General features: G+C 73.3%; 50 protein-coding genes and 3 tRNA genes (1 of these 53 cut by a window edge). 24 read left to right on the forward strand and 29 right to left on the reverse strand.

The window, feature by feature from the left end:
• Positions 1-42: the beginning of an acyl-CoA dehydrogenase family protein gene (locus tag QRN56_RS10410; protein ID WP_285102927.1), read on the reverse strand. Its footprint begins 1170 nt before the window's first position; 42 of the gene's 1212 nt are visible here — the first part of the coding sequence; it begins with the start codon at positions 40-42; the stop codon falls past the left edge of the window.
• Positions 43-45: 3 nt separating this feature from the next.
• On the reverse strand, positions 46-525 hold the full coding sequence (bcp, locus tag QRN56_RS10415; RefSeq protein WP_285102929.1) for a thioredoxin-dependent thiol peroxidase: 480 nt from the start codon (positions 523-525) through the stop codon (positions 46-48).
• Between the two features lie 149 nt (positions 526-674).
• Here bcp and QRN56_RS10420 point away from each other — a divergent pair, with 149 nt between their 5' ends.
• On the forward strand, positions 675-971 hold the full coding sequence (locus tag QRN56_RS10420; RefSeq protein ID WP_020013266.1) for a GroES family chaperonin: 297 nt from the start codon (positions 675-677) through the stop codon (positions 969-971).
• A gap of 1 nt (position 972) precedes the next feature.
• Here QRN56_RS10420 and QRN56_RS10425 read toward each other — a convergent pair whose 3' ends face one another.
• Positions 973-1533: a hypothetical protein gene (locus tag QRN56_RS10425; RefSeq protein ID WP_285102931.1), complete on the reverse strand. Its 561-nt coding sequence runs from the start codon at positions 1531-1533 to the stop codon at positions 973-975.
• A gap of 116 nt (positions 1534-1649) precedes the next feature.
• On the opposite strand from QRN56_RS10425, the gene QRN56_RS10430 reads away from it, so the two are divergent.
• Both QRN56_RS10430 and QRN56_RS10435 read left to right on the forward strand, forming a co-directional pair.
• A tRNA-Lys gene (locus tag QRN56_RS10430) sits at positions 1650-1725 on the forward strand.
• Between the two features lie 119 nt (positions 1726-1844).
• Positions 1845-1917: transfer RNA gene (locus QRN56_RS10435), tRNA-Lys, on the forward strand.
• Positions 1918-1976: 59 nt separating this feature from the next.
• Here QRN56_RS10435 and QRN56_RS10440 read toward each other — a convergent pair.
• Positions 1977-2279 carry a hypothetical protein gene (locus tag QRN56_RS10440; RefSeq protein ID WP_285102933.1) on the reverse strand — a complete coding sequence of 101 codons (303 nt, stop codon included), beginning with the start codon at positions 2277-2279 and terminating at the stop codon, positions 1977-1979.
• A 156-nt stretch (positions 2280-2435) separates the two neighbouring features.
• Here QRN56_RS10440 and QRN56_RS10445 point away from each other — a divergent pair, with 156 nt between their 5' ends.
• Together QRN56_RS10445 and QRN56_RS10450 are read left to right on the forward strand one after the other, a co-directional pair.
• Positions 2436-5945: a metallophosphoesterase gene (locus QRN56_RS10445; protein WP_285102934.1), complete on the forward strand. Its 3510-nt coding sequence runs from the start codon at positions 2436-2438 to the stop codon at positions 5943-5945.
• A 26-nt stretch (positions 5946-5971) separates the two neighbouring features.
• On the forward strand, positions 5972-7198 hold the full coding sequence (locus tag QRN56_RS10450) for a HupE/UreJ family protein (RefSeq protein ID WP_285102936.1): 1227 nt from the start codon (positions 5972-5974) through the stop codon (positions 7196-7198).
• On the opposite strand, the gene QRN56_RS10455 is transcribed toward QRN56_RS10450, so the two are convergent.
• Positions 7195-8196 carry an alpha/beta fold hydrolase gene (locus QRN56_RS10455; protein WP_285102938.1) on the reverse strand — a complete coding sequence of 334 codons (1002 nt, stop codon included), beginning with the start codon at positions 8194-8196 and terminating at the stop codon, positions 7195-7197. The genes QRN56_RS10450 and QRN56_RS10455 overlap by 4 nt on opposite strands.
• A gap of 85 nt (positions 8197-8281) precedes the next feature.
• Between QRN56_RS10455 and QRN56_RS10460 the strand changes: the two genes are divergently transcribed.
• Complete coding sequence (locus QRN56_RS10460; RefSeq protein ID WP_285102940.1) at positions 8282-8845, forward strand: TetR/AcrR family transcriptional regulator; 564 nt, start codon at positions 8282-8284, stop codon at positions 8843-8845.
• A gap of 52 nt (positions 8846-8897) precedes the next feature.
• On the opposite strand, the gene QRN56_RS10465 is transcribed toward QRN56_RS10460, so the two are convergent.
• Complete coding sequence (locus tag QRN56_RS10465) at positions 8898-9194, reverse strand: hypothetical protein (RefSeq protein WP_285102942.1); 297 nt, start codon at positions 9192-9194, stop codon at positions 8898-8900.
• A gap of 97 nt (positions 9195-9291) precedes the next feature.
• Between QRN56_RS10465 and trmB the strand changes: the two genes are divergently transcribed.
• From trmB to QRN56_RS10480, 3 genes are all read left to right on the forward strand, one after another.
• Positions 9292-10086, forward strand: coding sequence for a tRNA (guanosine(46)-N7)-methyltransferase TrmB (gene trmB, locus QRN56_RS10470; protein WP_285102944.1), 795 nt, complete (start codon positions 9292-9294; stop codon positions 10084-10086).
• Between the two features lie 193 nt (positions 10087-10279).
• A complete protein-coding gene (locus QRN56_RS10475; protein ID WP_285102946.1) occupies positions 10280-10618 on the forward strand; it encodes a DUF485 domain-containing protein in 339 nt (112 codons plus the stop codon).
• An 11-nt stretch (positions 10619-10629) separates the two neighbouring features.
• Positions 10630-12264 carry a monocarboxylic acid transporter gene (locus QRN56_RS10480; protein WP_285102947.1) on the forward strand — a complete coding sequence of 545 codons (1635 nt, stop codon included), beginning with the start codon at positions 10630-10632 and terminating at the stop codon, positions 12262-12264.
• A 111-nt stretch (positions 12265-12375) separates the two neighbouring features.
• Here the strand turns inward: QRN56_RS10480 and QRN56_RS10485 are convergent, their stop codons facing one another.
• The 3 genes from QRN56_RS10485 to QRN56_RS10495 are packed head-to-tail and all read right to left on the reverse strand — an operon-like array spanning position 12376 to position 14601.
• On the reverse strand, positions 12376-13359 hold the full coding sequence (locus QRN56_RS10485; RefSeq protein WP_285102948.1) for an epimerase: 984 nt from the start codon (positions 13357-13359) through the stop codon (positions 12376-12378).
• A gap of 48 nt (positions 13360-13407) precedes the next feature.
• Entirely contained in the window at positions 13408-13758 is a 351-nt protein-coding gene (locus QRN56_RS10490) for a nuclear transport factor 2 family protein (RefSeq protein WP_285102949.1), read from the reverse strand.
• Positions 13759-13794: 36 nt separating this feature from the next.
• On the reverse strand, positions 13795-14601 hold the full coding sequence (locus QRN56_RS10495) for an SDR family oxidoreductase (protein WP_285102951.1): 807 nt from the start codon (positions 14599-14601) through the stop codon (positions 13795-13797).
• Positions 14602-14679: 78 nt separating this feature from the next.
• Between QRN56_RS10495 and QRN56_RS10500 the strand changes: the two genes are divergently transcribed.
• The gene (locus tag QRN56_RS10500) at positions 14680-15486 is read left to right on the forward strand and encodes a MerR family transcriptional regulator (protein WP_285102952.1); all 807 of its coding nucleotides are present in this window, start codon (positions 14680-14682) and stop codon (positions 15484-15486) included.
• Between the two features lie 58 nt (positions 15487-15544).
• On the opposite strand, the gene QRN56_RS10505 is transcribed toward QRN56_RS10500, so the two are convergent.
• Positions 15545-17869, reverse strand: coding sequence for an FdhF/YdeP family oxidoreductase (locus QRN56_RS10505; protein WP_502928780.1), 2325 nt, complete (start codon positions 17867-17869; stop codon positions 15545-15547).
• A gap of 92 nt (positions 17870-17961) precedes the next feature.
• Between QRN56_RS10505 and fdhD the strand changes: the two genes are divergently transcribed.
• Both fdhD and QRN56_RS10515 read left to right on the forward strand, forming a co-directional pair.
• Positions 17962-18870, forward strand: a complete 909-nt coding sequence (gene fdhD, locus QRN56_RS10510) for a formate dehydrogenase accessory sulfurtransferase FdhD (protein WP_285102956.1) — start codon at positions 17962-17964, stop codon at positions 18868-18870.
• A 112-nt stretch (positions 18871-18982) separates the two neighbouring features.
• Entirely contained in the window at positions 18983-19276 is a 294-nt protein-coding gene (locus tag QRN56_RS10515; protein ID WP_285102957.1) for a MarR family winged helix-turn-helix transcriptional regulator, read from the forward strand.
• A gap of 25 nt (positions 19277-19301) precedes the next feature.
• Here the strand turns inward: QRN56_RS10515 and QRN56_RS10520 are convergent, their stop codons facing one another.
• From QRN56_RS10520 to QRN56_RS10530, 3 genes are all read right to left on the reverse strand, one after another.
• Positions 19302-19448 (reverse strand): MFS transporter small subunit, encoded by a 147-nt coding sequence (locus QRN56_RS10520; protein WP_285102959.1) that lies wholly within the window; start codon positions 19446-19448, stop codon positions 19302-19304.
• A gap of 1 nt (position 19449) precedes the next feature.
• The gene (locus tag QRN56_RS10525; RefSeq protein ID WP_502928781.1) at positions 19450-20847 is read right to left on the reverse strand and encodes an OFA family MFS transporter; all 1398 of its coding nucleotides are present in this window, start codon (positions 20845-20847) and stop codon (positions 19450-19452) included.
• A 103-nt stretch (positions 20848-20950) separates the two neighbouring features.
• Complete coding sequence (locus QRN56_RS10530; protein ID WP_285102960.1) at positions 20951-22279, reverse strand: serpin family protein; 1329 nt, start codon at positions 22277-22279, stop codon at positions 20951-20953.
• Positions 22280-22502: 223 nt separating this feature from the next.
• On the opposite strand from QRN56_RS10530, the gene QRN56_RS10535 reads away from it, so the two are divergent.
• The 3 genes from QRN56_RS10535 to QRN56_RS10545 all read left to right on the forward strand — a co-directional run bounded on the left by QRN56_RS10535 (position 22503) and on the right by QRN56_RS10545 (position 28383).
• Positions 22503-24887 carry a Tex family protein gene (locus QRN56_RS10535; protein WP_285102961.1) on the forward strand — a complete coding sequence of 795 codons (2385 nt, stop codon included), beginning with the start codon at positions 22503-22505 and terminating at the stop codon, positions 24885-24887.
• A 167-nt stretch (positions 24888-25054) separates the two neighbouring features.
• Positions 25055-26719 (forward strand): TetR/AcrR family transcriptional regulator, encoded by a 1665-nt coding sequence (locus tag QRN56_RS10540; protein ID WP_285102962.1) that lies wholly within the window; start codon positions 25055-25057, stop codon positions 26717-26719.
• A 32-nt stretch (positions 26720-26751) separates the two neighbouring features.
• Entirely contained in the window at positions 26752-28383 is a 1632-nt protein-coding gene (locus tag QRN56_RS10545) for a dihydrolipoyl dehydrogenase family protein (RefSeq protein ID WP_285102963.1), read from the forward strand.
• A 127-nt stretch (positions 28384-28510) separates the two neighbouring features.
• Here QRN56_RS10545 and QRN56_RS10550 read toward each other — a convergent pair whose 3' ends face one another.
• From QRN56_RS10550 to QRN56_RS10560, 3 genes are all read right to left on the reverse strand, one after another.
• Entirely contained in the window at positions 28511-29545 is a 1035-nt protein-coding gene (locus QRN56_RS10550; RefSeq protein WP_285102964.1) for a glycine betaine ABC transporter substrate-binding protein, read from the reverse strand.
• Positions 29546-29706: 161 nt separating this feature from the next.
• Positions 29707-30390, reverse strand: a complete 684-nt coding sequence (locus QRN56_RS10555; protein WP_285102965.1) for an ABC transporter permease — start codon at positions 30388-30390, stop codon at positions 29707-29709.
• The gene (locus tag QRN56_RS10560) at positions 30387-31046 is read right to left on the reverse strand and encodes an ABC transporter permease (RefSeq protein WP_285102967.1); all 660 of its coding nucleotides are present in this window, start codon (positions 31044-31046) and stop codon (positions 30387-30389) included. The genes QRN56_RS10555 and QRN56_RS10560 overlap by 4 nt, the downstream gene beginning before the upstream one ends.
• 43 nt (positions 31047-31089) lie before the next feature.
• Between QRN56_RS10560 and QRN56_RS10565 the strand changes: the two genes are divergently transcribed.
• Both QRN56_RS10565 and QRN56_RS10570 read left to right on the forward strand, forming a co-directional pair.
• Complete coding sequence (locus tag QRN56_RS10565; RefSeq protein WP_285102969.1) at positions 31090-32178, forward strand: ABC transporter ATP-binding protein; 1089 nt, start codon at positions 31090-31092, stop codon at positions 32176-32178.
• 50 nt (positions 32179-32228) lie between these two features.
• Entirely contained in the window at positions 32229-33125 is an 897-nt protein-coding gene (locus QRN56_RS10570; protein ID WP_285102971.1) for an ATP-grasp domain-containing protein, read from the forward strand.
• Positions 33126-33189: 64 nt separating this feature from the next.
• Here the strand turns inward: QRN56_RS10570 and QRN56_RS10575 are convergent.
• The 3 genes from QRN56_RS10575 to QRN56_RS10585 form a co-directional block, all read right to left on the reverse strand.
• A tRNA-His gene (locus tag QRN56_RS10575) sits at positions 33190-33265 on the reverse strand.
• Positions 33266-33337: 72 nt separating this feature from the next.
• Positions 33338-33973, reverse strand: a complete 636-nt coding sequence (gene orn, locus QRN56_RS10580) for an oligoribonuclease (protein ID WP_285102972.1) — start codon at positions 33971-33973, stop codon at positions 33338-33340.
• Between the two features lie 354 nt (positions 33974-34327).
• The gene (locus QRN56_RS10585; RefSeq protein ID WP_285102973.1) at positions 34328-34477 is read right to left on the reverse strand and encodes a hypothetical protein; all 150 of its coding nucleotides are present in this window, start codon (positions 34475-34477) and stop codon (positions 34328-34330) included.
• 729 nt (positions 34478-35206) lie between these two features.
• Between QRN56_RS10585 and QRN56_RS10590 the strand changes: the two genes are divergently transcribed.
• Both QRN56_RS10590 and QRN56_RS10595 read left to right on the forward strand, forming a co-directional pair.
• On the forward strand, positions 35207-35836 hold the full coding sequence (locus QRN56_RS10590; RefSeq protein ID WP_285102986.1) for an ArsR/SmtB family transcription factor: 630 nt from the start codon (positions 35207-35209) through the stop codon (positions 35834-35836).
• On the forward strand, positions 35833-37131 hold the full coding sequence (locus QRN56_RS10595; RefSeq protein ID WP_285102988.1) for an MFS transporter: 1299 nt from the start codon (positions 35833-35835) through the stop codon (positions 37129-37131). The genes QRN56_RS10590 and QRN56_RS10595 overlap by 4 nt, the downstream gene beginning before the upstream one ends.
• Positions 37132-37148: 17 nt before the next feature.
• On the opposite strand, the gene QRN56_RS10600 is transcribed toward QRN56_RS10595, so the two are convergent.
• From QRN56_RS10600 to QRN56_RS10645, 10 genes are all read right to left on the reverse strand, one after another.
• Positions 37149-38045 (reverse strand): FHA domain-containing protein, encoded by an 897-nt coding sequence (locus QRN56_RS10600; RefSeq protein ID WP_285102989.1) that lies wholly within the window; start codon positions 38043-38045, stop codon positions 37149-37151.
• Positions 38042-39361: a VWA domain-containing protein gene (locus QRN56_RS10605; protein ID WP_285102990.1), complete on the reverse strand. Its 1320-nt coding sequence runs from the start codon at positions 39359-39361 to the stop codon at positions 38042-38044. The genes QRN56_RS10600 and QRN56_RS10605 overlap by 4 nt, the downstream gene beginning before the upstream one ends.
• Before the next feature lie 25 nt (positions 39362-39386).
• Positions 39387-40502 carry a protein phosphatase 2C domain-containing protein gene (locus tag QRN56_RS10610; protein ID WP_285102991.1) on the reverse strand — a complete coding sequence of 372 codons (1116 nt, stop codon included), beginning with the start codon at positions 40500-40502 and terminating at the stop codon, positions 39387-39389.
• Positions 40503-40613: 111 nt separating this feature from the next.
• Positions 40614-42905, reverse strand: a complete 2292-nt coding sequence (locus QRN56_RS10615) for a serine/threonine-protein kinase (RefSeq protein ID WP_285102992.1) — start codon at positions 42903-42905, stop codon at positions 40614-40616.
• Positions 42902-44005, reverse strand: coding sequence for a hypothetical protein (locus QRN56_RS10620; RefSeq protein WP_285102993.1), 1104 nt, complete (start codon positions 44003-44005; stop codon positions 42902-42904). Before QRN56_RS10620 ends, QRN56_RS10615 begins: the two co-directional genes overlap by 4 nt.
• The gene (locus tag QRN56_RS10625) at positions 44002-45039 is read right to left on the reverse strand and encodes a glutamate ABC transporter substrate-binding protein (protein ID WP_285102995.1); all 1038 of its coding nucleotides are present in this window, start codon (positions 45037-45039) and stop codon (positions 44002-44004) included. The genes QRN56_RS10620 and QRN56_RS10625 overlap by 4 nt, the downstream gene beginning before the upstream one ends.
• Entirely contained in the window at positions 45036-46367 is a 1332-nt protein-coding gene (locus tag QRN56_RS10630) for a GlnX family signal transduction membrane protein (RefSeq protein WP_285102996.1), read from the reverse strand. The genes QRN56_RS10625 and QRN56_RS10630 overlap by 4 nt, the downstream gene beginning before the upstream one ends.
• Entirely contained in the window at positions 46364-47761 is a 1398-nt protein-coding gene (locus tag QRN56_RS10635; protein WP_285102997.1) for an AAA family ATPase, read from the reverse strand. Before QRN56_RS10635 ends, QRN56_RS10630 begins: the two co-directional genes overlap by 4 nt.
• A complete protein-coding gene (locus QRN56_RS10640) occupies positions 47758-48360 on the reverse strand; it encodes a hypothetical protein (protein ID WP_285102999.1) in 603 nt (200 codons plus the stop codon). Before QRN56_RS10640 ends, QRN56_RS10635 begins: the two co-directional genes overlap by 4 nt.
• Positions 48361-48383: 23 nt before the next feature.
• The gene (locus QRN56_RS10645; RefSeq protein WP_285103001.1) at positions 48384-49601 is read right to left on the reverse strand and encodes a toxic anion resistance protein; all 1218 of its coding nucleotides are present in this window, start codon (positions 49599-49601) and stop codon (positions 48384-48386) included.
• Between the two features lie 254 nt (positions 49602-49855).
• Here QRN56_RS10645 and QRN56_RS10650 point away from each other — a divergent pair, with 254 nt between their 5' ends.
• From QRN56_RS10650 to QRN56_RS10670, 5 genes are all read left to right on the forward strand, one after another.
• Positions 49856-51535 carry an ABC transporter substrate-binding protein gene (locus tag QRN56_RS10650; RefSeq protein ID WP_285103002.1) on the forward strand — a complete coding sequence of 560 codons (1680 nt, stop codon included), beginning with the start codon at positions 49856-49858 and terminating at the stop codon, positions 51533-51535.
• A complete protein-coding gene (locus QRN56_RS10655) occupies positions 51520-52515 on the forward strand; it encodes an ABC transporter permease (RefSeq protein ID WP_502928782.1) in 996 nt (331 codons plus the stop codon). The genes QRN56_RS10650 and QRN56_RS10655 overlap by 16 nt, the downstream gene beginning before the upstream one ends.
• Positions 52512-53339 (forward strand): ABC transporter permease, encoded by an 828-nt coding sequence (locus QRN56_RS10660; protein ID WP_285103004.1) that lies wholly within the window; start codon positions 52512-52514, stop codon positions 53337-53339. Before QRN56_RS10655 ends, QRN56_RS10660 begins: the two co-directional genes overlap by 4 nt.
• The gene (locus QRN56_RS10665) at positions 53336-55054 is read left to right on the forward strand and encodes a dipeptide ABC transporter ATP-binding protein (RefSeq protein ID WP_285103006.1); all 1719 of its coding nucleotides are present in this window, start codon (positions 53336-53338) and stop codon (positions 55052-55054) included. Before QRN56_RS10660 ends, QRN56_RS10665 begins: the two co-directional genes overlap by 4 nt.
• Positions 55055-55315: 261 nt before the next feature.
• Positions 55316-55654, forward strand: coding sequence for a YciI family protein (locus tag QRN56_RS10670; RefSeq protein ID WP_285103007.1), 339 nt, complete (start codon positions 55316-55318; stop codon positions 55652-55654).
• Positions 55655-55659: the final 5 nt, after the last annotated feature.

Raw genomic sequence — 55659 nt, forward strand, 5'->3', positions numbered from 1 at the left:
CAGCTCGGCCTCGATGTCGAGCAGGTCGGCGGGGGAGCTCATCGGTCAGTCGAGCCCGAGGACCTTGCGGATGCGGGCCACGTGGCCTGTCGCCTTGACGTTGTAGAACGACTCGGCGACCGTCAGGTCCGGGTTCACCACCACCGTGGAGCGGATCACGCCCACATACGTCTTGCCGTAGTTCTGCTTCTCGCCCCAGGCGCCGTACGCCTCCAGCGTCGCGTGGTCCTCGTCGGACGCGAGCGGGAACGTCAGCGTCTCGTCCTGCGCGAACTTGGCCAGCTTGGCGACCTTGTCGGGGGAGATGCCGACGACGGCGTAGCCCGCGCCCAGGAGTGACGCCTCCGAGTCGCGGAAGTCGCACGCCTCCTTGGTGCACCCCGGCGTCGCGGCGGCCGGGTAGAAGTACACGATGACGCCCTTGTCGGTGCTCTGCGCCAGGTCGGCGAGGCGGACGGAGGCGCCGTCGGCGGTCGGGAGGGTGAAGTCGGGAGCCTTGTCCCCGGGCTCGAGGCGAGTCGTCATGCCCGTAACGGTAGTCGCCTTCGCGGGTCCTCGTGCCCCGTGCGCCCGAGGCCTGTGGACAACCCGGATCGGCAGTCGCGTAGCGTTGTCCTGTGAGCACCTCCGCCGTGACCGACTCCGTGACGAAGCCCGGAAACCTCCCGATCCGCATGCTGCACGACCGGCTCCTGGTAGAGCCCGAGACGGACTCCGCGGAACGGCAGTCGACGGCCGGCCTGGTGATCCCGGCGACCGCCGTCGGCCCCAAGCGGCTCGCCTGGGCGACGGTCGTGGCCAAGGGCGAGCACGTGCGTCAGGTCGACGTCGGCGACCGGGTGCTGTTCGACCCGGAGGACCGCGCCGAGGTGGACCTGGCCGGCACGGACTACGTGCTCCTGCGCGAGCGGGACGTGCACGGCGTGGCCGAGAGCGACGAGGCGGACGGCTCGACGGGGCTCTACCTGTAGGTCAGGCGGACGCTTCTGCGGCCTGCAGGGCCTCCAGACGCTTGATCATGCGGCGCACGAGCAGCAGCGGGATGGCGCCGAAGACGCCGAACGACATGTCGATGAGGCTCCAGCCCCACGGGATGTCCCGCACCGGCCCGGCGATCAGTGCCAGCGGGATGATCCCTGCGCACGCGATCAACCCGAAGTCGATGACCCAGACGTTGCGTACCGGATCGCGGAACGGGCCCCAGAACGCGACGGCGATGACGAGGTGCGCGAACGCGAGCCAGTCCGTGCCGTACGCGATGAAGGGGTAGTCCCGGGCCGTGGCGTCCAGCCCCTCGCGCACGCGGGCGAACCAGTCGACGAGACCCGGCAGCCAGCTGTCGACACCCCACGCGACGAGAAGCTCGTGGCCCCAGCGGACCTCCGTCGTCAACGGAAACGCCGTGACGCCGCTCAGCACCAGGCCGATGATGAACACGATCAGCCAGGCTCGTACGCGCCGCAGAAGTACTGCCTGTTCGGGCCGCGCCGCGGCCTCTGCCAGGGAACTCGCACCGGTACCAGTGACGGTCATGGTGCCGGAGCGTAGCGGCGGTCGGTCCTGCCCGGCTGTCGTGCAGTTCACAGGGCGGGCCCGCTCGTTCGGTTACCGGTGACGCCCCTGGTCCTGGTAGTGTTTCTCTCCGTTGCGCGCCATTAGCTCAATAGGCAGAGCAGCTGACTCTTAATCAGCGGGTTCGGGGTTCGAGTCCCTGATGGCGCACCAGCACGACGGCTCTACGGCCCTCTCCCGCCCTCCGGCGGAGGGGCGCGTCATGGTCGTTCGTGAGGCGGAATCAATCGGTGCGCCGAGGGCCTCAGGTCCTGGTAATCTTCCCGTCGCAGGCGCCATTAGCTCAATTGGCAGAGCAGCTGACTCTTAATCAGCGGGTTCTAGGTTCAAGTCCTAGATGGCGCACAACAGGACGAAGGCCCCCACCACGGTGGGGGCCTTCGTCGTTCGGGGAACCAGGGCGGTCAGAGCAGGTCCACGGGGAACAGCTCCGTGCGCGCCACGACCCGGTCCCGCTCCTCCGTCAGCGCTGTGCGGCGGGGGTCCGCGAGGTACCCGTCGAGCTCCCGCTGCCCGGCGAACCGGTAGAGCTGGACCTCGTGCGGCCGGCCGGCCGCGCCGTCGGACGCCGCGCGCTGCAGCACCGTGCCGCCGTGCTCCGGGACCAGCGCCAGCACCTTGTCCTCGTAGGCCGTGAGGCCCGCCTCCTGGCCGGGACGCGCCCACAGCAGGCAGCACAGCCGGATCTCGTCGTGGTGGTTCGCCATGACCTGAGCCTAGAACGCCGTCCGGTTCCCTCCCGGTACCCACTATTTGTCCGCTTGTTGCCTGCTGCACCTGTTCCGTTCACCCGGCCCGTCCAGGTTTGTCCTCCGGGCGTGCTCGGAGCCGTCCATCTCTCACGGACCACAGGGAGGACGGCCATGCGGCCAGTCACCAGGAAACAGCGGGGCCGGCAGCAGGCCGGCCTCGTCGCGGCGGTCACGGCGGCCACGCTCGCCATGACGGGCTGGGCAGCGACGTCGTCGTCCGCCGCCCCCGCGGACACCGCTCGTCCCGACACCGGCACGACGGCGTCGGCCCCGCACCAGCCGGAGGCCCCGGCGACCGGCGCCCCGATCCTCACTCCCGACGACGGCGAGTTCCTCGAGGGCACGGTGCCCGTCGCGGCCGAGCCGGTCGCGCCCGGGGACGATGTCACGCGCCTGACCGTCGACGGCAAGGACGTCCCGGGCGCCACGGAGACCCTCGGCACGTCGGTGCTGGGCTACACGGTCGGCACCAACTCGACCGAGGCGCGCTACAAGAACTACGTGTCGGTCAACGGCTCGGAGCCGATCCACCTGCCCGACGCCGTGAGCGAGCGCGTCGAGCTGGAGGTCCCCGACGAGTACCTCGTGACCGGCGAGAACACGGTCGAGGTGGTCGTGGGCACGATCAGCTCCGACTGCGGCATCAACCACGACGACTTCGTGCTGTCGGACTTCACGCTGGAGCCCCTCGGCGAGCTCGCCGACGGCGAGGAGAACGAGTACACTTACTCGTTCGGCGACGGCACCTGCGGCAGCAACACCAGCCTGCTGCTGCGCGCCGAGCTCTCGTTCTTCGTCCAGGGCGACCCGCAGGGCACCACGGGCCTGAGCGCGGACCTCGACACCACGACGCTGACCAACGGCGCGCACACGATCGAGGCTCGCACCGCCTCGGGCGACTCGACGAAGCACCGGGTCCGCGTGAACAACGCGCCCGCCGGCGCGCCGCGCCTCACGCCGGTCGACGGCACCCTCAGCCGCGGCACCGTCACCGTCACGGGCGCCCGCCCGGCTGACGGCGAGGGCGCCACGGCCCAGCTCACGGTCGACGGCGACGCGGTGGAGACCACCGAGACGCTCGGCGCGGGCGACGCGGCCTTCTCGTTCAACGTGGGCTCGAACGCCGTCGACGGCGGGGCCGCGAACCTGCTGGTCGTCAACGGCATCGAGACGCCGATGGGCGGCTCGTACGCGAGCCAGCGCGCCGACATCGCGATCCCCAACGAGTGGCTGCGCCCCGGCGACAACACGGTCAAGGTGGTCACGGGCACCTTCGCGGGTGACTGCAACCGTGACGACTTCACGATCTCGAACCTGGCGCTGACGCCCGCGGCGGGCACCGCCGCCGGCGTCGGGCTCAAGCCGTCCTACGCGATGGGCGACGGCACCTGCGGCTCCAGCGGGACGGCGCTGCGCGAGGTCACGCTGACCTTCACGGTCGACGCCCCCGCGCGCGGCCTGCGCGCCGACGTCGACACCACCACCCTGCCGGACGGTGAGCACGAGCTCGCGGCGACGTCGACCACGGGGGAGACCGCCACCCGCGCGCTCTTCACCGACAACTCCGGCCCGGCGCTGGTGTCCGCGACCCCCGCGGACGGCGACCGCCTCACCTCCGCGGTGCCGCTCGCGGTCGCCGTCGAGGACGCCTCCGGCGTGGTCGAGGGCCCGGACGTCACGCTCGACGGCGCGGAGATCGCCGTGGGCGACCCGGTGGGCCCCGGCCTGACCGCCGGTGCGCACACGCTCGTCGTGTCCGCGACGGACGGCCTCGGCAACGAGGTCACGCACGAGATCGACGTCGTGAGCGCCGGGATCCCGGACGTGCCGGCGGACGTCGCGCCGGCGTCGGGCACCGAGGGTGTGGGGCGCAGCGCCACGTTGAGGGCGACGGTGGCCGCGCCCGACGGCGGCGACGTCACCGCGCGCTTCTCCGCCGCGGAGATCCTCACGCCGAACAAGGCCTGGCAGGGCAGCACGGGCGCCGTGCCGACCACGCTGGACGTGCGCGGCCAGAAGAAGCTGAGCACCAAGGCGCTGGAGCCGGGCGACGGCAGGTCGGTCACGTCCCCGGCGTCGGGCGACGTGACCTACCAGCGGTTCGACGTGCCGGTCCGCGGCCGCGTCGAGGCGCCGGTGCTGCGCTGGGAGGGCACCGCCGACCCGGCGCGCCTGGTCAGCCTGCGGGCCTGGAACCCGGACACCGACGCATGGGACGTCGTCGCCTCCGCGCGCGGCACGGTCGAGGGCGGCACCGTGCTGGAGGGCACCGTGTCCCGCGACTACGTGGACCGCGGCACCGTGCACGCGATGGTCACCGGCGAGGACCCCTTCGCCGACGACATCGATGCCGGCGACAAGGACCGGTTCGACGACCCGGACGACTACGACTTCTCGATGGTCCACTACACGGACACCCAGTACCTGACCGAGGGCGCCGTGGAGCAGGAGACGGCCGAGGAGCGTGCCGTCTGGGCGCAGGGCTACAACGGCGTCATGGACTGGATCGTCGACAACGCCGACGAGCGCAAGATCGCCTACGTGGCGCACACCGGCGACATCGTCGAGAACAACATCCGGGCGTTCCCGCCCGAGATGGAGGACCAGGTCATCGGCGAGTTCGAGTTCGCGTCGCAGGCTCAGGCCCGGATCGACGCCGCGGGCATCCCGAACGGCGTGGTCGCGGGCAACCACGACAACCAGTCCGGCACCGACCCGACGCTGTACGACGAGTACTTCGGCCCGGACCGGTACGAGGCGCTGTCCGAGGACTGGGAGGACGCGTCCTACGGCGGTGTCATGGAGCCCGGCTCGAACGAGAACCACTACGACTTGTTCTCGGCCGGCGGCCTGGACTTCGTGGTGGTGGGCCTGTCCTACGGCGTGACGCGGGACGAGGCCGAGTGGGCCGCCTCGGTCTTCGACCGATACTCGGACCGCAACGGCATCCTGCTCACGCACGACTACCTGGAGCCGTCCGCGTCGCCCGACGGTCGCGGCGCCAACTTCGGCGGGTCCGACGGGCCGCTGCTGTACAACCTGCTCGTCAAGGACAACCCGAACGTGTTCATGGTGCTCGCCGGGCACCGGCACGGCGTGGGCACCAACGTGCGCCCGCCCGTGGTCGGGGACATCGGCGGCGGCGTGGTCGAGCTGCTCGCGGACTACCAGTTCTACACGGTGTCCGCCGGACAGCTCGGGCTCACCGAGATCGGCGGCTACGACCCCACCGACCAGCTCCAGTTCGGCGCGTCGTTCTTCCGCATGCTGCAGTTCGACGTCGACCGCGGCGAGGTCTCCATCGACACCTACTCGCCGCTGCTGGGCGAGTTCGGCGCCACGGAGTACGACACCGAGCACCGTTACAACGGGCTCGAGGACAACATGGTGCTGCCGGTCGACCTGACCTCCCGCACCACGTCGTTCAGCACCGACTCGGTCGTGCTCTACGACCCGGTCGACGAGATCGGCCGGGACACGGTGGCCTCCGGCGAGGTCGCCTCCGTCCGGTGGTCGGGCCTCAAGCCGGACCGCACGTACGCCTGGTTCGTCACCGCCCGCACCCCCGGGGGCGGCACGGCGACGGCGTCGCCGGCGTACTTCACCACGGCGCGGCGTTGAGGCTCGGTCCTCTCCGCGGACGCTCCGTGGCCCTGGCGGGGCTGCTCGCAGTGCTGAGCAGCCCCGCCGTGGGGCAGGTCGCCTCGGCGCACGACGCCACCAGTGACGTCTACGCCGAGGTGACCACGGCGCCGTCGTCCTCCGGTCCGGAGGGCGGCGGCCCGGACGTCGTGGCGGTGCTCGACCTCGAGTACGACCTGCTCATGAAGTCCGCCTGGCTGCGGGCCGAGGCGTACGAGGCCACCGGCCGGGATGACCAGCTCGCCCAGCTCGACGAGCACGAGGCCGAGGTGGACGGGTACGTCACCGACCGCTTCGCGGTCACGTACGACGGCGAGCCGTGCGCGCCCTCCCTCTCCGCCGCCGACATCGTCGAGCGGGGGGAGCGGGCCTACGCCTCGCTCACGTACTCCTTCGCCTGCGCCGGCGAGCCCAGGGGCGTGCACGAGGTCTCCAGCGCCCTGTTCCCGGACGCCGAGTCCTTCGTGCACTCCACCGAGACGATCATCCGGTACGCGCTCGACGACGAGGACGGCTCGGCGGTGCTCACCACGTCGTCGCCCACCCTGACGACGGGGGAGCACCGCCTGCTGAAGCAGGTCGGGGAGTTCTTCGTGCTGGGCGGCGAGCACCTGCTGTTCGGCATCGACCACGTGCTGTTCCTGCTGGCTCTGCTGATCGGGGCGCGGCGGCTGCGTGACGTCGTCCTGACGGCCACGGCGTTCACCGTGGCGCACTCCGTGACGTTCCTGCTCGCGGCGCTCGGCGTGGTGTCGGTGCCGGCGATCGTGGTGGAGCCGGTGATCGCGGCGTCGATCGCTGTCGTGGCGGTGGTGGACCTGGTGCTGATCCGGCGCGGTGGGGTGACGCTCGGGGGCGGGGCGTCGGCCGGTTCCGGCACGGCGCGGGACGCCCTGCGCTGGCACGCCCCGGCCGGGACCAGGGACGAGCGCGGTGCGTGGGACCGCTGGCGGCTGCCCGTGGTGTTCGTCTTCGGGCTGGTGCACGGCGTCGGGTTCGCCGGAGCCCTCGGCATCGAGGCCGCCTGGTCGTGGACCCTGCTGCTGTCCCTCCTGTCGTTCAACGTGGGCATCGAGGCGGTGCAGCTCGGCATCATCGCGGTGGTGTTCCCGCTGCTGGTGCTGCTGCGGGTGCGCGCCCCGCGCACGGCCCGCTGGACGCTGGCGGCGGGCTGCGCGGCGATCGCCGTGGTGGCCCTGTGGTGGGTGGTGGAGCGGCTGGCGGGCTACTAGTCCTGCGCCGACCAGAACGTCTCCAGCTCCGCGTCCAGCGCCGGGGCCACCTGCATGGGCAGGGAGTGCGTGGTGTCCGGCCAGATCTTGACCTGCGCGTCCGGGATCAGCTTGGCCTGCTCGGCCGCCGCCTCGCCCCCGGCCAGCGACGAGTCGCTCGCGATCGCCACGTAGACGGGCATGGCCAGCCCTCTCAGGTCGGCGCCGCTCAGCACGGAGGGGCTGGGCAGCCCCGACGAGCTGTAGCTCTTGGAGCCGACGGCGATCATCCGCGCCAGCGGGTCGTCGGGGTCCACCTCGTCGTCGGACACGCCGCCGATGCGGTTCAGCGCGGACTCGCGCCACGAGTCCGGGAAGAACGGCAGCGAGACCGGGATGGTCGTGAGGATGACGGAGAGCGGCATCATGCCGAGCGTCATGACGGGCTCCAGCAGGGTGAGGCTGGCCAGCCGGTCCGGGTGGCGCACCGCCACGGCCGCGGCCAGCCCGCCGCCCTGGGAGTGCCCCACGAGGTGGACCCGGTCGAGGTCCAGACCGGCCATCGCCTCGTCCACCCAGCGTGCGGAGTCGCCCATGTCGCGCAGCGGGACCGCCTGCTCGGACAGACCGGTGTCGCCCAGGGTGTCGAAGGCGTAGACGGTCCGGTGCTCGACGAGGTCGGGCAGGTTGTCGCCCCACATCGGGGCCGCGGCGGACCGGCCGGGCAGCAGGACGACGGGGGTGGCGTCGGGCTGCTCGGCGTGCACCCACGCGTAGGCGCGGACCGTGCCGAAGCTCGTCTCGACGTCGTGCGTCGCCGTGGGCTCGGGCAGGCGGCCGAGCGCCTCGGCGTACGCGTCCTCGTAGGCCCGGCGGTCCTCGGGCGTGCGGAAGTGGCCGACGCCGGGACCGCCCGCCGCGACGAGCAGCGCCAGCCCGCCGGTCGAGACGATCGCGACGACGGCCAGCAGGACGGTCGGCCAGCGGCGGCGCTTCGGGCCGGTGGTTGAGGTGCGCATCGGAGGTCCTCTCGGGGCCGGGCGGTTTTGCAATGCGATCGCATCGTAACAGGTTACGATGCGATCGCATTGCTATCCTGGTCGCATGCCGAGAATCGTGGATCATGAGGAGCGCCGCTGGGAGATCGTCTTCGCGCTCTGGCTGGTCATCGCCCGGCACGGGATCGAGGGCGTCAGCCTGCGCCACGTCGCCGCGGAGGCCGGCGTCTCGATGGGGCGCATCCAGCACTACTTCGGCACCAAGGACGCCCTCGTCCTGGCCGGCTGCACCGCCCTGGTCGACCGCGCCTACGGCGGGTACCAGGAGACCGCCGACGCCGCCGCGCGGGACCGGCTGCGATACGTCATGAACCAGCAGATCCCGCGCGACGACGCCGGCCGGATCGGCGTCACCGTCTGGTACGCCTACGTGGCGAAGTCGATCAACGACGCCGCCGTCCGCCAGGTGCTGGCCGAGGCGCGGCGAGGGGCCGAGGACGAGTGTGCGCGGCTGATCCGTGCCGACCGCGACACGAGCGCGGAGGGCGCGCTGACACAGGCCCGGCGCCTGCTGGCGCTCGCCGACGGACTCACGCTGCGGGTGCTGGTCCGGGACCTGGAGCCGGGCGAGGCGGTGGCGATGCTGGAGGCCGAGGTCGGTCGCGCCTGACGGCGCCGGCGCGAGCCGGCCGTCGCGGGCCGCACCGACCGGGCGGGCGACGTCAGTCCGTGCGGTCCGGACTGCCGAACAGGTCGCCGAAGGCCTCGTCGGCCTGCCGCGCGACCTCCACGTCCCGCGCCAGCCGGGCCCCACGGTCCACGGGCCCGTCCCAGGCGCGGGGGTCCCGGGCCGGGCCGTCGAGGAGCCCGCGCCGGATCCAGCCGAGGACGAGCTGCGGCCCGGAGGTACCGCTCCGGGCCGCCATGGTGGTGAGCTGGTCGCCGTCGGCGTCGGACAGGTCGACGACGACCCGCCGTCCGTCGAGCTCGACGCGCGAGCAGGAGCCGCGGGTGGTCATGGGACCCAGCCTGCCGCGCACCGCCGTCGTCGTGCACCGCGAGGCGCGAATCCGTGCGGATACGCAACGCCCGCCCGCGACCTCGTACGCTTTTCCCGTGAGTCAGCCCGCATCCGCCCAGCCCGACACCGCGCGTCAGGACACCGAGACCCCGCTCGACCTCTCGGGGTTCCGGACCAAGCCGGTGTCGTTCGTGCGCCGGTCCGGACGGCTCACGGACAAGCAGAAGCGCTTGTGGGCCGAGCGCCGCACCGCCTACGTCTTCGACGTGCCCCGGGCGATCGCGCGCACCTCCGTGCACCCGGAGTACGTGCTCGACGCCGCGGCGCTCTTCGGACGCACCGCCCCGCTCGTGGTCGAGATCGGCTCGGGGCTGGGCGACGCCGTCGTCGGGGCGGCCTCGACCGATCCCGGGCGCGACTACCTCGCCGTCGAGGTCTACCAGCCCGGGCTGGTGCACACGATCGCGCGCGCCGAGCGGGCCGGGGCGGCCCTGGGGCGGGACGGGCTGCCGAACCTGCGGCTCGTGCAGGCCAACGCGGCCGAGCTGCTGGAGACCACCGTCGCCGCCGGCTCGGTGGACGAGCTCTGGGTCTTCTTCCCCGACCCGTGGCACAAGGCGCGCCACCACAAGCGCCGCCTGGTCACCGCGGAGTTCGCGGCGCTCGCGGCGCGCGTGCTGCGGCCCGGTGGCACGCTCCGCCTCGCGACCGACTGGGCCGAGTACGCCGAGCAGATGGTCGAGGTGCTGGAGGCCGACGAGAACCTCGTCAACGCGCACGGCCCGGGTGCCCTGGCGCCGCGGTTCGAGCGCCGCGTGCTGACCGGGTTCGAGCGCAAGGCGCACGACGCCGGGCGGGACATCGCCGACCTGGAGTACGTGCGCCGCTGACGTCGCGCTGACCAGGTGCTTCCCCGAGACCGTCGGTGAATACCGTTCGAATGTAACGACTTGGTCAAGTCGGGAAACGCGCCGTCTGAACCGTTTGCCCCCGGCGTGTGAGGTACGGCACATTGGGCCGGGTGCGAGATGCGCACACCGGGCCGCGGCAGAGCGCGCGCCCCCATGAGCCAATGGAGGCGTCATGAGTGACGTACAGGCAGCAGGGCCTGCCGAAACCGATTACCAACGTGTCGAGCGATCCGACGAGTTCCAGAGCCTGCGCAGGGCCTTCCGGAACTTCGTCTTCCCGATGACGGCGCTGTTCCTCGTCTGGTACCTCCTGTACGCCCTCATGAGCACGTACGCGCACGAGTTCATGAGCATCCGCGTGGCCGGCACCATCACGGTCGGGCTGATCTTCGGGCTGCTGCAGTTCGTCTCGACGTTCGTGATCACCACGCTCTACGCGCGGTGGGCCAACAACAAGTTCGACGCCCGGGCGCAGGCCCTGCGCGAGGAGATCGAGGGGGGCGAGCTGTGAACGGGACAGTCATGGCGGCTGAGGCCACGAACGTCGGCAACACCTGGGTCAACATCGGCATCTTCGCGGCGTTCGTGGTGGTCACGCTCATCGTCGTCTTCCGCGTCTCGCGGCAGAACAAGAGCGCCGCGGACTTCTACGCCGGCGGCCGCAACTTCACCGGCACCCAGAACGGCACCGCGATCGCGGGCGACTACCTCTCCGCCGCGAGCTTCCTGGGCATCGCGGGCGCCATCGCCGTCAACGGGTACGACGGCTTCCTGTACTCGATCGGCTTCCTCGTGGCGTGGCTCGTCGCGTTGCTGCTGGTCGCCGAGCTGCTGCGCAACACCGGCAAGTTCACGATGGCGGACGTGCTGTCGTTCCGCCTCAAGCAGCGGCCCATCCGCATGGCGGCGGCGCTGTCCACGCTCGCGGTCGTGTTCTTCTACCTGCTGGCGCAGATGGCGGGCGCGGGTGGCCTCGTCGCCCTCCTGCTCGGCATCACCGACAAGACGGGCCAGGGCCTGGTCATCGCCGTCGTGGGCGCGCTGATGATCCTGTACGTGCTGGTGGGCGGCATGAAGGGCACCACCTGGGTGCAGATCATCAAGGCGACGCTGCTCATCCTGGGCGCCGGCGCCATGACCATCTGGGTGCTCGCGCGGTTCGGCTTCAGCCTCTCGGCCGTCATGCAGGAGGCCGTGAACATGGCCGGCGAGAACGGCGAGGCGATCCTCGAACCGGGCCTGCAGTACGGCGCCACGGCGCTGTCGCAGCTCGACTTCCTGTCGCTCGCGCTGGCGCTGGTGCTCGGCACCGCGGGCCTGCCGCACGTGCTCATGCGGTTCTACACGGTGCCGTCGGCCAAGGAGGCCCGCAAGTCCGTGGTCGTGGCGATCTGGCTGATCGGCATCTTCTACCTGTTCACCCTGGTGCTCGGGTACGGCGCGGGCGCCCTCGTGGGCCCCGAGGTGATCCTCGCGGCGCCGGGCGGGCAGAACTCGGCGGCACCGCTGCTCGCGTTCGAGCTCGGTGGCGAGATCCTGCTCGGCATCATCGCGGCGGTCGCGTTCGCGACCATCCTCGCGGTCGTGGCCGGCCTGACGATCACGGCGGCGGCGAGCTTCTCCCACGACATCTACGCGTCCATCATCAAGAAGGGGCAGGTCTCGCCCGACGGCGAGGTCCGGGTGGCCCGCTGGACCGTGGTCGTGATCGGCATCATCGCGATCATCGGCGGCATCTTCGCCAACGGGCAGAACATCGCGTTCCTCGTGGCCCTGGCGTTCTGCGTCGCGGCGTCGGCGAACCTGCCGACCATCATCTACTCGCTGTTCTGGAAGCGGTTCAACACGTCCGGCGCGCTGTGGAGCATCTACGGCGGCCTCATCTCGACCGTCGTGCTGATCATCTTCTCCCCGGTGGTCTCGGGGAAGCCCGCGGACCCGGTGACCGGGCTCAGCAAGTCGATGATCAGCGACCCGGCCATCGACTTCCACTGGTTCCCGCTCGACAACCCGGGCATCGTGACCATCCCGCTCGCGTTCGTGCTCGGCATCGTCGGCACCTACCTGAGCAAGGAGCGGTCGCACCCGGAGAAGTACGCCGAGATGGAGGTCCGCTCCCTCACGGGCGCGGGCGCCGAGAAGGCGGTCGCGCACTGATCCGGCGCACCTGAGGCGGCGTCCGGTTCGCTGCCCGACGACGGCCGCGGTCACCTCCCCCGGGAGGTGACCACGGCCGTCGTCGTACCGGGACCAGGTGAACCGTGCGCGTCAGGCGCGGCGGCGGCGCACGACGTCGTCGACCGCTGGGGCGAGGTCGGGCCACCGGAAGGCGAAGCCCGCGGCGGCGAGCCGTTCGGGCAGCACCCAGCGGCTCTTGAGCACCAGCTCCGCCTCGTTGCGCAGCACCCACACGGCGGGCTCCAGCAGCCAGCGCGGCGCCGGGATCCCCAGCGGCATCCGGGTCGCCCGGCGCAGCTCGGCCATGAGCGTGCGGTTGTCGACCGGGTGCGGCGCGGCCAGGTTGACCGGCCCGGAGATCTCCTCGTGCTGCTCCAGGAACCGGACGGCCCGCAGCACGTCGTCGACGTGGATCCACGAGAACTTCTGCCGGCCGGCGCTGTGGTGGACCGGCACGGGGCCGCCCGTCGGCCGGTCGCCGATGCCACGGTAGCGATGGTGCTGGAACCACCAGCCGTCGAGCTGCGGGCCCCCCACGCCGAACCGCGCCAGCCTCGCGAGCATGTCCGACGCCGGTCCGCCCAGCACGATCGCCATGCGCAGGGCGACCCGTCGGGTCTCCGGCAGGCGCCCCGCGAAGAGCTCGTGCTCCCAGCTGCGCGCCACGTCGACGGAGAATCCGGCGCCGAGCTCGCCGCCGTCCTCGGTCTGCGGGTGGTCCAGCGCGTAGCGGTAGATCGTGGCGGTGCTCGCGTTGAGCCACAGCCGAGGGGGACGGGCGGCGGCTGCGACGGCGTCGTGCAGCTGCCGGGTGGTCTCGACCCGGGACCGCAGGATCTCGTCGCGGTTCCGGTCGGTGTAGCGGCAGCCCACGCTCTTGCCCGCGAGGTTGACCAGCAGGTCGGCGCCGTCGACCACGTCCCTGAGGGCGGACGGCCCGTCGGACCACCGCACGTCGGGGCCGGCGCGGCCGACCCGGACGACGTGGTAACCGCGCGCCGTGAGGTCGTCGACGAGCGCCCGTCCGATGAACCCGGTCCAGCCCGCCACGACGGCCCGTCTCGCCTCGGTCATGCGCCGCAGCGTATCGCCCACCCTCCCCAAAGGGGGTGGGTTGGTGGGTCAGGGGGCGATGACCAGCTCGGTGATGTGGTCGCCGTGCAGGGTGTAGCGGTAGCGGAGGTCGACGACGCCGCCCGGGAAGTCTCCCTCCAGGTGTCGCACGGCGGTCCAGTGCGTGTCGTCGTCCTGCCGGACGGCGGTGAGCTCGCTGGTGTAGGTGTACTCGCTCGCGGCCCGCGACAGCCAGGAGCGGATCTCCGCCAGGCCCCGGTAGGTGCGGCCCTCGTCGGTGACCTCCGCGTCGTCGGCGTAGCAGGCCAGCTCGCGCTCGGCGTCGCGGGCCTCGTGTGCTGCGAGGTGCGCGGTAAGGACGGCGGGCAGTGCCCGGCCCTCGGTGATGGACGCGTTCATGGTTCTTCCTTTCGTTGCTGGGTCTGTCGGAGGCGGTCAGCCGACCGTCGGCACGGTCCCGCCGTCGATCGTGTGCTCGGCGCCGGTGATGGCCGCCGCCCGGTCGCCGACGAGGAACGCGACGAGCTCGGCCACCTCCGCGGGCTCGCTCGGCCGCCCGAGCGGGATGCCGCCGAGCGAGTCCATGAGCTGCTCCAGCGCCGCCTCGCGGCTGATGCCCTGTCCGGCCGACAAGCGCTCGACCAGCGCCTCGGCGCTCGACGTGCGGATGAAGCCGGGGGAGACGACGTTGACCCGGACGCCGTGCGGGGCGGCCTCGACGGCGAGCCCCTTGCTGTAGGTCGTGAGGGCAGCCTTGGCCGCCGCGTAGCCGAGCGTGGCGGTGTGCAGCGGCATCCGGCGCTGGATCGAGGAGACGTGCACCACCGCGCCCTTGCCGGCGGCGATCATGCCGGGCAGCAGGGCGCGGTCCAGGCGCACGGCGGCGAGCAGGTTCAGGTCCAGCTCCTCGGTCCAGTGCCCGTCCGTCATGGCCGCGAAGCCGCCCGACGGCGAGTGCGAGCCGCCGAGCGTGTGCACCAGGACGTCGACGCCGCCGAGATGCTCCGCGACGTGCTCGGCGACCTGGGCGGCGCCGTCCGGCGTGGTGAGGTCGGACGCCACGAAGCCCTGCGGGCCGGGGTGCGGGTCCGGCGCGGTACGGGCCACGCCCAGCACCGTCGCGCCCGCCGCGCGCAGCCGGGCGGTGACGGCGGCGCCGGTGCCCTTGCTGGCACCGGTCACCAGGGCGCGCCGGCCGTCGAGGCGGTCGCTGAGGGAACCGTTGTTGTCGGGGGTGTGCATGACCCCAGGCTGGAGTCTCCCGCAGGGAGAGGGTCAACCCCCGCCGCGAACGACCGGGGGAGGGTGCACAGTGGTGCCGTGACCCAAGGCCTGACCATCGGCGACTTCGCCGAGCTCACCCACCTGAGCATCCGGACGCTGCGCCGCTATCACGAGTCCGGTCTGCTGGAGCCGGACCGGGTGGACCCCGTCAGCGGCTACCGGTACTACACGGCCGCGCAGATCCCGCAGGCGCAGGTGATCCACCGGCTGCGCGAGCTCGACGTGCCGCTGGCCGAGGTGCGGCAGATTCTCGCCACGCCCGACGCCGACGCGCGGGCCGGGCTGGTCGCCGGCCACCTGCGCCGGCTGGAGGCCGAGCTGGACCGGACCCGGGCCGCCGTCGCGTCGCTCCGCCGGCTGCTGAGCCCGGCGGCGCCGCCGGAGGTCGTGCTGCGCTCCGAACCGGCCCGGACGGTCGCCGCGGTCACCGGCGTCGTCGGGCACGACGAGGTGCTGACCTGGTACGCCGGCGCGATGGCCGAGCTGGACGGGGCCGTGGCCGGGCACGAGCGGCTCGGACCGCCCGGCGGGCAGTACGACAACGCGCTGTTCCGCGACGGCCGCGGATCGGTCCTGGTGTACCGGCCGGTGGCGGACCCGCCGGAGCGCGGGCGGGTACGGCCCGTCGAGCTGCCCGCGGCCGAGCTCGCCGCCGTCGTCCACCACGGGCCGCACGACGACATCGACGTCACGTACGGGCGGCTCGGGGCCTGGGTCGTCGACCACGCCCTCGCCGTCGACGGCCCGGTGCACGAGACGTACCTGGTCACCCCGGCCGACACCCCCGACCGGGCCGCATGGCGCACGGAGCTGGCCTGGCCGGTCTTCCGCCTCGCCCCGTAGCCGTTGAGTGCTGGGTATTCGCCCTTCTGGCACACGAAAAAGGGCGAATATCCAGCACTCAGCGAGAGGGTTCGAGGCGGATGACGACCGACTTGGACGCCGGGGTGTTGCTCTGGTCCGCCGTGTGGTCCAGGGGGACCAGCACGTTCGTCTCCGGGAAGTACGCCGCGGCGCAGCCGCGCGCCGTCGGGAACGCGATGGCGCGGAAGCCCTCGGCGCGGCGCTCGCCGGTCCCTCCGTCCGGCCCGGGCCACTCGCTGACCAGGTTCACGGTGTCGCCGTCGGCCAGACCGCCGGACGCCAGGTCGTCCGGGTGGACGAACACGACGCGCCGCCCGTTCTTCACGCCGCGGTACCGGTCGTCGAGGCCGTAGACCGTGGTGTTGAACTGGTCGTGGGAGCGGACGGTCTGCAGCAGCAGCCGGCCCTCCGGCACCTGGACGATCTCGAGCTCGTTGACCGTGAAGTTGGCCTTGCCCGTCGTGGTCGGGAACAGCCGGGCGTCGCGCGGCGGGTGGGGCAGCACGAACCCGCCGGGCTCGGCGACGCGGCGGTCGAAGTCCTCGAAGCCCGGGACCACGCGGGAGATCGAGTCGCGGATCCGGGAGTAGTCGGCCGCGAACTCCTCCCACGGCGTGGGGTCCTGCGGTCCGAGCACGCGCCGGGCCAGGTCGCACAGGATGGCGGTCTCGCTGCGCAGGGCGTCGGAGACCGGGGCCAGCCGCCCGCGCGACGTGTGCACCACGCTCATGGAGTCCTCGACGGTGACGACCTGCTCGCGCCCGCCCGTCAGGTCGCGCTCGGTGCGGCCGAGGCAGGGCAGCACCAGCGACCGCCTGCCGGGCAGCACGTGCGAGCGGTTCAGCTTGGTCGACACGTGCACCGTGAGCGGCACCTCGCGCAGCGCGGCCTCGGTGACCGCGCTGTCCGGCGTGGCCGCGGCGAAGTTGCCGCCCACCGCCATGAAGACCTTGAGCTGCCCGTCGCGCAGGGCCCGGACCGTGTCGACGACGTCGTACCCGTGGGCGCGCGGCGGCTCGAAGCCGAACTCCGTGCCCAGCGCGTCCAGGAAGAGCTCGGTGGGGCGCTCCCAGATGCCCATGGTGCGGTCGCCCTGCACGTTGCTGTGCCCGCGCACCGGGCAGGCGCCCGCGCCCGGGCGGCCGACGTTGCCGCGCAGCAGCAGGAAGCTGACCACCTCGCGGATGGTCGCCACGGCCTGCTTGTGCTGGGTCAGGCCCATCGCCCAGCAGACGATGATGCGGTCGGCGGCCTTCACGTCGTCCACGAACGCCTCGATCTCCGCCCAGTCCAGGCCCGTGGCCCGCTCGACGTCGGCCTGGTCGACGGCGCGCCAGGCGGCCGCGGCCTCCGGGAACCCGGAGGTGTGCTGCGCGATGAACTCGTGGTCCAGCACGGGGGCGTGCCCGGCGGTCCGGGCGTCGTCGTCGGCCTCGACCAGCAGGCGGTTCACCGCCTGGAACAGGGCCAGGTCGCCCGCGAGGCGGATCTGGAGGAACCGGTCGGCGAGCTTGGTGCCCTGCCCCACGACGCCGCGCACCCGCTGCGGGTTCTTGAAGGTCTGCAGCCCGGCCTCGGGCAGGGGGTTGATCGCCACGATCCGGGCGCCCCGGTCCTTGGCCTCCTCCAGCGCGGTGAGCATGCGCGGGTGGTTGGTCCCGGGATTCTGGCCGACGACGACGATCAGGTCCGCGTGGTCGGTGATGTCCTCCAGCGACACGCTGCCCTTGCCGATGCCCAGCGTCTCGACCAGGGCGGTGCCGGACGACTCGTGGCACATGTTCGAGCAGTCGGGCAGGTTGTTCGTGCCGAGCTTGCGCGCCAGGAGCTGGTAGAGGAACGCGGCCTCGTTGCTCGTGCGGCCCGACGTGTAGAACGCCGCCTCGTCCGGCGAGTCCAGCCCGCGCAGCTCGCCGGCCACCAGGTCGAGGGCGTCGTCCCAGGACACCGGCCGGTAGTGGTCGGCGCCCTCCTCGCGCAGCATCGGCTCGGTGATCCGGCCGGACTTGCCCAGCCGGTGGTCGGTCCAGGTCGCCATCTCCGAGATCGCGTGCTCGGCGAAGAACGCCGCGTCCGCGCGCTTGCGGGTGGCCTCCTCGGCCACCGCCTTGGCCCCGTTCTCGCAGAACTCGGCCAGGTGCGGCTTGCCCGGCTCCGGCCAGGCGCAGCCGGGGCAGTCGAAGCCCCGCTGCTGGTTGATCAGCGGCAGCGTGCGCAGGCCGCGCGCCACCCCGGCCTCCTCGAAGACATGGGCCAGGCCGTGCACCACCCCGGGCACGCCGGCTGCCGCCGTCTTGGGCGGCCCGATGCGCAGGCTCTTCTCGGGGGCGTCGGTGCGGGCTTCGTCGCTCACGTCGGTCACTCTCCTGACCCTACGCCGGAGCGGTCCGGCTGTGGAGGCTGTGGACAAATCGGTCGGCGGAAGTGGTCGGCGGAGGTGCGAGACTGGGCGGTATGGGAGTCGTCACCGACCGACGGCGCGTGGTGCGCGTCCGCGAGGGCGCCCGCGCGGCGCGCCCCGACACGCTCGCCGTCGAGGAACCGCTGATGGTCCGCCTGGTCGGGCCCGGCGACCTCGTCAGCAGGGCGCGGCCGCTCGGCGCGGTTCCGGTGGGGGGTGTCGTCCCCGTGGGCGGGGCCGCTCTGCCGCACGGCGTCCTGCCGGGTGCGCGACCCGCCGGGAGCACGCTCACCGTCACCATGCGGACCCCGGGCGACGACTTCGACCTGGTCGCCGGCTGGCTGGTCTCGGAGGGCGCCGTCACGGCGCGCGAGGACATCGCGGGGATGCGGCTGTGCCCCGACGAGGACAACACCGTCGAGGTGGCGCTCGCGCCCGGCGTCGAGGCCCCGCGACAGCGGGCGTTCGCGACGACGAGCGCGTGCGGGGTGTGCGGGTCGGACACCGTGGTGGAGGTGCGGGCCGCGCTGCGCTGGCCGGTCGCGCGCGACGCCGTCACGGTCGGGGCCGACGTGATCGCCGCCCTGCCCGACCTGCTCCGGGAGCGCCAGCGCGCCTTCGACCGGACCGGCGGCCTGCACGCCGCGGGCCTGTTCACCGCCGACGGCGAGCCGCTGTACGTGCGCGAGGACGTGGGCCGGCACAACGCCGTCGACAAGGTGGTCGGCGCGGCCCTGCGCGACGGCGCCCTGCCCGCTGTCGGGACGGTGCTCCAGGTCAGCGGGCGGGCGTCGTTCGAGCTGGTGCAGAAGGCCGCACGGGCCGGGATCCCGGTGCTGTCCGCGATCTCCGCGCCGTCGACCCTCGCCGTGGACCTGGCCGAGGAGTGCGGCCTGACCCTGCTGGGCTTCGTGCGCGGGGACTCGATGAACGTCTACACGCGGGCGGACCGGCTGCGCTGAGGCGTCGCGGCCGGCGCGATTCGGCGGGCGAGGAAGGCCGCCGCGGTGTCCATGGCGCGGGCCGCCGTCGGCTCGGTGGCGTGGTGGTGCTGGAAGACGTGCGCGCTGCCGGGTGTCCGACGTGGTCCGGCGCCTCGGGATCACCGTCGGCGCGGCCAGCAAGGGGGTGGACCGGCAGGTCCGGGACGGGCTGGTGCGCCGGCAGGCCAACCCCGAGGACGGCCGGTCCTCGTTCCTGGAGCTCACGCCTGCCGGGCGGCGGGTGCTGGACGAGATGCTCCCGACGCTCGACCGCGCCACGGCCGAGGCGCTGCGGGGCACGGGTGTGCCCGACGGCGACCTCGCGCACCTCGCGCGGGTCCTCGCAGCGGTGCGGGGCGGCCTGGAGGCCGGGAGCGCGAGGTGAGGCGGTCGCCGTCGGGCAGGGGGCCTCAGCCCGTGAACAGCGGGATGACGCTCCGGACCGTCTGGAACAGCCCGTAGGCCAGGGGCACGGTCACCACGAGCCAGGTGGCGACCAGCCGCGGCACCTGGTTGGGCGGCTGCTCCGGGTCGCGTTCCTGCGTCTGCTCGACCATGTCAGACCTTCCCTTCGACGAACTCGTCCGCCTGGTGCGGCCGCTCGTGGAACCGGGCCGCGACGGGCCGGACCAGGGCGTTGGCCAGGAAGCCGACCGCGAGCACGGCCACCATGGTGAACAGCGCGGGCCGGTAGTCGGCGGCCACCAGCTCGCCGGGCGTGCCCCGGGCGTCCAGGAACCCGTTGATGATCAGGGGTCCGGCGATGCCCGCGGCCGACCACGCGGTGAGCAGCCGGCCGTGGATGGCGCCCACCTGGAAGGTGCCGAACAGGTCGCGCAGGTAGGCGGGGACGGTGGCGAAGCCGCCGCCGTAGAACGAGAGGATCACGGCGGCCACCAGCACGAAGATCACCGTGGAGGTGTGGCCGACGGTGGCCAGGAGCACGTACAGGATCATCCCGACGCCGAGGTACATGACGTAGACGGGCTTGCGGCCGATGTAGTCCGACGTGGAGGACCACACGAAGCGGCCGGCCATGTTGAACAGGGACAGGAACGCCACGAACCCGGCCGCCGTCGCCGGCGCGACGGACGAGACGCCGTCCACCCGGAAGAAGTCCTGGATCATCGGCGCCGCCTGCTCCAGGATGCCGATACCCGCCGTCACGTTGCAGAACAGGACGGTCCACAGGAACCAGAACTGCGGGGTCTTGATCGCGTTCGCCGCGGAGACGTTCGCGGTCGAGACCATCGGCTTGGCCGCGACCGCGGCGGCGTCGAACCCGGTGGGCGTCCAGCCGGGCGGCGGGACCTTCACCGTGAACACGCCCAGCATCATCACCAGGAAGTACACGATGCCCAGGGTCACGAAGAGCGAGGTGACCGCGCCGCCCGACGCCACGGAGGTGGGGTCGGAGGGGTCGTAGCCGCTGTCGTAGGCGGCCATGAGCTGGCGGGACAGCGGCGAGGCGATGAGCGCGCCGCCGCCGAACCCCATGATCGCCATGCCCGTGGCCAGGCCCGGCCGGTCGGGGAACCACTTGATCAGCGTGGACACCGGCGAGATGTAGCCGATGCCGAGCCCGATGCCGCCGATGAACCCGTACCCGAGGTAGACGAGCCAGAGCTGCGACGTCGCGATCCCGAGCGCCCCGATGAGAAACCCGGAGGCCCAGAAGCAGGCCGAGGCGAACATGGCGGCGCGCGGTCCGGCGCGCTCCACCCAGGTGCCCAGCACGGCGGCCGAGAGGCCGAGCATGACGATGGCGATGGAGAAGATGACGCCGATCGCGGTGAGGCTGGTCTCGAAGTGGGCGACCAGCGCGCTCTTGTAGACGCTGGTGGCGTAGGCCTGGCCGATGCACAGATGGATGGCGAGCGCGGCCGGCGGGATGAGCCACCTGCTGTAGCCGGGCCTTGCCACCGTGTGCTCCCGGTCGAGGAACGACAGTGCCATCAAGCACCTCCTCGTGCTCAGGGGATCAGGTCGCAGTAAGTGCGGTTTCTCCCGTTTGCGTGGGCACGCTACTGGCGCTGGATGCCCGGGTCAATGGTCCGGCTCAGTGCTGCGGGCTGCGCACCGCGGCCAGGAACAGGGGGAGACGGGTCTCGGTGTGGGCGATCCGCAGGAGGTAGGGCCGGTCCACGGTCATCCGGACCGCGGGCTCGCCCGGCATGGCGCCGGTCGCCTCCATCCCGATCTCGGTGACGGCGGCCGCGACCGTCCCGTCCTCGTCCAGGTGCAGGTAGGCCTGCTGCACCACCTGGCTCACCTGGAGCCGCTCGGTGGTGCTGATGCCTGAGAGGTCCGGGGCGTCGTACAGCCCGCCGAGACCGGCCTCGTCCAGCGCCGGGGCCAGGTCGAGCGTCGGCGGTTCGAGCTCCAGGGTGGGCATGGCGAGCTCGACGGGCCGGGGCGCCGCGCCGTCCAGGGCGGTGGTGAGGGCGGTCAGCGTCCCGGGCGCGACGTCCGCCGGGTCGGTGCCCTCCGGCGGCAGCAGCACGTCCGCGTGGAACGCCTCGCCGTAGGGGAGGCGGACGGCGACCCAGCCGTCGTGCTCGGCGTACCCCCAGGACTCCGTGCCGTGCAGCATCTCGACGGGTTCCGTGCCGCCGGGGCCGGTGAAGTCCTCGTCCCGGGTGGCGTGCTCCTGGAACGGCGTGTCCCAGCGGGCCGCGAGCAGGACCGCGTTCTGCAGCACCAGGCGCAGCATCGGGTCGGGCTCGATCGCCGACTTCTCGATCAGGCCGCCCGTGTGGTGGTTCACCCAGGCGTCCAGCACCTTCTTGCCCGCGCCGGTGCCCAGGTCGGTGCGCTGCACGCCGGCGTCGAACGCGGACGCGAGCGCGTCCAGGTAGCCCTGCTCCACGACGAGCTGGTCGTCGAGCACGGCCTGGTTCGCGAGGTGCAGCACCGGGCGGTCGGGGAGCTCGTCGTCCTGCGCGACGCCGGGGTCGCCGTCGTGCCTCGCGAGCTCGGCCGTCAGGGCGTTGTAGGCGGCGGTGCGGTCCTCGCCCGAGGCGCCGAGCGCGGCATCCAGGGCCGTCGCGGTCTCGCCGCGCGCACCCTCGGCGAGCAGCGCCAGCGCGAAGGTGAGTGACGCGGGGGAGACCAGGGCGTTGTCCTTCGGCTCGGCGGTCGCGCGCAGCGCGAGCAGGCCCAGGTCCTCCGTCGCGGCGACGGCGTCGGCGCTCGCGGGGGTGTCGGCGACGGTGACGACGACGCGTGCGGCGTCGGACCGCTCCAGGCCCTCGTCCGCCGCTGGGGCGCACGCGGTCAGCACGCCGCAGGCGGCAAGGGCGAGGATGCCGGCGGCCGCGGTGACCGCCGCGCCGTGGGGGCGGGCGGTGCGCGGGGCGGGTCGGGCGGTCCTGGCGCGACGGTGCACGGTGTCCTCCGGGTCTGGGGCCCGGGTGAGCGGGCGGGTCCTGCTCCGGATATGTCGTGACCCGCCCCGGCCTTGCACCTCGTCCCGTGTCAGACGTACAGGTCACCCGGGTGACCTGTACGTCTGACACGCGTGGGCGGATGCGACAGATGTCAGTGGCGCCGGGCACAATCTGTCCCGACCATCCCGGTGGGTTCGACCCCCTGAAGTGAGGTAGTGGACGTTGGCAAGCATCAACCAGCGCATCGCCGAGGAGCTGGGCGTTCGTGAAGGGCAGGTGACCGCAGCGGTCGACCTGCTCGACGGCGGCGCGACCGTGCCGTTCATCGCCCGCTACCGCAAGGAGGTGACGGGCACCCTCGACGACGCGCAGCTGCGCACCCTCGAGGAGCGGCTGCGGTACCTGCGCGAGCTCGAGGAGCGGCGCGCGGCGATCCTGGCGTCGGTGCAGGAGCAGGGCAAGCTCACGGACGAGCTGCGGGCCCAGATCCTGGCTGCGGAGACCAAGTCGCGTCTGGAGGACATCTACCTCCCGTACAAGCCCAAGCGGCGCACCAAGGCGCAGATCGCGCGCGAGGCCGGCCTGGAGCCGCTCGCCGAGGCGCTGCTGGGCGACCCCTCGCTCGACCCGACGGAGGCCGCCGGCCCGTACGTCGACGCCGACAAGGGCGTGGCCGACCCGGCCGCGGCGCTCGACGGCGCCCGGGCGATCCTCGTGGAGCGCATGGGCGAGGACGCCGACCTGATCGGCACCCTGCGCGAGCGGCTGTGGAAGCGCGGGCGCATGCTGTCCGCCGTCCGGGACGGGGCGCAGGACAAGGGCGCGAAGTTCTCGGACTACTTCGAGTTCGCCGAGGCCCTGTCCAGCCTGCCGTCGCACCGTGTGCTCGCCCTGTTCCGCGGCGAGAAGGAGGACGTGCTGGACCTGACGATCGAGCCGGAGGAGGGCATCGAGGCCGGCGTGCCGACGTCCTACGAGGCCACGATCGCCCACCAGTTCGGCATCGCCAACCAGGGTCGCCCGGCCGACCGCTGGCTGGGCGACACCGTCCGCTGGGCCTGGCGCACCAAGATCCTGGTGCACCTCGGCATCGACGTGCGGCTGCGGCTGCGCTCCGAGGCGGAGGACGAGGCCGTGCGCGTGTTCGCCGCCAACCTGCGCGACCTCCTGCTCGCCGCGCCCGCCGGCACGCGGGCCACGATGGGCCTCGACCCGGGCCTGCGCACGGGCGTCAAGGTCGCCGTCGTGGACGCCACCGGCAAGGTCGTGGAGCACGCGACCATCTACCCGCACCAGCCGGCCAACCGCTGGGACGAGTCGCTCGCCGTGCTGGCCCGGCTGGCCCAGAAGCACGGCGTGGACCTGGTGGCGATCGGCAACGGCACGGCGTCGCGCGAGACCGAGCGGCTCGCCGCAGACCTCATGAAGAAGGTGCCGGAGCTCGGCCTGACCAAGGCGGTCGTGTCCGAGGCCGGCGCGTCCGTGTACTCGGCGTCCGCCTACGCGAGCGCGGAGCTGCCCGACCTCGACGTGTCCATCCGTGGCGCCGTCTCGATCGCGCGCCGCCTGCAGGACCCGCTCGCCGAGCTCGTGAAGATCGACCCCAAGTCGATCGGTGTGGGCCAGTACCAGCACGACATCACCGAGACCAAGCTGTCGCGGTCGCTGGACGCCGTGGTGGAGGACTGCGTGAACGGCGTGGGCGTGGACCTGAACACCGCGTCGGTGCCGCTGCTGTCGCGCGTCTCGGGCATCACCTCGACGCTCGCCGAGAACATCGTGGCCCACCGGGACGCCAACGGCCCGTACGCGTCCCGGGCGGCGCTCAAGAACGTGCCGCGACTGGGCCCCAAGGCGTTCGAGCAGTGCGCGGGCTTCCTCAAGGTCTCGGGCGGCGACGAGCCGCTGGACGCGTCGTCGGTGCACCCCGAGGCGTACCCGCTGGCGCGGCGCATCGTGACGGCGTCGGGCGCGGACGTGCAGGCGCTGATCGGCAACGGCGGCGCCCTGCGCACACTGAAGCCCACCCAGTTCGTGGACGAGACCTTCGGCCTGCCCACGGTGACCGACATCTTCGCCGAGCTGGAGAAGCCCGGCCGCGACCCGCGTCCGGCGTTCACCACGGCCTCCTTCGCCGACGGCGTCGAGACGCTGGGCGACCTGGTGCCCGGCATGGTGCTGGAGGGCCAGGTCACCAACGTCGCGGCGTTCGGCGCGTTCGTGGACATCGGCGTGCACCAGGACGGGCTCGTGCACGTCTCGGCCATGTCCAAGAACTTCGTCAGTGACCCCCGCGAGGTCGTGAAGTCGGGCGACATCGTCAAGGTGAAGGTCATGGACGTCGACCTGCAGCGCAAGCGGGTCTCCCTGACGCTGCGCCTGGACGACGAGGTCGGTGCGGCCCCCGGCGGCCGTACCTCGGGCGGCGCCCGCTCCGGCGGGGCCGGCGGTCAGGGCGACGGCCAGCGCGGCGGCCGCCCGGGCGGCGGCGAGGGCCGGGGCCGGGGCGGTCAGGTCCGCGGTCAGGGCGGACAGGGCGGCCGCGGTCGCCCCGCCCCCGCGGACACCGCGATGGCGGACGCCCTCCGCCGCGCGGGCCTGGCCTAACACCCCGAGCGGGGCCTGAGGAGACGTCGAACGTAGGGTTGGTCGCAGCAAGAAGCGTGATGGGGCGACCAACCCTACGTTCGACTACCAGGTGATGCCTCGTGAGACCTGGGCGTGGGAGACTGGGTGCCACATCGTCGGCCCCCTTCGGAGACCAAGTACGCCCCGTGAGCAGCAGCGCAGAGAGCACGCCCCGGCGGCGTCGACGGCAGGAGCTGCTGAACCGCTCGATCGCCGTGGCGCGCCGCCTGCTCACCGACGGCGGGCTCGAGAGCGTGACGATGCTGGCCGTCAGCCGGGAGATCGGGATCGCCGGGCCCGGCCTCTACCGGTACTTCCCGAGTCGCGCCGGCCTGCTGCGAGCGACGTGCCGGCACGTGCTCGACGAGCTGGTCGCGCACGTCCGCACCGCGGTCGCCCGGCAGCCGGCCGGTGACCGCGCCGCCGAGGTGCAGGCGCTGACGAACGCGATGTTCGCGTGGTGCGTGGCGCACCCCCACGAGTTCGACCTGCTGCTCGGCGCCGGCCTGCGTCTGGTCGAGGAGGGCGCACCGGTCGGCGGGGAGTCCGGCGGCACGTTCTACGAGGTGGCCGCTCTCGCGTTCCCGCCGGTCGTCGCCCAGTGGGCCGACGGCGCCGTCCGGTTCGACGAGCCCGTTCCCCCGCAGCTCGCGGCGGACCTCGGCGCCCGCCGCGACGCGCTGCTCGCGGTGTTCCCGGACGCGCCCCGCGACGTGCCGCTGGGGCTGGTCGCCGCCGTCCGTGTCGCCTGGCAGCGCACCTTCGGCCTGCTGTGCATGACGGCGTACGGGCACGTCACCGAGCCCGACGGGCCGGTCCGGCGCGACTACGTCACCGCCCTGCTCGACGACCTGAACGCCAGGAACCTCGCACTCTTCGGCCTGGGGGTCAGCCCCGCCGCCGTCCTGGAGCCGGTCTTCGAGCCCGCTTCCGAGAGCGGTGCGCCCGAGCCCACCGCGCCCGCCACATCCGGGTCCCGCCCGGCCGACGAGGCCGGCACGGCCACCCCGGGCGCCACGGGTCGTCGGGCACGGCTGCGCCGGGAGCTGGTGGCGGAGGCGTTGCGCTCGGCACGCCGCCTGCTGGACGAGCACGGCCCGGACGGCGTCACGATGCAGGCCGTCGCGAAGGACGTCGGGATCGCGGCGCCCGGGCTGTACCGGTACTTCGACGGCCGCCCGGGCCTGCTGCACGCCACGCACCAGGACGTCGTCGACGAGCTCCTGGCGTACGTGGAGACGGCCCGGGCGCGGCAGCCCGGGGACGACCCGAGCGCGCAGTGCCACGCCGTCGTCGACGCACTGTTCCGCTGGTGCATCGCCCACCGCAACGAGTACGACCTGCTGATGTCGGGACGCCTGCGCATCTCCCTCCCGGGCGAGGACACACCCGGGGAACCCCGCCACGCGCCGCTGATGGCCCTGGACCGGGTGGGCGCCGTGTTCGCGCCGATCGCCCTGGCGTGGTGGCGGGCGGGCTGCCGCGTGATCCCCGACGACGAGATCCTGCCCGCGCTCGGGCCCCACCTGCGGGCCGCGCGCGAGGCGATGCGCGGGATCCCGGGCTTCCCGCCGGACGTGCCGCTCGGGCTGCTGCACGCGATGAACCTGTGCTCGGCGCGGCTCTGGGGCCTGCTCACGCTGACCGTCTACGGCCACATGGGCGACATCGACGCACCGGCGGCCGCCGCGCACCTGGACGCGCTGGTGCTGGACCTCGTGGTCGACGCCCTCGACGTCTTCGGCCAGAAGCTCTCCGCGGACGTCGTGCTGGTGCGCGACACGCCGGGATCGTCCGACCCCGTCCGATAGACCGGTGGTGCGGGTTCGGTCAGGATGACGACATGAACAACGCACCTGAGACACCTGGCGAGCAAGCGGACGAGACCTACGACGTCATCGTGATCGGTGGCGGTCCCGTGGGCGAGAACGCGGCGGACCGCGCCTCCCGCACCGGCCTGTCCGTCGCCCTGGTCGAGTCCGAGCTCGTGGGCGGTGAGTGCTCGTACTGGGCCTGCATGCCCTCCAAGGTGCTGCTGCGCGCGGGCACCGTGCGCGCCCTGGCGCGCGACACGCCCGGCCTGGCCGACCCGGGGGCGCCCGACGTCGCCGCCGTGCTGGCCCGGCGCAACGAGATCACCTACGACTGGGACGACTCCGGGCAGGTCTCGTGGGTCGAGGGTGCCGGTCTGACGCTCGTGCGCGGGCACGGCCGCCTGGCCGGCGAGCGGCTGGTGGAGGTCACTGTGCCGGCGGCGCCGTCCGGCGCCGGGTCCGGCGACGCGACGGGCGGCGGCTCCGAGGACGACGACGCCGACGTCGGCGGCGGCCTCGCGGAGGCCGAGACGGGTGACGCCCCGGTGACGAGGCTCCTGCGGGCCCGGCACGCGGTGATCGCGGCCACCGGCAGCGTGCCCGTGCTGCCCGACACCCCGGGGCTGGCGGCCGCCTCACCGTGGTCGAGCCGGGAGGCGACGGGCGCCGAGGCGATCCCCGAGTCCCTGGTCGTGATCGGCGGCGGGGTGGTGGGCGTCGAGATGGCGAACGCGTACGCCGACCTCGGCGCGCAGGTGACGCTCCTGGCCCGGGGCGGCCTGCTGTCGAACGCCGAGCCGTTCGCGGGCGAGATGGTCGGCGAGTCTCTGCGTGCGATCGGCGTCGACGTCCGGACCGGCGTGGGGGTCGCCTCGGTCGAGCGGCCGGGCACCGGCAGCGACAACGAGCCCGCGGGCCCGGTGACCGTCACCCTGTCCGACGGCGGGACGATCACCGCCGCGGAGATCCTGGTCGCGACGGGGCGCGTGCCGCGTACGACCGACCTCAACGTGGAGAGCGTGGGCCTGGACACGTCGAGCCTGGGCCGCGGCGGGGCGCTGGTGGTGAACGAGTCGCTCGAGGTGGTCGGCGTGCCCGGCGGCTGGCTGTACGCGTGCGGCGACGTGACGGGGCGGGCGCCGACCACGCACCAGGGCAAGTACCAGGGCCGCGTCGTCGGCGACGTGGTCGCGGCGCGGTACGGCTCGGAGGCCGGCGACCGGTCACCGACCAGCGGCGATCCCGAGCCCGCCGTCGGGCAGGAGGGCAAGCCGTGGTCGCGGTACGCCGCGACCGCCGACCACAGCGCGCGCGTCCAGGTGGTGTTCACCCGGCCGCAGGTGAGCTGGGTGGGGCCGACGGAGCGCGAGGCGCGGGCCGCCGGGATCCCGGTCGAGGCCGTGTCGTACGACCTGTCGTGGGTGTCCGGTGCGAGCGTGGACGGCCCGAACTACACGGGCCGGGCCCAGGTGCTCGTCGACACCAAGCGCCGGGTCCTGGTGGGCGCCACGTTCGTGGGGCCCGACGCCGGCGAGATGCTGCACGCCGCGACGATCGCCGTCGTCGGGGAGGTGCCGCTGGACCGGCTGTGGCACGCGGTGCCCGCGTACCCGACGGTCAGCGAGGTGTGGCTCCGCTTCCTGGAGTCCTACGGCCTCTGAGCCACCTCGGGCTCGACCCAATCACCTTTGAGGCCCGGATTTCTTCGCTGTGGAGCCGTCCAAAGCGAAGAAACCCGGGCCTCAAAGGTGAGCCGCGGCGGCCCTCGACGGGGCCGGGCAGGTCAGGTCAGGACGACGGGGTCAGCGAGCCGTCCGAGCTGAAGACCAGGCCGAGAGTGACCTCGCCCTGCTGCAGCGCCGACTTGGTCAGCGGGCCACCGGCGTCGAGCGAGCGGAACTCCGCGAACTCCAGGCCGTACGTCTCCTCGAGACCCGGCTGGCAGAACGGGCGCTCCGTGCACTCCGGCGGGCCGCCGAGCACGAGGCCGCCGCAGGCCTCGGCGAGCTCGCTGAGCGTGGTGACGCCGTGCTCGTCCGCGAAGGCCTTGGTCACGGCGAACGCGTTCTGGTCCTGCGCGGGGGAGGGCTCGCCGAACACGAGGCCCACCTCCTCGCCCAGACCGGTCAGGCCCTCGACGGTCGCGTCGAGGTCGCTGCTCGCGACCGGCTCGGCGTCGGCCCCGTTGACGTCCTTGTTGATGAACTCGGTCAGGGTGCCCACGTACTCGGGGATCACCTGGACCTGCTCGCCGTCCTCCAGTGCGGGGAGGTAGGCCTCACGGTTGCCGATGGTGGTCACCTCGGCGTCGTACCCGGCGGCGTTGAGCACCGTCGCGTAGATGGTGCCGAGCGTGGCGCTCTCGGCGAAGTCGGCGGCGCCGACGACGATCTTGCCGCTGCCGCTCTGCTCGGGGCTGTCGAGGCCGGCGTCGGCCACGAACTCCTCGGCGACCTCCGCGGAGGTGCGGCGGTCGACGTCCACGGCCTTGTTCAGGCCGATGAGCGTGTCGGTGTCGAGCGCTGCCGACACGGAGTCGAGCAGCGGGATCAGCGTGTCGTCGCCCTCCACCGCCGCAGCGTTGATCGCCGGGATGATGTTGTCGACGGTCTGGAGCTGCTGGTCGTCCTCGAGCACCACCAGCTCGTCGCCCGGGACGGCCTCGCACGCGGCGAGGCTGCTGCCGCCGGTCTCGGTACTGCCACCGTCGCCGCCACCGGCGGAACCTGGTTCGCCACAGGCGGTCAGGAGCGCGAGGGAGACGACGGCGGCCGCGGCGCCGAGCGCGCGGGGCAAGGACACATGCGTACGGGGGAACTTCATCGAATGTCTCCGAACGTGGGTGGCGTACAACTGTTCTACGGCTTCGATCCGTCCCATTCGACCTCGGTCGGCGGTCGATGGCAAGGGATAAACCCCCTCGTGAGAATGTCGTTACATTTGGTCGGGTACCCCGGAGAGTTATTCCCGGAGAGGCCGCCGTGCTACGCGGCGCGGACCCGGAGCGGCGCCGGCGTGGCGAGGCGTTGCCCGACGGCGAGCACGCCGTCGATCGCGAGGCACAGCGCCGCGACCACGATGCCGCCCGCCAGCACCTCGCCGTACCGCTGCGTGCCCATGCCGAGCGCGATGATCTGGCCCAGGCCACCGCCGCCGGCCAGCGCGGCGAGCGGGATCGTGGCGACCACCTGCACGATCGTGACCCGCAGGCCCGCGGAGACCAGCGTCGTGGCCAGCGGCAGCTCGACCTGCAGCAGGATGCGCCCGTTGCTCATGCCCATGCCGCGGGCCGCGTCCTTGGCGTCGGGGTCGGCGCCGCGCACACCCTCGTAGGTGTTGACCAGCAGCACCGGCACCGCGAAGAAGGCGGCGGCGATGACCGTGGCGGTGTTGCCGAACAGGCCGCCCGCGGCGAGCAGCAGGATGATGCCGAGGGTCGGCAGCGCCCGGGAGGCGTTGGTGAGCCAGACGACGGTGCCCGCGCCCCGGCCGCTGTGGCCCAGCCAGGCACCCGTCGGGATGGCGACGGCGGCGGCGATGGCCACGGCGATCACCGTCATGACCAGGTGCTCGCCCGTGAGCTCGAGGATGCCGCCGGGCTCGGTCCAGGTCAGGGGGTCGTTGAGCCAGACGACGGCCTGCTGGACGACTCCGGTCGGGGCGCTCATGCGGTCCTCCCGCGCAGCCAGGGGGTCAGGGCTCTGCCGACGGCCCACAGGGCGAGGTCGAGCACGAGGGCCAGCAGGATGGTCGCGAGCGTGGCCGTCATGATCTCGGCCCGGTAGAAGTTGTTGCGGAAGCCCTGGAACATGAGCTGGCCGAGCCCGCCGTACCCGACCACGACGCCCACGGTCACCAGCGCGACCGTGGACACCGTGGCCAGCCGGAGGCCGGCGATGATGCTCGGCATGGCGCTGGGCATGGCCACCTGGACCAGCAGGCGCCCCGGCCCGTAGCCCAGGCCGCGCGCGGCGTCGGTGACGGCGGGGTCCACGGTGGCCAGCCCGGCCACGGTGTTGCGCAGGATGATGAGCAGCGCGTAGACCACCAGGCCCACCAGCACGGGCGTGCGGCCGATGCCGAGCAGCGGGGCGAGGATCGCGAACAGCGCCAGGGACGGCACGGTGTACAGGACGGCTGCGGTGCCGAGCACCGGTCCGGACAGCCAGCGGGACCGGGAGATCAGCACGCCGAGCGGGATGGCGATGGCCGCGGAGATCGCGACGGCCTCGATCGTGAGGCCGGCGTGCTCGACGGTGCGCTGCCAGATCACGGGCGCGTTGTCGACCACGTACGACCAGGAGAACCACGGGTTGCCGGGCATGCCGTAAAACCTATCGTGCTCTTCACCCGGTAGGTTCGAGCACATGGCTTCTCGCACCGTCATCGAGCTCGACACCGTCCGCAAGGCGTTCGGGAACGGCACCGTCGCCGTCGAAGGGCTGAGCCTCTCCGTGCACGAGCACGAGGTGCTCGCGCTCGTGGGGCCGTCGGGCTGCGGCAAGTCCACCACGCTGCGCATGGTCAACCGGCTGGTGGAGCCGACGTCGGGCCGCATCCTGCTCGACGGCGAGGACGTCACCACCACCGACCCCGTGGCCCTGCGGCGCCGCATCGGCTACGTGATCCAGAACGTGGGGCTCTTCCCGCACCGAACCGTCGAGGCGAACATCGCCACCGTGCCCGGCCTGCTCGGCTGGGACCGGCGGCGTACCCGGGCGCGCGTGGCCGAGCTCCTGGACCTCGTGGGCCTGCCCGCCGCCACCTACGCGAAGCGCTACCCGCACGAGCTGTCCGGCGGTGAGCGCCAGCGCATCGGCGTGGCCCGGGCGCTCGCGACCGACCCGCCGGTGCTGCTGATGGACGAGCCGTTCGGCGCCGTGGACCCGGAGTTCCGCCGCCACCTGCAGACCGAGTTCCAGCGGATCCAGCGCGAGACCGGCACCACGGTGATCCTCGTGACGCACGACATCGACGAGGCGGCGCGCCTGGGCGACCGGATCGCCGTCCTGTCCCGCGGCGGCAAGCTGGAGCAGGTGGCGAGCCCGCTCGCGGTACTGGCCCACCCGGCCTCGGAGCGGGTGCGCGACTTCATCGGGGACGGTGCGGCCTCGCGCATGCTCTCGCTCGCGGAGGTGCAGCCGGCCGACCTGGAGGGCGCGGACCGGATCGTCGAGCCCGCCCCGGCGCCCGTGCGGCTGGGCGCGCGGCTGACCGACGCGTTCGAGGCGGTGGCGGCGCTGCCGGCGTCGGCCATGGGGCGGGTGCCGGTGGTGGGGGAGTCGGGCGACGTCGTCGGCTCGCTGACCGCGGACGGGATCCTCGGCGCGCTGCGCCGGGCGGCGGACGCGGCGGCGGGGACGCCGTCGGACGCGGCCTGGGGTGAACCGGACGCGGACGTGACCGGCACGACGGCGGACGCCGACGACGCCGCTGTGACCGACGCCGCGTCCTGACCTGCGCCCAGACCGGGACCCCCGGGAACCTGCCCCGATAGTCTCGGGGCGTGACCAACGCACGCGTAGCCCTTGCGACCTGTTCCCAGCTGCCCGACCTCGACAAGGACGACGTGCCGCTGATCGCCGCGCTCGCCGAGCGTGGTGTCACGGCCGAACCCGCCGTGTGGGACAGCCCGGCCGTCGACTGGCAGGCCTACGACCTCGTGCTGGTCCGCTCCACCTGGGACTACTCGCCCCGCCACGACGAGTTCCTCGCGTGGGCGCGCTCGCTGCCCAAGGTGGCCAACGGCGCCGACGTCATCGAGTGGAACACCGACAAGCGGTACCTGCGCGAGCTCGAGGCGGCGGGCGTCCCGGTGATCCCGACGATCTGGCTCGACCCGCAGCGCCACCTGTCCAAGCGCGCCGTGCACACGCGCATGCCCGCGTTCGGCGACTTCGTGGTCAAGCCCGTCGTCAGCGCCGGCGCCCAGAACACGGGCCGCTACCAGCCGGTGTCCGCGCAGTCGCGCGGCAAGGCGATCGCGCACGCCACCCGCCTGCTCGACGACGGCCGCTGGGTCATGATCCAGCCCTACGTCACCTCCGTGGACACCACGGGCGAGACCTGCCTCGTCTTCATCGACGGCGAGCTCACCCACGCCGTCCGGAAGAACGCGCTGCTCACCGGGCCGGCCGAGGACTCGGGCGAGCTGTACGCGCGGGAGGAGATGGCGTCGTTCGAGGCCACGCCCGACCAGATCGAGGTGGCGCGACGGGCGCTCGACGTGGCGCGGGCGGCCACCGGCGCGGACCTCACCTACGCCCGCGTGGACCTCGTCTCGGGCGACGACGGCGTGCCCATGGTCATCGAGCTGGAGCTCACCGAGCCGTCGCTCTGGATGAGGTACGGCACGGGCGTCGAGGGCAAGCTCGCCGACGCGGTGGTGAAGCTGCTGGGCTGAGCCCGGCGCCGTCGTCGGGCAACGCAGGAGGGCCCCTCGCCTGAGCGAGGGGCCCTCTTGTGCATGGGGTGAGCGACGGGACTTGAACCCGCGGCCCTCGCGACCACAACGCGATGCTCTACCAGCTGAGCTACGCCCACCATGTTCGCCGATCGTGGACCGGCGACCGTCGAAAAGCATACATGGTCAGCGGCCACGAACCGAACTCAAATCTACGGAGCGAGCTGCTTCGTGACGGACGTCTCGGCGATGCTCGCCGCGGCGGCGCGAGCGGTCGCCGTGTCGGGGCCCGGCTGCGCGGGGAACAGGACCTCGCGGTAGTAGCGCAGCTCGTCGATCGACTCCAGGATGTCGGCCAGCGCGCGGTGCCCGCCGTCCTTCTTGGGCGAGGCGAAGTAGACGCGCGGGTACCAGCGGCGCGAGAGCTCCTTGATCGACGACACGTCGATGATCCGGTAGTGCAGGTACTCCACCAGCTCGGGCATGTGCAGGTCGAGGAACGACTTGTCGGTGCCGACGGAGTTGCCGGCCAGCGGAGCCTTGCCCGGCTCGGGCACCCACTCGCGGATGTAGGCCAGGATCTGCTCCTGGGCCTCCTCGAGGGTCAGGCCCTCGTCGAGCTCCTCGAGCAGGCCGGACGTGGTGTGCATGGTGCGGACGAAGTCGTTCATCTGCGCCAGCGCCTCGGCGGGTGGCTTGACGAGGACATCGACACCGGTGCCCAGGACGTTGAGATCGGAGTCGGTGACGATCGCGGCGACCTCGATCAGCGCGTCGGCGCGCAGGTCGAGGCCGGTCATCTCGCAGTCGATCCAGACGATGCGCTCGTTGGGGTTGGGAAGGCTCACCGGCCCAGCCTATTCCGTCCGGCGCGCGGCGGGTGTGCACGGTTGCGGTACGGGGTGGAAGCGGGCGGAGGAGGGTGGTTCGCGGTGGTCCGAGGCCGGCGCTGAGGTCGCGAGGCGGGCTCGCGGCGTCGGCAGTTCGCCTCGCCTGTCGGCAGTTGGCATCGAGATCGGTACAGGCCTGTGCCGATCTCGATGCCACGTGCCGAGTTTGCAGTGCAAAGTGCCGCGCGGGATGGCGGACGGCGGCTCTGCCCGTGCGCACGGGCGGCGGGTGCACGAAGGCCCTTCCGCGGAACGACCGTGGTCGTCCGGGGAAGGGCCAGGATGTGCGACGTCGGGCCAGTGGGCCGACGGTCAGATCAGGCGGAACCGCTTGGTGCGCCTGGCCGTGCCGCGCTCGGGGCGCTCGCGCAGAGCGCGCTCCTGGGCCTCGGCGACCTCGGCGCGGCGGGCGATCTCGGCGACCTGTGCGCGGCTGATGTAGTAGGCGGTCTCGGCGTGCATGTCCGTGGTCCTTCCAGGGGTGGGGAGAGGTGACGGGCGCAGCGGGCGTGCTCCGGCCGGGTCGCGGTCCGGTGCTCCTCAGTGTTTCCGTCGTGTTACATCATCCCTGATTCCGGAAATGCCGCGCAAGGCGGACAGGGGTGATCTGCAGCACCCTTCCGCAGGTCAGCGGCCCGCTGGGAGGTCGCGCCCGCACAAACGACGAAGCAGAGCGTGTGACGGGCACACGCTCTGCTTCGGGATGCCGGACGCGCCGGTCGCCGGAGGAGCTCCGGCGGGCGCCGTACGGGTCATGCGGACCGCACGCGCAGGGCGGGTGCCGGTGCGCGGTGGTCGCGGTGTGCGGCGCGGGCCTCGGCCCTGCGTCGCTTCTGCTCCTCGCGGAGCCTGCGAGAACGCCTGTGTTCCTCGGCGTCCTGGAGGCGCTCCCGGTGAAGGGCCTGCGCCAGTTCGTACTCGGTGTGCACGTGAGTGCCTTTCGTGACGCTGGATTGCCGGTCTCCCGACAGGAGGGTCTGGCCGGACCCTGTCCACCGCCCGGTATGGGACCGGACGGACGTCACCGCGGTGTGCCTTGAGCCTCCCAGGAGACGGCCGTGCCGCGCACGGCTTTTTTCGCGTACGTCTCGGACGCCCGGCCCGGACGCCTGGCCTGGGCCCCCGACCCGCCCGGGCAAAGACGCTAGAGATTCCTTGCGCAAGTTCTCTTTAGCGTCTTACGCTCGGCGCATGCCCGAGCAGATGCAGCCAGAGACCCAGGGGTTCACCCGGCCGACGCCGCCGGAGGATGCCGTCATCTCACAGGCCGACGCCATCAAGGCCATGACCCACCCGCTGCGCATCCGCCTGCTCGGCCTGTTCCGTCCCGGGGTGGAGCTCACCGCCACCCAGTGCGCCGAGCGCACGGGCGAGTCGGTGGCGAGCTGCTCGTTCCACCTGCGCCAGCTCGAGAAGTACGGGCACGTCGAGCGCGCCGAGGCACACGGCAAGGAGCGCCCGTGGCGGGCCGTGAGCAGGGGGTTCAGCGTGCGCCCCGACCTCGCCGACCCCGAGTCGTGGCCCGCCGCCCAGGCGTTCGGCAGCATGTTCGTGGCCGAGCAGTTCGCCGCCCTGCAGCGCTGGCTCGCCGACGCCGGACGGGACGACCCGGCCTGGGTGTTCGCCAGCACCCAGACGGCCCAGGAGTTCTGGGCGACGCGCGACGAGCTGGACGATCTCTCCCGGCGGCTGGAGGAGATCACCGCGCCGTTCCGCGGCCGCGCGGTGGACCCCGGCAAGCGTCCGGAGTGCGCGCGGCGCGCGCACCTGTTCGGCGCGGTCTGGGCCGAGATCCCGGAGCCGGAGGGCGAGGACGCATGACCACCACCGGACCGACCGTGCCGGGTGACGGCGCCGCCCCGGGCGACCCGTCCGCCCTCGGGCAGCCTGTGCCGGCGGACCCCGCCCGGTACCTGCGGACCCCACTCTTCCGGACCCTCGTGGTGGGCTGGACGCTCGCGAACGTGGCGGACTCGCTGCTCACGCTGCTCATGGCGGTCTGGGTCGCGGACCTGACGGGCAGCGCCGCGCTCGGCGGTGCGACGTTCGCCCTGCTGGGCCTGCCCGCGCTCGCCTCGCCGTTCCTGGGGTACCTCGCGGACCGGGTGTCCCGGCGGCGCATGCTCGTGGTCGCCTACGTGGTGGGCGCGCTCGGGCTGGTGCCGCTGTTCTGGGTGACCCGGGCGGACCAGGTCTGGATCGTCTTCGCGGCCACGCTGGTGTACTCGGCGGTCGCGTACGTGACGGGCGCCTGCCAGTCGGGTCTGCTCAAGGACCTCCTGCCGACCGAGGCCCTGGGCCACGCCAACGGGCGCCTGTCGATGATCGACCAGGTGTTCCGCGTGGCCCTGCCGCTGCTCGGCGCGGCGGTCTACGCCCTGGTGGGCGTGGTGCCGCTGGTCGTGGTGGCCATCGCGGGGTTCGTGGGCGCGGCGGTCGTGCTCGGCCTCGTGCGGATCACCGAGTCGCGGTTCGAGGGTGAGCCGGGCGAGTCGTACCTGGCGGCGACGACGGCCGGGTTCCGCCACCTGTTCGGCACCCAGCCGCTCGGCGGGATGACGTGGAACGCCGTGATCGTGTTCGCGTCGGTCGGCCTCGTGAACGCCGTCGCGTTCGCCGTGCTGGAGGGGCTGGGGCTGCCCGCGGCCTGGCTCGGCCCGCTCACGGTGCTGCAGGGGGTGACCGGGTTCGTCGCCGGGGCGGTCACGCCGCGCCTCATGCTGCGGTTCGGCCGGCCGCGCGTCTACGCGGTGGGGATCCTCGCCGCGGGCGTGGCCCTGGTGCCGCTCATGTTCGGCTGGGTGATCCCCGCGATCGCGGGTCAGGCCCTGCTCGGCTTCGGGGTGACGGCCGCGATCATCGCGTGGGTCACCGAGCGCCAGGTCCGGACGCCGGAACGGCTCCAGGGCCGGGTCGCCGCCGCCGGGCACCTGGTCAACAACCTGCCGGGCACCGTGGTGACGGCGATCGGCGCGGGGCTGCTCGCGGTCGTGGACTACCGGCTGCTGGTGCTCGCCAACGTCGTGGTGGTGGTCGGGGCCGGGCTGGTCGCGCTGCGCCTGCGCCACGCGGCCGACCCGGACGTGTCAGACGCTCAGGTCACCCGGGTGACCTGAGCGTCTGACACGTCAGGTCAGGCCTCGCCCGGGAGGGCCTTGCGGATCACCAGACGTGTCCACGCGCCGAGGAAGACCCGGTCGTTCTCCTCGATCTCGCGGCGCACGCCCTGGTTCAGCGGGCCGTCCGGGAGCGGGTCACCCGCCGCCGCCACGAAGGTCCCGTTCGACGAGCCGAGATCCTCGACCCACCAGCGCTGACCGTCCGTCGTGAGCTGGCAGTGCCGCCGGGACACCCCGGGGTCGCTGCCGCAGTCGATGTCGGGCCGGATGCCGCGCGACCTCGACGGCCGCCCCACGAGCAGGCTGCGCTGCCGCAGCGTGACGAGGCCGGGCAGGCCCGCGGACGGCATCGGGTCCTCCGGGCGCTCGTGCGCGTACCAGTCGGGGTCCACCCAGATCTCGGCCACCCAGGCGTCCTCGCCCGGGACGGGCGGCGCGGCCAGGCCGCCGCCGTCCGGCGACGGCGCGGGCGCGGGCGACGGCGCAGGGGCGGGCGCGGGCGCGGGGACTCCCGCCGACACCGGTGCCGAACCCGCCGACGCCGCACCGGCCTCCGCCACGGAACCGCTCGCGGGCTGTGTGGCGTCCAGGTCGCCGAGGTCCAGGCCGGACGTCGGCGGGGGCGGCGGAGCCGGCGTCCCGGTGGTGAAGTCGTACCCGCAGTTCTCGCAGAACAGGGAGTCGGCGGGGGACAGGTCGCCGCAGTTCGGGCAGGTCACGGGGCCGGCGGAGGCCTCCGTGGGCGCGGCCGGCGCACCACCGGACGCTCCGGTGCCGGTCGCGACGCTCCCGGGTGCGGCGCCGGACCCGCCGGACGACGCGGCGCCGGCGCCCGCGGGGATCGGCGTGCCGCAGACGTCGCAGTAGTCCGTGGACTGGCTGGTGTGTCCCTCCGGACAGACGACGGTCATGCGCGCCGGACCCGGGTCGTCTTGGTGGAGGCGGTGTCGAGTGCCATCTCATCCAGCTTGGCGGTGTTCCGCTTGAGCCGCACGGTGCCCTCCTCCTCGTTCTCCACGTCCACGATCTTGCGCAGGCGCGACGTGGCCTCGTCGTTGCCGGTCTCGGCGGCGAGCTGCACGGCGCGGCCGAGCTTCACGGTCGCCGTCGCCTCGTCGCCGGCGGCCTTGGCCGCGAGGCCCTCCTGGATGGCCGAGGCGAGCTCGGCCTGGCCCGTGTAGTGCGCCACCTCGGGGCTGATCCGGGCGGTGAGCGTGGAGTCGTCCGACCACTTGGCCTTGACCAGGCCCGACGCCTGCACCTCGCCGCCCACCGCGACCTGCACCCGCGCCGCGAGCTGCTCCGAGCCCACGGGCTTCGCCGCCACGCGCACGGCCACGTGGTAGTCGCGGGTCTCGTCGGCCCACGCGCCGGTGGGGTACCCGCTGGTCAGCGGGTTCACCTCGGTACGACGGCCCGTCAGGTCGTCGACCTCGGGGGCCACCTGCTTGACGAACAGGACCTGCGACCCCTGCGGCGCCCACACCCGCAGGTCCACCGAGGCGACGCCGCGCGCCATCGACTTGCGCACCAGGGCCGCGAAGTCCTCGGCGATGTCCTCCGGGCGCGCGATGAGGTCGACGGTGCCCAGCAGCGCCGTCGAGATCTTGCGCAGCTCCTCGACCACCCAGCGGTCGCCCACGCCGCGGGCGTCGCACTGGAAGTGGCCCGTGACGTCGGCGATCATCCGGTCCAGGTGCATCGACGGCTCGGACTCGTTCTTGCCGTCGGTCAGCAGGATCAGGTGCTTCTGCGCCGCCGGGACCGTGGCGAAGAGGTCGTCCGCGAGCCGCAGCCACGTCGAGATGGCCGTGCCGCCGCTGGCCGACATCGTGGAGATGGCGCGCTTGGCCTCGTTGCGGGCGCCCGGCTCCATGGCCACCATCGGCACCCGGGCGTTGGGGTAGGGGAAGATCCGGGTGGCCACGTGCGAGCCGCCGATGATCGCGAACAGCGTGCCGTCCGGGATCTGGTCCACGGCCACGGCGGCGGCGTGCTTGGCGGCCTCCATGTTGCGGCCCTGCATGGATCCGGACGTGTCGACGGCGACGATCTCGGCGACCTGTCCCGCGCCGACGGCGTCGGTGGTGGCGCTCGCGCCCGCGGTGACGCCGACGGCCCCGGCCGCCCCGGCGCCGGCGCAGGTCACGGACACGATGGCGTGCACGTCGGTGCCGCCGTCGGACAGGAACTCGTTCTGGAAGACCTCGGCGGAGAACTCGGCCACGGTGGCTCCTCTCGGTTACGGCAGGCTAGCGCTGCTCGGTGACAGTCGGGGCGATCCGGGCGAGCGCGGCGGTGATGTTGTCGCGCCCTCCCTGGGCGTTGGCCCAGCGGACGAGCGCCGCCGCGGCGGCGTGGGGCTCGCCGCAGCCGGCGAACCGGCGCACGAGCTCGCCCATCTCGTGCGCGTCGGAGCAGTAGTTCCACAGGCCGTCCGAGCAGACCAGCAGCCAGCCGGGCCCGGACGGGACGGTCGCGGCGCAGCGCGCGTCGGTGTCGGCGGCGTCGGGGCCGAGCCAGCGGGTGATGGCGTGCGCCTGCGGCGACGTCTCGGCCTGGGCGCGCGGCACGCCCGCCGCGATCATCTCCTGCGCCCACGAGTCGTCGACGCTGAGCTGCTCGGCCGGACCGGCGTCCGGCAGCCAGTACACGCGGGAGTCGCCCAGCCAGCCGGCGACGATCAGGTCGCGGTCCACGACGGCGGCCACGAAGGTGCACGACGGCGGGTCGTCCGCCACGTTCGTCCCCTTGGTCGCGGCGAGCTGCTCCGCCGCGCCCCGCACCGCCTGGCCCGCCGCGCGCGACGCGGCGACCATGGCGTCGGTCCAGCCGGCGATGCGCCGGCTGGTGGCACCCGCGACCGAGCTCGACCCCTCGGGCCCGTAGGCCACGAGCACGTCCCGGGCCGCGCGGCTCGCGGCGAGCGAGGCGACGTCGGAGTCCGGGGCGCTGGAGACGCCGTCGCACACCACGAGCGCCGCGAAGGTGCTGCTCGCGGCCAGCGCCATCGCGTCCTCGTTGCGGGCGTGCCGGATGCCCCGGTCGCAGACGCCGGCCACCCAGGCCGCCGGGCGCTCCTCGAAGTGGTCGCGCTCGGACTGGCCGGGGGTGCCGCAGTCGGCGCAGTAGCCGTCGTCGGCGATGAGGCCGCCGCAGGCCGCGCACCTGCGCCGCCCGGCCTCGCCCGTCGGCGGGTCGAGGTCCAGCACGGTGGGTGCCACGTCCAGGGTCACCTCGGACGGCAGGGACGGGTCGTCCGCGACGGGGCCCAGCGCCGTGCCGCAGTTCTCGCAGAACCTGGCGCGGGGTGCCGCGCTCTCTCCACAGCTCGGGCAACGGACGAGGACGCTGTCGTCGGCGGTCATGTCGGGGTCGATCTCCTTGCCTTCGTCAGGGCTCCCGCCCCGCGACTGTGGTTCAGCGGGTCTCCGGCTGCGGGCGCCGTCGGTGGCGCCCGGTCCGGCCCGGCGGGGCGCTCATCGCCACGTCCACTGCCGTACGGAGTTTGCCCGGTCCACGAGCGCGACGCGCTCCGAGCGCTCGTCGGTGAGGTGGGCGAGGTTGCGCAGGGCGAGCTCCAGGCGGTCCCGCAGCTCGTGCTCCTCGGCGCTCGCACCGGCCACCCGCACGCTCGGGACGGGCCCGTCGCGCAGCACGATGTCGAGCGCCTCGTCGAGGGCCTCGACGGTGACCTGGGCCTTGGGCCGGTCGGGGATGTGGGCGGCGTCGAGCCCGGCGACGGCGTCGGCCAGGTCGAGCAGCGTGCGGTGCGCGGAGACGAGGAGCCGGGCCCGCTGCAGGCGGGCGTCCGGGAAGGACCCGCGCGTGGGGCCCACCAGCTCCAGTGCGTCGAGGGCGCCGTCGAGCTCGCCGCCGCCGGACCGCACGCGGGCGAGGCCGAACGCGGCGGCGCCGGTGTAGTTGGCGTCGGCCCGGGCGATGGTGCCGTAGAGCTGCTCGGCGACGCCGGGCTCGCCCGAGAGCTCGCAGCTCGTGGCGAGCGCGAGCTTGGGCGCCGGCTCGCCGGGCACCTGCCCGTAGACGGCGTTGAACGACGCGCGGGCCGCGGCGGCGTTGCCCGACGCGAGGTGCCCGAGGCCCTCCATCCAGGCGGCGCGCCACTCCCACGCGTCGTCCTCCAGGATCTGCGCCACGGTGGTGCGCAGCAGCGCGGCGTCGTCCGCCTCGATCGCGGCGCGGGCGACGGCGAGGCGCACCTCGACGGTGTGCTCGTCCGGGTCGGCCAGGGCCTTGATGCGCTCCACGGGGTCGGCGACGTTGACGCCGGCCAGCCAGGAGGCCATCGGGTCGGCGGAGTCGACCTTCAGGAGCGGCAGCTCGTTCCAGTCGAGGGCGCCGTCGGCGCCGTCGAGCGGCGGCACGCCGAACAGGAGCGACTCGGCGGACGTCGTGGCGGTGTACCCGGGACCCTTGTCGGTGGCGACCACCTCGCGCAGCACGCCCAGGAGCTGGACCCGGGCCTCGTCCACGGTCCCGAACCGGTCGGCGGGATCGGGGGCGCACGCCTTGGCGAGCCAGCGGTAGAACGAGTCGTACTTCTGGAAGACCGGGGTGTCGGCCACGGGCGGGAACGACGCCTGGTAGACGGTGGTGTTGCCGCGGAAGTCCAGCACGAGGGACGCCAGGGTGCGGCCGAGCGTGAAGATGTCGGACGCCACGGACGGCCCGACCTCCGGCACCTCGGGCGCCTGGTAGCCGACGGTGCCGTAGATGGCCGACGTCAGGTCGTCGGTGCGGCGCACGCCACCCATGTCGATCAGCTTGACGCCGTCGCCTTGGGCGATGATGTTGTCCGGCTTGAAGTCGCAGTACAGCAGGTCGTGGTCGTGCAGGTAGCTGAACGCGGGCAGCACCTCGAGGATGTAGGCGATGGCCTGGTCCACGGGCAGCGGGCGGGGCTGCCCGCCGTCCTGCTCGCGGCGGTCCTTGAGCACGTCCTTGAGCGACCGGCCGCCCACGAACTCCATGACGGTGTAGCCGAGGCCCTCGTGGAGCACGAAGTTGAAGATCTCGACGATCAGCGGGTGCTCGACCTCGGCCAGGAACTGGCGCTCGGCGACCGCGGCCTCGTACGCCTCGGTGTCGCCCGCGTTGAGCAGGCCCTTGAGCACCACCCAGCGGCCGCTGACGTTGCGGTCGCGGGCCAGGTAGATCCAGCCGAGCCCGCCGTGGGCGAGGCAGCCCACCACCTCGTACTGCCCGGCGACGAGGTCGCCGGCCTTGAGCGCGGGGGCGAAGTCGTACCGCGCGCCGCAGTGGCCGCAGAACCCGGCGATGCGGCCGGGCACGCCGTCCCTGGCGCGGCCGACCGGCTGCCCGCACGTGGGGCAGTACCGCTTGGACTCGGCGAGCTCGGGCGTCTCCATGACGGCCTGCAGCGGGTCGGCCACCGGCGTGTGCGGCACGGTGGTCAGGCCCGCCCCGAGCCGGTGCCCGCGCAGGCGGGTGGACCCGGTGCCGACCCGGCGGGTCTGCCGGGTGCCGCCCGTCACGCGCGCCGAGCCCAGGGCGGTGGACGCGAGGCGCGACGAGCTGGTGCGCCCGGTCGTCGGCTCGGCCATGGCGCTCGGCACGGAACCCGAGGAGCGGACGGTCGTCGCGTCGAGGTCGCCGTCGGCCCAGGACGCCGCGACGGCGGCGAGCCCGTCGCCGGCCGGGTTGCCGCCGGCGGGCGTACCGCACACGTTGCAGTAGCCGTCCTCGATGGTGCCGGTGCAGCCCGGCTCGGCGCAGGCCTGTTCAGTCATCGGTGTCCCTCCGGGAGATCGCGCACGAGCGTCTCGAGCTGCTCGGTGAAGTGCCGGGCCAGGGCCAGGTCGCAGGGGGTCGCGTCGAGCGTCTCGCGCACCTCGTCCTCGCCCGCCTTCACGGTGTACGACGACGCCCGCCCGTTGCCCTGGGCCTTCGTCATCAGGTTCTTCACGCGGTAGCGCAGCTCGGCGCGCTCCCGCAGGGGTGCGGTGTAGGCGTCCTCGACCTGCTCCATGGCGCGCTCGACGGAGCCCAGCCGCTGGACGTAGGTCGTGAGCCGCGCCGGCTCGTCCGGGACCTCGCCGAGGCGGTGCACGTCCGGGATCGCGAGCCGTGGCGGGACGGCGATCTCCCGGCGGCAGCGCTCGGCGAGCTGCGCGAGCCGGGGCGCCCGGTCGGCCAGGGCGGCACGCAGCTCGACGGCGCGCTGCCGGTCCTTGGCGAGCGACCGGCTCCGGGCGGCGTGCACGATGAGGTCGCGCTCGGTGCGCGCGACCTCGTCCTCCAGCGCGCCGAGGGGGCCCGTGACGTCGGCGCCGCGGGCGGCGTCGGCCTTGAGCCGGGCGTGCCGGTCGCGCAGGCGGGCGACGGCGGCGTCGTCCTCCGTCGCGGCCGTGGCCCGCGCGGCGTCCTCCGCCCGGACGATCCCGGCGGCCAGCGCCCGGAACCGGGCGGTGACGTCGGCCGCGTGCGGGTCGAACGAGAGCCGGGAGGCGAGCTGGTCGGCCTGGGCGTCGCACAGGCGTGCGGCGTCGACCAGGGACAGGAGCGACGTGGCGGGGTCACCGCCGAGCCGGCCCCAGACGAGCTGCGACATGCGTTCGCGCGCCACGGCGTCCGCCCGGCCCGAGTCCCACACCTCGACCAGCTCGTCCGTGCGCGTGCGCACGGCCTGCCACAGGGTCAGGGCGAGCACCACGTCGGCGGTGACGGCGTCCGCGCCGGACTGCCGGGCCGCGGCGTCGAGCCGGTCCAGGTCGGCGCGGCGCACGTCGAGCCACGCCTGCAGGTCGGACAGGTACGCCAGCAGCGCGGCCGGCTCGGCCGCCACCCCCAGGGCGCCCGGCGGCGCGGGCGCGCGCTGCGTCCGGCTCACGGCGTCCGTCCGTACACGGGCTCGGGCGCGGACGGCGCCGCGCCGAGCGCGTCGCCCAGCCAGCGGTCGTAGGACTCCTCCCACTGCCCGCCCGCGACCATGTCCTCCAGCACGCCGTTGACGAACCGCACCATGTCCGCGTTGCCGGCGGGGATGCCCACGCCGTACGGCTCGTCGCTCACGGCGTCGCCGACGACCTTGGCGTAGGGGTCCTGGGCGGCGAAGCCCGCCAGGACGGTGTCGTCACCCGTGATGGCGTCCACCGCACCCTGCTGGAACAGCACCAGGCACGTGGTGTGCGTGGCGGCGGGCACCGCCTCGACGCCCTCCCACTGCTCCAGCCGCTCCAGGGTGGTGGTGCCCTCGGGCGCGCACACGCGCTGCCCGTCCAGGTCGTCGATGCTCTCCACCTTCGACGTCGACGGCACCAGCAGCTTCTGCCCCGCGTGGTAGTACTCCGCGGAGAACGCGATGTTCTCCCACCGGTCGCAGTTGATCGTGAACGCGCGGGTCACGATGTCGACGTCGCCGTCCTCCAGGACGGCCTCCCGGTCGCCCGACGTGATGACCCGGTACTGGATCTTCTCCGGGTCGCCCAGGATCGCGTCGGCGATCTGCCGGGCCACGTCGATGTCGAAGCCCTCGATGTCGCCCGTGAACGGGTTGCGCGAGCCCATGAGCAGCGTGTCCGCCGAGACGCCCACCCGGAGGGTCCCGCGCTCGCGGATCTCGGCCATCGTGGAGCCGGACGTCACCTCCGGGCTGCCGCCCGGGTCGATCGACGCGACGGGCGGCAGCCCGTCGCTGCAGTCCTCCGCGGCCGTGGCCGTGCCCGACGTCGTCGCGCCCGCCGCCGCCTTCGGCGCAGAGTCCTGAGCGGAGTCCCGCACCGACTCCTGCGCGGCCGAGCCCGCCCCGGCCGCGCCCGTCAGGAGCTGCGTCGTGGGCTGGGGCGCGCACGCCGCCGTCGTGCCGACGAGGGCCAGCGCCACCAGGGCGGTGACGATCGGTCTGCGGGCTGCGCGCGTGCTCATCGGTACTCCTTCAGGCGGACGTTCATCCCGGCGGCCGCGGCGACGGCGCCGGCGACACCGAGCACGAGGGCGACCCAGGCCGCGATCTGGGCGGTGGTCGCCGCGGAGCCGAGCCGGTCCACCGCGGCGGTGCTCGTGGTCTCGACGTCGGCGTGGGCCTGGTCGGAGAACGCCGTGAAGGCCGCGCCCGCCGAGTCGTCGGCCGTGGACGTCGCGGCGTCGACCGCCTCGTCCCACTGGCCGCCGTCGTCCAGCGCGCGGATCTCGGCGTGCTTCTCGTCCCAGGCGTTCAGCAGGGCCAGCGGGTCGGAGCCGGTGTCCGAGGCGTCCTGCGCCTCGGTCAGCAGGTCGCGGGCCTGGGCGACCGAGGTCTGGTAGGACTCCTCGAACTCGGCGCCGGAACCGCGCTTGATCAGCGTGAACGACTCCATCGACTTGGCGTCCGTGGCGAGCGACAGGGCCTGCGACGTGGCGACCGTGGCCGCGTACGGGCCGCTCGCCACCGACCGGGCCACGCCGTTGCCGCCCAGCACCGCCACCGTCGCCACGATGCCGCCCACCAGCAGGGCGACGCTCGCGGCCGCCAGCCCCAGGTTCAGCCGGCGGTGCGTGCGGCGCGCCAGCCAGAGCTGGACGGCGGCCAGCGCCACGAGGCCGAGCAGCACGAACAGCAGCAGCGCCTGGCTCAGGGAGACGGAGGTCAGGTCGTCGTCCACCCGCTCGGACGTCGAGACCGCCACGTCGTCGAGCGTGGGCAGCACCTCGTCGCGCAACGCGGCGGAGGCCTGGTCCAGGTAGGCCGCGCCGACCGGGAAACCCTGCCGGTTGTTCGCCCGGGCCGACTCGACCAGGCCCGCGTACCGCTGCACCGAGTCCGACACCGTGGCCAGGTCCGCGGTCTCGTCCGCCCCCTGCGCCGTCGACGCAAGCGCCGGCAGCGCCTCCGCGGCCTCGGACACGCTCGCCTCGTAGCGCTCGCGGGCCTCCGTGGGCTCCAGCCCGCCGACGAGGAACGCGTTGGTCGCCGTCGCGTCCGCCGACACCAGGTCGTTGCGCAGCTCCTGCGTGCCGACGAGCTGCGCGGCGTCCCGCTGCGCGTCCCGCAGGGCCGCCGACTGGCTGCTGCCCGCCAGGAACCCGGTGACCGCCAGCAGCAGGCACGCCACCACGGCCACGGCGGTGGCCAGCGCCAGCCGGCCCGGCGTGGTCGCGAGCTCCGCGGTGATCCGGTCCCGGACGGAGGTGCGCGCGGGGCCGTCGTCCGGGGCCCCGGACGCCGGGCCCGGCTCGCTCCGGGGCGGGCCCGTGGTGGTCAGGGGTGCCGTCACAGGGTGGCCTCGCTGTCTGTCCCGATGTCCACGACGTCCTCCAGGTCTTCCGGGACCAGCGTGCGCAGCTGGTCCACCGTCGGTCGTTCAACGTCCCGCAGGCGCCAGGCGTGCCGGGCGATCGCGGAGTCGAGCACGTTGCGTGCCCAGCGGCCGTTGCCGAAGCCCTCGCTGCGCACCTGGTCCGCCACGAGGCGGTCGAAGCGGTCGAGGGTGGCGGGCTCCGGCTCGAAGTCGGCGGCCCCGGCCATGGCCGCGAAGATCTGCCGCAGCTCGGCGGCGGAGTAGTCCTCGAACGTGATGGTCCGCGAGAACCGGCTCTCCAGGCCCGGGTTGGTGCCGACGAACCGGGCCATCGGGCCCGGGTAGCCCGCCACGATCACCACGAGGTCGTCGCGGTGGTCCTCCATGTCCTTGACCAGGGTGTCCACCGCCTCGCGGCCGTACTGGTCCTCGGCCAGCGCGTACGCCTCGTCGATGAACAGCACGCCGCCCAGGGCGCGCTGCACCACAGCCGTCGTCTTCTCCGCGGTCTGGCCCAGGTAGCCCGCCACCAGCTCGGACCGGTCGACCTCCACGAGGTGGCCCTTGTCCAGCAGCCCGAGTGCGCGGTAGATCCCGGCCACGAGGCGGCCCACCGTGGTCTTGCCCGTGCCGGGGTTGCCGACGAACACCAGGTGGCGGGTGAGCGTGGGGGAGGTGAGGCCGGCCTCGGCGCGGAGGCGCTCGATGCGCAGCAGCTCGGTCTGCCGGTGGATCTCGTCCTTGACCCGGCCCAGGCCGATGAGCTGGTCCAGCTCGTCGAGCAGCTCGGCCAGCGGGCGGGGCTCGTCCGCGGGTTCCGGCTCGGGTTCGGTCCCGGCGGCCTGGGTGGCCGGCTCGGGCTCCGTGGCGGACGGCGTGGGGGCCGGTGCGCCGAGCCTGAGCCCGGGGTCGGCGCCGGCCCGGGGCGCCGTCTCGCGGCCCGCCGCAGCGCTGCGGTGGACTGCTTTCGTGCCCTCTGCGGCGGCTATGGCGCTGATGCTCGGGTCGCCCAGGGTGGCGGCCGCGTCGACGACGGCGGCCAGGGCGTCGGCGTAGCCCGGGGCGTGCTGCGGGGCGGTCGTGATGAGGTGCTCGAGCAGGTCGGTCGGGGCGGAGCGCCAGCGGCGCGCGCTCACGGCGGCGTCGAAGAACGGCTGGAGCGTGGACGACGTCGGGCGGCCGGTGCTTCCTTCCGGGCCGACGTCGGCGGCGGTGGCCTTGAGCCAGTCCGTCGGGGCGCCGGGGGACGACTCCGCCACCGCGGCGGCCAGCCGCTCGCCCTCGGCGCGCGCTTCCGGGCCGCCGAGGCCGGTTGCGGTGCCGGCTGCGGCCAGGGCGTCGAGGGCGGTGGCCAGCGCCGTCGTGGTCACGGGGCCTCCAGGGGGCCGGGGCCCGCCGTCGGGCCCGGGCCTGCCGTGCCCGGACCTGGCAGTGGCTGGCCCGGCTGGGGCTGGCCGGACGGCGACTGGCCGGCGCTCGGGAGGGTGAGGCTGCCCGAGGTGCCGAACTTCTCCTCCAGGAACCGGCCGTGCGCCACGAGGGCCACCGCGTCGGCGCGGGAGACGGCGTCGGAGATCTTGTCGAGCGTGGCGCCCAGGAGGTCCAGCTGGTCGCACAGGATTAGGAGCGACGTCTTGCCGCGGTCCACGACGCGCCGGTCGGCGAAGTCGCGCGGCAGCCGCAGGTAGGCGTCGACGGCCTCCGGCAGGTAGCTCGTCGCCGTCGCCACCACGGTGTGTGCCTGCTGGGAGCCCGCGCCGAGCCGGTCCAGCCGCGGCGCCATCTCGTGCACGGTCTCGGCGACGCGCTGCACCCGGGCCGTGACGGCAGCGGGGGCCTTCCCGGACGCGCGCGCCAGCACGGCGTCGACGGACGTGACGATCTGCTCGGTCGTGGGCGGCGCCGGGATCGCGAGGGGCGGCTCCGCCTCGGTGCGTCCGCCGCCGAAGACCCGCTGCCACCAACCCATGCGTTCCCCCGTGCCCGCTGCCGTCACCGGTTGCCGAGGTCGAGGGAGCCGCTCGCCACGCCGTCGGTGTTGGTGCGCCGGGCCCGCTCGACGTACTCGGAGGCCTTGGTCGTCTCGGTCTGCAGCACGCCGATGGTCTGCGACATCGAGTCCAGCGCGCGGGTCTTGAACTCGCTGATGGAGTCCATCGTCGCGTAGATGTTGGCGAACGCCGACTGGAGCTGCTCGATGCCCACGGTCGAGCTCGCGGCCTGCTCCTGGATGGTCGCGGACTGGTCGGCGAGCATCTTGGACGTGGACGCGATCATGTTCGACGTCGTGGTGTTCAGGGCGCCGATCTGGTCCAGCACGAGCTTCTGGTTAGCGAGGGCCTGCGCCACGATGACGGCGGTGCGCAGCGCCGAGACCGTGGTCGTGGTGGCGCGGTCGACGCCCTTGGTGAGCTCGACGTTGTTCTTGATGATGATGTCGATCGCGAGGTAGCCCTGGATCGAGACCGCGAGCTGGGTGAGCAGGTCCTGGTGCTTCTGGCGCACGTAGAACAGCACGTCCTCGGACAGCGCCTTGGCCCGCTCGGGCTCGGCGATCTGCAGCTCGGCGATCTTCGCGGAGAGCTGGGCGTCGAGCCGCTCGGCCACGTAGATGTACTGGTTGAGCCGCGTCATCGTGTCCCAGAGGTTCTGCTTCTCCAGGTTGAGCGCGGCGTTGTCCTTGCGCAACTCGTCCTGCCCGTTGTAGAGGGCCTGGATGATGGCGTTGAGCTGGCCCTGGGCGGACTCGTAGCGGCGGAAGTAGTCCTGGATCTTGTCGCCGAACGGGATGACGCCGAGGATCTTGCGGCCCACGCTCGCCTCGGACGGGTCCAGGTCCTCCACCGTGCGGCGCAGCTCCAGGAGGGTCTGGCCCACCTTCGAGCCGTCGGCGAGGCCGCCCTCCTTCAGGGCGCGGACCGGCGTGGCCAGCAGGCGGTTGCTGGAGTCGGCGGCCTGCCGGATGTCCTGGTCGCCCATGGTGCGCACGTCGTCGGCGCGCCGGGCGAACTCGGGGGACCGGGTGTCGGTGCCGAGCAGGCCGTCGAGGTAGGTCGTGACCTTCTGGTCGAGCGCGGGCGCCACGGCGGGGTCGACCTTGGGCGCCATCTTGGGCGCCTGCGTCGCGGGCACGGCCTGCACCGGGTCGGGCGCCGTGAGCACGAGCGGCTCTGCTGGCGCGGGGGGTTGAAGCGGCATCGGCTCGGTCATCGGTGCTCCTCGAGATAGGGCGTCCGAACGCGGCGAGTATATGCCGCGGGCTACCGTCGACGAGGGGCGGAAGCGCTGCTCGGCGGGGTGAGAACGAGGGGGCGGCGGACAGAGTTCCCGGGGCGGCGGGTGACTGCTCGGTGTGGTGCGCCTCACCCGGCGTCCTCTCGCGGAATAGGCCCGCCGGGCCCCGAGGTTTGGGAGCATGAACGGAGTCGTTCGGACACCCTTCCAGACAGGATGTACACGAAGCCATGCCCTCGCGCCGGTTCTCCCGCCCGCGTGCCGCCGTCGTCGTCACGGCCGCCGTCGCCCTGCTGCTCGCCGCCTGTTCTCCCGGGGGAGGGACCAGCGGCGAACCGTCCGGTGAACCCGTCACGGGCGGCACGCTGACCTACGCGTCGGGCGACGCCGAGCCGTCCTGCCTCGACCCGCACGTCGGCGGCAACTACCCGCAGGCGCTCATCGCCACCCAGTACCTGGAGTCGCTGGTCTCGCTCGACGAGGACGGCGAGGTCATCCCGTGGCTCGCCACCGAGTGGGACGTGAGCGACGACGGCCTGGAGTGGGAGTTCACGCTCCGCGACGACGTGACGTTCACCGACGGCACCCCGTTCGACGCCGAGGCCGTGGCCGCGAACATCGCGCACGTGCAGGACCCCGCCACGGCGTCGTCCACCGGGTACCTCGCGCTGGCGAAGATCAAGGACGTCGTCGCCGTCGACGACCACCTGGTCCGGCTCGAGATGAGCGCCCCCGACTCCGCGCTGCTGGAGTCGCTGTCCCAGGTCTGGGTCGCGATGGAGTCGCCGAAGGCCCTGGAGCGCAGCCAGGAGGAGAACTGCGCCGCGCCCGTCGGCACCGGCCCGTTCGTCGTCGACACGTGGGAGCGCCAGGACTCGGTGACCCTGGTGCGCAACGACGACTACAACTCGCCGCCGGCCGACGTCGCCGAGGCGACCGAGGGCAGCGACCTGCCGTACCTCGACTCGATCGTGTGGCGGTTCATCCCCGACTCCGCGAGCCGCTACGCCGCGCTGCAGTCCGGCGAGGTCCAGGTCATCGACAACGCGCAGCCGGACACCATCCGGTCCGCCGAGTCGGACGACGCGATCGAGGAGCTCGACGCCCCGCGCCCGGGCGCCGCCAACCGCATCGAGCTCAACTCGGGCAAGGCGCCGTTCGACGACGAGCGCGTGCGCGAGGCGTTCATCCGCTCCGTGAACGTGGACGACGGCATCCAGAGCCTGTTCTTCGGTACTGCCGAGCGGTCGTACTCGCCGCTGTCCAGCGTCGAGCCGCTGGGGCTGAGCCTGCCCGACCTGTTCACGGTCGACTTCACGGTCGACACCGACGCGGCGTCCGACCTGCTGGACGACGCCGGCTGGGCCGAGCGCGACGCCGACGGCTACCGCGTCAAGGACGGTGAGCGCCTCAGCCTCGACTTCCCGGTGAGCACCAACCAGTCGATCCCCGCCGAGCAGTCCCTGTTCGAGCAGATCCAGGCGGACGCCAAGACCGCCGGCTTCGAGGTCAACCTCCAGCCCCTCGACCTGTCGAGCTGGTACGGCGTGCTCGCCGAGAACGACTACGACCTGGTCAGCGCCCCGTACACGAAGGTGGGCCCGGACGTGCTGCGCATCCTGTACCACTCGGACTCGATCACCCCGGCGCCGAGCGGCTACTTCGCGAACCTCGCGCAGGTGGACGACGCCGAGCTGGACGACCTGCTCACCCAGGCCTCCGCGACCAGCGACGCCGACGAGCGGGCCGCGCTCTACGAGCAGGCGCAGCAGATCATCCTGGAGGGCTACTACATCCTGCCGCTGTACGACCAGCAGAACCACTTCCTGCGCTCGTCCACCGTGCAGGGGCTGCGGGCGATGCCGACGGTGTCGACGCCGACCTTCGCCGGGGCATGGCTGGCGCCTTGACCCTTCCGGTCGCCACCACCGGGGCGCGCAGGAGGCCGGTGCCGGGCAACCGGCACTGGCTGCTGCTGCGCGCCGGTGGCGTCGTCTTCGTCCTGTGGGCGGCCGCGACCATCACGTTCTTCGCCCTCCGGCTCGTCCCGGGCGACCCCGCCGAGGCGATCCTCGGCGGCCCCGGCTCGCAGGCCGGGCCGGAGGCGCTGGAGCAGGTACGCCGCGAGTACGGCCTCGACCAGCCGCTCGTCGTCCAGTACCTCACCTACCTCGGCCGGCTGGTGACCGGCGACCTCGGCCAGTCGTACTCGCTGCACAAGCCGGTGCTGACCGCGATCGGCGAGCAGTTCGGCGCCACGCTCACGCTGGCCCTGGTCTCCCTCGTGCTGGCCTGGGCGCTCGCCACGGGCCTGGCGGCATGGAGCGTGCGGGGCGGCCGGGTCGCCTGGGCCATCGGCTCCGGGCTGGAGCTCGTCGCCGCCGCCGTGCCGCACTTCTGGCTCGCGACCGTGCTCATCCTCTTCTTCAGCCTCACCCTCGGCATCCTCCCGCCGGTCAGCGTGCCCGGGCCGCTCGGCATCGTGCTGCCCGCGCTCACCATGGCGATCCCGCTCGCCGGGTTCCTCGGCCAGGTCATGCGCGAGTCCCTGCTCACGGCCATGGAGTCGCCGTTCGTCACCACGGCCCGGGCGCGCGGCGAGAGCGAGGTGCGGATCTTCTGGCGGCACACCCTGCGGCACGCGGCCATCCCCGCCGTCGGCCTGTCCGGCTGGGCCTTCGGATCCCTGATCAGCGGCGCCGTGGTGGTCGAGTCCGTGTTCGCGCGGCAGGGGCTGGGGCGCAGCCTGCTGTCCGCCGTGCAGCTGCGCGACGTCACGCTCGTGACCGGGATCGTGCTGGTGGTGGCACTCGCGTACACGGTGATGACCCTGGTCACCGACCTCGCCGACCGGGTCATCGACCCGCGCACCCGGGCGGTGGCCGAATGAGTCGCGCCCGGGTCGGCGGCCTCCGGTTCACCGTGGCCGAGGCGGTCGCCGCCGTCTTCCTGCTGCTGCTCGTGGTCGCCGCGCTGTGGCCTGGCCTGCTCGCCCCCGGCGACCCGCTCGCCGTCTCGCACGCCGACGCCTTCCAGCCGCCGTCGCTCGCCCACCTCTTCGGGACCGACGAGTCCGGCCGCGACATCTACACCCGCGTGGTGCACGGGGCATCGGAGTCGCTCCGGATCGGCGTGCTGGCCACGGCGATCGGCATCGGCCTGGCGATCGTCCTCGGCTTCGTGGCGGGCCTCGGTCCGCGCTGGCTCGACTTCGGCACCACCCGGGTGGTCGAGGTGCTGTTCGCGTTCCCCGGCCTGCTGCTCGCGCTGCTGTTCATCGTGGTCACGGGGCCGGGCCTGCTGAGCTCCACCATCGCCGTCGGCCTGGCCACGGCGCCCGGCTACGCGCGCATCATCCGCTCCCAGGTGCGCCGCACGGCGTCCGCCGAGTTCATCGAGGCCGCCCGGGTGCTGGGCCGCGGGCGGCTCTGGATCACCGCGCGCCACATCCTGCCGAACGTGACCGCCGCGCTGTTCGTGCTGGCCACGCTCGGTCTGGGGCAGGCGATCATCTGGGTGTCCTCCCTGAGCTACCTCGGCCTGGGGGCCGTGCCGCCCGCCGCGGAGTGGGGCGCGATGCTCGCCGCCGGGCGCACCTACATCGCGAACTTCTGGTGGATGACGTTCTTCCCGGGCCTCGCGATCGTGGCCAGCGCGGCCGCCGCGACGGTGATCGGCCGGGGCATCCAGAAGCGGAACAGGAGCGGCGCATGAGCCGGGTGGAGGGGACGTCGGCGACGCCGGGCGAGGCGGTGCCGGACCGGCCCGTGCTGGACGTCCGCGACCTCGTCGTGTCGTTCTCCGGCCGGCGGGTGGTCGACGGTGTCAGCCTCCAGGTCGCGGCGGGCGAGTGCGTCGCGATCGTCGGCGAGTCCGGCTCGGGCAAGAGCGTCACCGCGCGGAGCGTCGTCGGCCTGGCAGGGGAGGGCGCGCGGGTCTCGGCGGCCCGGCTGTCCGTCGCGGGTCAGGACGTGCTGTCGCTGTCCGGGCGGCGGCTGCGGAAGCTGCGCGGCGGCACCGTCGGGCTCATCGCGCAGGACGCGCTCGTCTCCCTGGACCCCCTGCGCCCCGTCGGCCGCGAGATCGCCGACACGCTCGCCCTGCACACCGACCTCGACGCCGCCGCGCGCCGCGCGCGCACCGTCGCGCTCCTGGAGCGGGTCGGTCTGCCCGACGCCGAGCTCCGGGCCGGACAGCGCCCCGGCCAGCTCTCGGGCGGGCAGCGGCAGCGCGCCCTGATCGCCGCCGGCATCGCGGCCGACCCGCGCCTCGTCGTCGCCGACGAGCCCACCACGGCGCTCGACCAGCCCGTCCAGGCCGGTGTGCTCCGGCTGCTGGGGCAGCTGCGCGACGAGGGCACCGGCGTGCTGCTGATCAGCCACGACCTGTCAGTGGTGCTGGGCATCGCGGACCGGGTGCTCGTGATGACCGACGGCGTGGTGGTCGAGGAGGGCACACCGGCCGAGGTGTTCGAGCGGCCCGGGCACCCGTACACGCGGAAGCTGGTCGACGCCGTCCCGGCGGGGCGGCCGCGGGGTGAGTCGCTGTCTGTGTCGGCGGGGGCTCTCCCGCCGTCGGCCGGGCCCGGCGTCGGCGAACGTAGTGATGGTCGCTCCAAGAGCGCTGACACCGCGACGGACTCTACGTTCGACGGGACCGACGCCGGGGAGCGCGTGCTCGTCGAGGCGCGCGGGCTGTCGCGGGTCTTCCACGTCGGCGGGCGGGAGATCGTCGCCACCGACGACGTGTCGTTCACGCTCCGCGCGGGCCGCACCCTGGGGCTCGTCGGCGAGTCCGGCTCGGGCAAGTCGACCACCGCGCGGCTCCTGCTCGGGCTCGAGCACCCCGACGCCGGCGAGGTCGCGCTGCTGGGCGAACCCTGGAACCCGCTCCCGGAGGCCAGACGCCGTCCGCGCCGGCACCTGATCGGCGCGGTGTTCCAGGACGCCCTGAGCTCGTTCGACCCGCGCTGGACGGTCGGTGCCGTCCTGGCCGACGCGATCACCCGCGGCCGCTCGCTCCGGCCCGGACCCGTGCGCGCGCAGATCGCGGACCTGCTCAACACGGTGGGCCTCGACCCCGCGCTGGCTACCCGCCGTCCGCTGCACCTGTCGGGCGGGCAGCGGCAGCGCGTCTCGGTCGCGCGGGCGCTCGCGGCCGAGCCCCGGGTGCTCGTCCTGGACGAGCCGGTCTCGGCGCTCGACGTCTCGGTCCAGGCGCAGGTGCTCGACCTCCTGGACCGGCTCCAGCGGGAGCGCGACCTCGCGTACCTGCTGATCACGCACGACCTCGGCGTCGCGCTGCACATGAGCGACGACCTCGCCGTGATGCAGGAGGGCCGCATCATCGAGCAGGGGCCCGCCTCGACGGTGTTCGAGGATGCCGAGCACCCCTACGCGAGGCAGCTCCGGGACGCCGTCCGGCTCTAGGGCCGGCTGGGGACGCGGGCGCGGCGCCTGCCGACCTCCGGGGAGAGCTGTGCGCCCCCGGGTGGGTAACGCAGGGGTAGCACTGCTAGCTCAGCGTTACCCACCCGGCGGCGTGCACCTTGCCTCGGAGCCGTCCGGATTCCGGGCCGGCCGGTGCCGGCTGGGAAGCGCTGGAGGGGCCACCCGATGAGTATCGCGGGCAAACGCCGTCCACCCCGCAGGAGATCGGCCCGATGGGCCGCCGAGACCCGGAGGACTGCGATGCCGCGATATCTGATCTCGTTCGACGACGGCGCGATGACGTTCCCGCAGGAGGACCTGCCCGCCGTGGCCGAGGCCTCGCACGCCGTCGTGCAGGCGGCCAAGGACGCCGGTGTGTGGATCTTCGGCGCCGGGCTGGAGCGCCAGCGGGCGTCGGTCGTCGCGACCGACGGCACCGTGACGGACGGCCCGTTCCCGGAGACGAAGGCCGTGATCGGCGGGTTCTCGATCCTCGAGGTGGCCAGCCGCGAGGAGGCGCTGAAGTGGGCGGCCCGGATCGCGGAGGGCTGCCGCTGCGCCCAGGAGGTCCGGGAGCTCATGTACGACCCGGAGTCCTGAGCTCC

The sequence above is a fragment of the Promicromonospora sp. MEB111 genome, from assembly GCF_030209445.1.
Taxonomy (GTDB): Bacteria; Actinomycetota; Actinomycetes; order Actinomycetales; family Cellulomonadaceae; genus Promicromonospora.

Excerpts from the sequence above, each read along its gene's own strand:
- QRN56_RS10640 (WP_285102999.1), bottom strand. The coding sequence starts at position 48,360 with ATGGGTTGGTGGCAGCGGGTCTTCGGCGGCGGACGCACCGAGGCGGAG.
- QRN56_RS10625 (WP_285102995.1), bottom strand. The coding sequence starts at position 45,039 with ATGAGCACGCGCGCAGCCCGCAGACCGATCGTCACCGCCCTGGTGGCG.
- QRN56_RS10610 (WP_285102991.1), bottom strand. The coding sequence starts at position 40,502 with ATGACCGCCGACGACAGCGTCCTCGTCCGTTGCCCGAGCTGTGGAGAG.
- bcp (WP_285102929.1), bottom strand. The coding sequence starts at position 525 with ATGACGACTCGCCTCGAGCCCGGGGACAAGGCTCCCGACTTCACCCTC.
- QRN56_RS10460 (WP_285102940.1), top strand. The coding sequence starts at position 8,282 with ATGCCGAGAATCGTGGATCATGAGGAGCGCCGCTGGGAGATCGTCTTC.
- QRN56_RS10440 (WP_285102933.1), bottom strand. The coding sequence starts at position 2,279 with ATGGCGAACCACCACGACGAGATCCGGCTGTGCTGCCTGCTGTGGGCG.
- QRN56_RS10655 (WP_502928782.1), top strand. The coding sequence starts at position 51,520 with ATGGCTGGCGCCTTGACCCTTCCGGTCGCCACCACCGGGGCGCGCAGG.
- QRN56_RS10480 (WP_285102947.1), top strand. The coding sequence starts at position 10,630 with ATGGCGGCTGAGGCCACGAACGTCGGCAACACCTGGGTCAACATCGGC.
- QRN56_RS10520 (WP_285102959.1), bottom strand. The coding sequence starts at position 19,448 with ATGGTCGAGCAGACGCAGGAACGCGACCCGGAGCAGCCGCCCAACCAG.
- QRN56_RS10615 (WP_285102992.1), bottom strand. The coding sequence starts at position 42,905 with ATGACTGAACAGGCCTGCGCCGAGCCGGGCTGCACCGGCACCATCGAG.
- QRN56_RS10550 (WP_285102964.1), bottom strand. The coding sequence starts at position 29,545 with ATGAAGTTCCCCCGTACGCATGTGTCCTTGCCCCGCGCGCTCGGCGCC.
- QRN56_RS10660 (WP_285103004.1), top strand. The coding sequence starts at position 52,512 with ATGAGTCGCGCCCGGGTCGGCGGCCTCCGGTTCACCGTGGCCGAGGCG.
- QRN56_RS10445 (WP_285102934.1), top strand. The coding sequence starts at position 2,436 with ATGCGGCCAGTCACCAGGAAACAGCGGGGCCGGCAGCAGGCCGGCCTC.
- QRN56_RS10475 (WP_285102946.1), top strand. The coding sequence starts at position 10,280 with ATGAGTGACGTACAGGCAGCAGGGCCTGCCGAAACCGATTACCAACGT.
- fdhD (WP_285102956.1), top strand. The coding sequence starts at position 17,962 with ATGGGAGTCGTCACCGACCGACGGCGCGTGGTGCGCGTCCGCGAGGGC.
- QRN56_RS10555 (WP_285102965.1), bottom strand. The coding sequence starts at position 30,390 with ATGAGCGCCCCGACCGGAGTCGTCCAGCAGGCCGTCGTCTGGCTCAAC.
- QRN56_RS10495 (WP_285102951.1), bottom strand. The coding sequence starts at position 14,601 with ATGCACACCCCCGACAACAACGGTTCCCTCAGCGACCGCCTCGACGGC.
- QRN56_RS10590 (WP_285102986.1), top strand. The coding sequence starts at position 35,207 with ATGCCCGAGCAGATGCAGCCAGAGACCCAGGGGTTCACCCGGCCGACG.
- QRN56_RS10595 (WP_285102988.1), top strand. The coding sequence starts at position 35,833 with ATGACCACCACCGGACCGACCGTGCCGGGTGACGGCGCCGCCCCGGGC.
- QRN56_RS10545 (WP_285102963.1), top strand. The coding sequence starts at position 26,752 with ATGAACAACGCACCTGAGACACCTGGCGAGCAAGCGGACGAGACCTAC.
- QRN56_RS10650 (WP_285103002.1), top strand. The coding sequence starts at position 49,856 with ATGCCCTCGCGCCGGTTCTCCCGCCCGCGTGCCGCCGTCGTCGTCACG.
- QRN56_RS10600 (WP_285102989.1), bottom strand. The coding sequence starts at position 38,045 with ATGACCGTCGTCTGTCCGGAGGGACACACCAGCCAGTCCACGGACTAC.
- QRN56_RS10490 (WP_285102949.1), bottom strand. The coding sequence starts at position 13,758 with ATGAACGCGTCCATCACCGAGGGCCGGGCACTGCCCGCCGTCCTTACC.
- QRN56_RS10485 (WP_285102948.1), bottom strand. The coding sequence starts at position 13,359 with ATGACCGAGGCGAGACGGGCCGTCGTGGCGGGCTGGACCGGGTTCATC.
- QRN56_RS10420 (WP_020013266.1), top strand. The coding sequence starts at position 675 with ATGCTGCACGACCGGCTCCTGGTAGAGCCCGAGACGGACTCCGCGGAA.
- QRN56_RS10565 (WP_285102969.1), top strand. The coding sequence starts at position 31,090 with ATGGCTTCTCGCACCGTCATCGAGCTCGACACCGTCCGCAAGGCGTTC.
- QRN56_RS10525 (WP_502928781.1), bottom strand. The coding sequence starts at position 20,847 with ATGGCACTGTCGTTCCTCGACCGGGAGCACACGGTGGCAAGGCCCGGC.
- QRN56_RS10670 (WP_285103007.1), top strand. The coding sequence starts at position 55,316 with ATGCCGCGATATCTGATCTCGTTCGACGACGGCGCGATGACGTTCCCG.
- QRN56_RS10455 (WP_285102938.1), bottom strand. The coding sequence starts at position 8,196 with ATGCGCACCTCAACCACCGGCCCGAAGCGCCGCCGCTGGCCGACCGTC.
- QRN56_RS10465 (WP_285102942.1), bottom strand. The coding sequence starts at position 9,194 with ATGACCACCCGCGGCTCCTGCTCGCGCGTCGAGCTCGACGGACGGCGG.
- QRN56_RS10585 (WP_285102973.1), bottom strand. The coding sequence starts at position 34,477 with ATGCACGCCGAGACCGCCTACTACATCAGCCGCGCACAGGTCGCCGAG.
- QRN56_RS10560 (WP_285102967.1), bottom strand. The coding sequence starts at position 31,046 with ATGCCCGGCAACCCGTGGTTCTCCTGGTCGTACGTGGTCGACAACGCG.
- QRN56_RS10665 (WP_285103006.1), top strand. The coding sequence starts at position 53,336 with ATGAGCCGGGTGGAGGGGACGTCGGCGACGCCGGGCGAGGCGGTGCCG.
- QRN56_RS10425 (WP_285102931.1), bottom strand. The coding sequence starts at position 1,533 with ATGACCGTCACTGGTACCGGTGCGAGTTCCCTGGCAGAGGCCGCGGCG.
- QRN56_RS10645 (WP_285103001.1), bottom strand. The coding sequence starts at position 49,601 with ATGACCGAGCCGATGCCGCTTCAACCCCCCGCGCCAGCAGAGCCGCTC.